50 protein-coding genes (2 of these 50 running past the window's edge) are annotated in these 56,613 nt (G+C 72.6%); 27 read left to right on the forward strand and 23 right to left on the reverse strand.

Annotation, left to right across the window (positions count from 1 at the left end; all coding sequences use genetic code 11):
• From ACIQMJ_RS13825 to ACIQMJ_RS13845, 5 genes are all read left to right on the forward strand, one after another.
• A protein-coding gene (locus ACIQMJ_RS13825) for a GH92 family glycosyl hydrolase (RefSeq protein ID WP_499761326.1) crosses the window boundary here: on the forward strand, positions 1–1,702 show its 3' portion. 1,523 nt of this gene lie to the left of the window's left edge; the window shows 1,702 of its 3,225 coding nt (coding positions 1,524–3,225); the start codon falls outside the window, past its left edge; it ends in the stop codon at positions 1,700–1,702.
• Between the two features lie 4 nt (positions 1,703–1,706).
• Positions 1,707–3,953 carry a GH92 family glycosyl hydrolase gene (locus ACIQMJ_RS13830; RefSeq protein WP_499761327.1) on the forward strand — a complete coding sequence of 749 codons (2,247 nt, stop codon included), beginning with the start codon at positions 1,707–1,709 and terminating at the stop codon, positions 3,951–3,953.
• Positions 3,954–4,070: 117 nt separating this feature from the next.
• Positions 4,071–4,985 carry an ABC transporter ATP-binding protein gene (locus ACIQMJ_RS13835; protein WP_499761328.1) on the forward strand — a complete coding sequence of 305 codons (915 nt, stop codon included), beginning with the start codon at positions 4,071–4,073 and terminating at the stop codon, positions 4,983–4,985.
• Positions 4,982–6,025 carry an ABC transporter permease gene (locus ACIQMJ_RS13840; RefSeq protein ID WP_499761329.1) on the forward strand — a complete coding sequence of 348 codons (1,044 nt, stop codon included), beginning with the start codon at positions 4,982–4,984 and terminating at the stop codon, positions 6,023–6,025. Before ACIQMJ_RS13835 ends, ACIQMJ_RS13840 begins: the two co-directional genes overlap by 4 nt.
• 189 nt (positions 6,026–6,214) lie before the next feature.
• A complete protein-coding gene (locus ACIQMJ_RS13845) occupies positions 6,215–6,541 on the forward strand; it encodes a DUF3817 domain-containing protein (protein ID WP_499761330.1) in 327 nt (108 codons plus the stop codon).
• Here the strand turns inward: ACIQMJ_RS13845 and ACIQMJ_RS13850 are convergent.
• Both ACIQMJ_RS13850 and ACIQMJ_RS13855 read right to left on the reverse strand, forming a co-directional pair.
• Complete coding sequence (locus ACIQMJ_RS13850) at positions 6,523–7,560, reverse strand: phosphotransferase (protein WP_499761331.1); 1,038 nt, start codon at positions 7,558–7,560, stop codon at positions 6,523–6,525. The two genes, ACIQMJ_RS13845 and ACIQMJ_RS13850, sit on opposite strands and share 19 nt — an antisense overlap.
• Before the next feature lie 43 nt (positions 7,561–7,603).
• Complete coding sequence (locus ACIQMJ_RS13855; RefSeq protein WP_077009514.1) at positions 7,604–8,107, reverse strand: MarR family winged helix-turn-helix transcriptional regulator; 504 nt, start codon at positions 8,105–8,107, stop codon at positions 7,604–7,606.
• A 41-nt stretch (positions 8,108–8,148) separates the two neighbouring features.
• Between ACIQMJ_RS13855 and ACIQMJ_RS13860 the strand changes: the two genes are divergently transcribed.
• Genes ACIQMJ_RS13860 through ACIQMJ_RS13870 form a run of 3 tightly spaced genes read left to right on the forward strand, consistent with a single transcriptional unit; the run spans position 8,149 to position 10,349 of the window.
• A complete protein-coding gene (locus ACIQMJ_RS13860; RefSeq protein ID WP_499761332.1) occupies positions 8,149–8,451 on the forward strand; it encodes an MTH1187 family thiamine-binding protein in 303 nt (100 codons plus the stop codon).
• Positions 8,452–8,477: 26 nt separating this feature from the next.
• On the forward strand, positions 8,478–9,323 hold the full coding sequence (locus tag ACIQMJ_RS13865) for an SCO6745 family protein (protein ID WP_499761333.1): 846 nt from the start codon (positions 8,478–8,480) through the stop codon (positions 9,321–9,323).
• A 42-nt stretch (positions 9,324–9,365) separates the two neighbouring features.
• Positions 9,366–10,349 (forward strand): co-chaperone YbbN, encoded by a 984-nt coding sequence (locus ACIQMJ_RS13870; protein ID WP_499761334.1) that lies wholly within the window; start codon positions 9,366–9,368, stop codon positions 10,347–10,349.
• Between the two features lie 154 nt (positions 10,350–10,503).
• Here the strand turns inward: ACIQMJ_RS13870 and ACIQMJ_RS13875 are convergent, their stop codons facing one another.
• From ACIQMJ_RS13875 to ACIQMJ_RS13885, 3 genes are all read right to left on the reverse strand, one after another.
• Positions 10,504–11,940, reverse strand: coding sequence for a neutral zinc metallopeptidase (locus ACIQMJ_RS13875; protein WP_499761335.1), 1,437 nt, complete (start codon positions 11,938–11,940; stop codon positions 10,504–10,506).
• Positions 11,941–12,002: 62 nt separating this feature from the next.
• The gene (locus ACIQMJ_RS13880; RefSeq protein ID WP_499761336.1) at positions 12,003–13,379 is read right to left on the reverse strand and encodes a neutral zinc metallopeptidase; all 1,377 of its coding nucleotides are present in this window, start codon (positions 13,377–13,379) and stop codon (positions 12,003–12,005) included.
• A 26-nt stretch (positions 13,380–13,405) separates the two neighbouring features.
• Positions 13,406–14,602 (reverse strand): MFS transporter, encoded by a 1,197-nt coding sequence (locus ACIQMJ_RS13885; RefSeq protein WP_499761337.1) that lies wholly within the window; start codon positions 14,600–14,602, stop codon positions 13,406–13,408.
• 100 nt (positions 14,603–14,702) lie between these two features.
• Between ACIQMJ_RS13885 and ACIQMJ_RS13890 the strand changes: the two genes are divergently transcribed.
• The gene (locus ACIQMJ_RS13890) at positions 14,703–15,419 is read left to right on the forward strand and encodes an ArsR/SmtB family transcription factor (protein WP_499761338.1); all 717 of its coding nucleotides are present in this window, start codon (positions 14,703–14,705) and stop codon (positions 15,417–15,419) included.
• Here the strand turns inward: ACIQMJ_RS13890 and ACIQMJ_RS13895 are convergent.
• The 5 genes from ACIQMJ_RS13895 to ACIQMJ_RS13915 form a co-directional block, all read right to left on the reverse strand.
• Complete coding sequence (locus ACIQMJ_RS13895; RefSeq protein ID WP_499761339.1) at positions 15,403–17,280, reverse strand: methyltransferase domain-containing protein; 1,878 nt, start codon at positions 17,278–17,280, stop codon at positions 15,403–15,405. The genes ACIQMJ_RS13890 and ACIQMJ_RS13895 overlap by 17 nt on opposite strands.
• 192 nt (positions 17,281–17,472) lie before the next feature.
• The gene (glgB, locus tag ACIQMJ_RS13900; RefSeq protein ID WP_499761340.1) at positions 17,473–19,737 is read right to left on the reverse strand and encodes a 1,4-alpha-glucan branching protein GlgB; all 2,265 of its coding nucleotides are present in this window, start codon (positions 19,735–19,737) and stop codon (positions 17,473–17,475) included.
• Positions 19,734–21,074: a maltokinase N-terminal cap-like domain-containing protein gene (locus ACIQMJ_RS13905; protein ID WP_499761341.1), complete on the reverse strand. Its 1,341-nt coding sequence runs from the start codon at positions 21,072–21,074 to the stop codon at positions 19,734–19,736. The genes glgB and ACIQMJ_RS13905 overlap by 4 nt, the downstream gene beginning before the upstream one ends.
• Positions 21,075–21,079: 5 nt before the next feature.
• Complete coding sequence (gene treS / locus ACIQMJ_RS13910) at positions 21,080–22,891, reverse strand: maltose alpha-D-glucosyltransferase (protein ID WP_499761342.1); 1,812 nt, start codon at positions 22,889–22,891, stop codon at positions 21,080–21,082.
• Between the two features lie 123 nt (positions 22,892–23,014).
• A complete protein-coding gene (locus ACIQMJ_RS13915; protein WP_499761343.1) occupies positions 23,015–24,991 on the reverse strand; it encodes an alpha-1,4-glucan--maltose-1-phosphate maltosyltransferase in 1,977 nt (658 codons plus the stop codon).
• Positions 24,992–25,509: 518 nt separating this feature from the next.
• Here ACIQMJ_RS13915 and glgP point away from each other — a divergent pair.
• Positions 25,510–28,080, forward strand: a complete 2,571-nt coding sequence (glgP, locus tag ACIQMJ_RS13920; RefSeq protein ID WP_499761344.1) for an alpha-glucan family phosphorylase — start codon at positions 25,510–25,512, stop codon at positions 28,078–28,080.
• Positions 28,081–28,225: 145 nt separating this feature from the next.
• On the forward strand, positions 28,226–28,723 hold the full coding sequence (locus ACIQMJ_RS13925; protein WP_499761345.1) for a hypothetical protein: 498 nt from the start codon (positions 28,226–28,228) through the stop codon (positions 28,721–28,723).
• Between the two features lie 3 nt (positions 28,724–28,726).
• On the opposite strand, the gene ACIQMJ_RS13930 is transcribed toward ACIQMJ_RS13925, so the two are convergent.
• The 4 genes from ACIQMJ_RS13930 to glgX form a co-directional block, all read right to left on the reverse strand.
• A complete protein-coding gene (locus ACIQMJ_RS13930; protein ID WP_499761346.1) occupies positions 28,727–29,851 on the reverse strand; it encodes a tetratricopeptide repeat protein in 1,125 nt (374 codons plus the stop codon).
• Positions 29,852–30,049: 198 nt separating this feature from the next.
• Positions 30,050–30,436 carry a rhodanese-like domain-containing protein gene (locus ACIQMJ_RS13935; RefSeq protein ID WP_499761347.1) on the reverse strand — a complete coding sequence of 129 codons (387 nt, stop codon included), beginning with the start codon at positions 30,434–30,436 and terminating at the stop codon, positions 30,050–30,052.
• Positions 30,433–31,011, reverse strand: a complete 579-nt coding sequence (locus tag ACIQMJ_RS13940; RefSeq protein WP_499761348.1) for a cysteine dioxygenase — start codon at positions 31,009–31,011, stop codon at positions 30,433–30,435. The genes ACIQMJ_RS13935 and ACIQMJ_RS13940 overlap by 4 nt, the downstream gene beginning before the upstream one ends.
• Before the next feature lie 277 nt (positions 31,012–31,288).
• Positions 31,289–33,397, reverse strand: coding sequence for a glycogen debranching protein GlgX (gene glgX, locus ACIQMJ_RS13945; protein WP_499761349.1), 2,109 nt, complete (start codon positions 33,395–33,397; stop codon positions 31,289–31,291).
• Between the two features lie 175 nt (positions 33,398–33,572).
• Between glgX and ACIQMJ_RS13950 the strand changes: the two genes are divergently transcribed.
• Genes ACIQMJ_RS13950 through ACIQMJ_RS13965 form a run of 4 tightly spaced genes read left to right on the forward strand, consistent with a single transcriptional unit; the run spans position 33,573 to position 37,259 of the window.
• A complete protein-coding gene (locus ACIQMJ_RS13950; protein WP_387488189.1) occupies positions 33,573–34,349 on the forward strand; it encodes an ABC transporter ATP-binding protein in 777 nt (258 codons plus the stop codon).
• A gap of 36 nt (positions 34,350–34,385) precedes the next feature.
• Positions 34,386–35,165: an enoyl-CoA hydratase/isomerase family protein gene (locus tag ACIQMJ_RS13955; RefSeq protein WP_387487705.1), complete on the forward strand. Its 780-nt coding sequence runs from the start codon at positions 34,386–34,388 to the stop codon at positions 35,163–35,165.
• Entirely contained in the window at positions 35,155–36,108 is a 954-nt protein-coding gene (locus ACIQMJ_RS13960) for a methyltransferase domain-containing protein (protein WP_499761350.1), read from the forward strand. Before ACIQMJ_RS13955 ends, ACIQMJ_RS13960 begins: the two co-directional genes overlap by 11 nt.
• Positions 36,108–37,259: a THUMP-like domain-containing protein gene (locus tag ACIQMJ_RS13965; RefSeq protein WP_499761351.1), complete on the forward strand. Its 1,152-nt coding sequence runs from the start codon at positions 36,108–36,110 to the stop codon at positions 37,257–37,259. Before ACIQMJ_RS13960 ends, ACIQMJ_RS13965 begins: the two co-directional genes overlap by 1 nt.
• Here ACIQMJ_RS13965 and ACIQMJ_RS13970 read toward each other — a convergent pair.
• Positions 37,233–38,180: a nucleoside hydrolase gene (locus ACIQMJ_RS13970; RefSeq protein WP_499761352.1), complete on the reverse strand. Its 948-nt coding sequence runs from the start codon at positions 38,178–38,180 to the stop codon at positions 37,233–37,235. The genes ACIQMJ_RS13965 and ACIQMJ_RS13970 overlap by 27 nt on opposite strands.
• An 80-nt stretch (positions 38,181–38,260) precedes the next feature.
• Here ACIQMJ_RS13970 and ACIQMJ_RS13975 point away from each other — a divergent pair, with 80 nt between their 5' ends.
• Positions 38,261–39,007 (forward strand): acyltransferase, encoded by a 747-nt coding sequence (locus ACIQMJ_RS13975; protein WP_499761353.1) that lies wholly within the window; start codon positions 38,261–38,263, stop codon positions 39,005–39,007.
• Here the strand turns inward: ACIQMJ_RS13975 and ACIQMJ_RS13980 are convergent.
• Positions 39,004–39,411, reverse strand: coding sequence for a winged helix-turn-helix transcriptional regulator (locus ACIQMJ_RS13980; protein ID WP_499761354.1), 408 nt, complete (start codon positions 39,409–39,411; stop codon positions 39,004–39,006). The two genes, ACIQMJ_RS13975 and ACIQMJ_RS13980, sit on opposite strands and share 4 nt — an antisense overlap.
• A gap of 67 nt (positions 39,412–39,478) precedes the next feature.
• Here ACIQMJ_RS13980 and ACIQMJ_RS13985 point away from each other — a divergent pair, with 67 nt between their 5' ends.
• Together ACIQMJ_RS13985 and ACIQMJ_RS13990 are read left to right on the forward strand one after the other, a co-directional pair.
• Positions 39,479–40,417 (forward strand): NADP-dependent oxidoreductase, encoded by a 939-nt coding sequence (locus ACIQMJ_RS13985; RefSeq protein ID WP_499761355.1) that lies wholly within the window; start codon positions 39,479–39,481, stop codon positions 40,415–40,417.
• A gap of 79 nt (positions 40,418–40,496) precedes the next feature.
• Entirely contained in the window at positions 40,497–43,958 is a 3,462-nt protein-coding gene (locus tag ACIQMJ_RS13990; RefSeq protein ID WP_499761356.1) for an NACHT domain-containing protein, read from the forward strand.
• On the opposite strand, the gene ACIQMJ_RS13995 is transcribed toward ACIQMJ_RS13990, so the two are convergent.
• Positions 43,955–45,205, reverse strand: a complete 1,251-nt coding sequence (locus ACIQMJ_RS13995; RefSeq protein WP_499761357.1) for a glycosyltransferase family 4 protein — start codon at positions 45,203–45,205, stop codon at positions 43,955–43,957. The genes ACIQMJ_RS13990 and ACIQMJ_RS13995 overlap by 4 nt on opposite strands.
• A gap of 63 nt (positions 45,206–45,268) precedes the next feature.
• On the opposite strand from ACIQMJ_RS13995, the gene ACIQMJ_RS14000 reads away from it, so the two are divergent.
• On the forward strand, positions 45,269–45,496 hold the full coding sequence (locus ACIQMJ_RS14000; RefSeq protein WP_499761358.1) for a hypothetical protein: 228 nt from the start codon (positions 45,269–45,271) through the stop codon (positions 45,494–45,496).
• Here the strand turns inward: ACIQMJ_RS14000 and ACIQMJ_RS14005 are convergent.
• A complete protein-coding gene (locus ACIQMJ_RS14005) occupies positions 45,489–46,961 on the reverse strand; it encodes a 1,4-alpha-glucan branching protein domain-containing protein (RefSeq protein ID WP_499761359.1) in 1,473 nt (490 codons plus the stop codon). The two genes, ACIQMJ_RS14000 and ACIQMJ_RS14005, sit on opposite strands and share 8 nt — an antisense overlap.
• A complete protein-coding gene (locus tag ACIQMJ_RS14010; protein ID WP_499761360.1) occupies positions 46,958–47,704 on the reverse strand; it encodes a class I SAM-dependent methyltransferase in 747 nt (248 codons plus the stop codon). Before ACIQMJ_RS14010 ends, ACIQMJ_RS14005 begins: the two co-directional genes overlap by 4 nt.
• A gap of 316 nt (positions 47,705–48,020) precedes the next feature.
• Here ACIQMJ_RS14010 and ACIQMJ_RS14015 point away from each other — a divergent pair, with 316 nt between their 5' ends.
• Genes ACIQMJ_RS14015 through ACIQMJ_RS14025 form a run of 3 tightly spaced genes read left to right on the forward strand, consistent with a single transcriptional unit; the run spans position 48,021 to position 50,158 of the window.
• On the forward strand, positions 48,021–49,058 hold the full coding sequence (locus tag ACIQMJ_RS14015) for a hypothetical protein (RefSeq protein WP_499761361.1): 1,038 nt from the start codon (positions 48,021–48,023) through the stop codon (positions 49,056–49,058).
• Positions 49,058–49,255: a hypothetical protein gene (locus tag ACIQMJ_RS14020; protein WP_499761362.1), complete on the forward strand. Its 198-nt coding sequence runs from the start codon at positions 49,058–49,060 to the stop codon at positions 49,253–49,255. Before ACIQMJ_RS14015 ends, ACIQMJ_RS14020 begins: the two co-directional genes overlap by 1 nt.
• 18 nt (positions 49,256–49,273) lie before the next feature.
• Positions 49,274–50,158 carry a hypothetical protein gene (locus ACIQMJ_RS14025; protein WP_499761363.1) on the forward strand — a complete coding sequence of 295 codons (885 nt, stop codon included), beginning with the start codon at positions 49,274–49,276 and terminating at the stop codon, positions 50,156–50,158.
• 12 nt (positions 50,159–50,170) lie between these two features.
• On the opposite strand, the gene ACIQMJ_RS14030 is transcribed toward ACIQMJ_RS14025, so the two are convergent.
• Both ACIQMJ_RS14030 and ACIQMJ_RS14035 read right to left on the reverse strand, forming a co-directional pair.
• Positions 50,171–50,314 carry a hypothetical protein gene (locus ACIQMJ_RS14030; RefSeq protein WP_170232190.1) on the reverse strand — a complete coding sequence of 48 codons (144 nt, stop codon included), beginning with the start codon at positions 50,312–50,314 and terminating at the stop codon, positions 50,171–50,173.
• Between the two features lie 49 nt (positions 50,315–50,363).
• Positions 50,364–51,206 carry a DegV family protein gene (locus ACIQMJ_RS14035; protein ID WP_499761364.1) on the reverse strand — a complete coding sequence of 281 codons (843 nt, stop codon included), beginning with the start codon at positions 51,204–51,206 and terminating at the stop codon, positions 50,364–50,366.
• A gap of 279 nt (positions 51,207–51,485) precedes the next feature.
• On the opposite strand from ACIQMJ_RS14035, the gene ACIQMJ_RS14040 reads away from it, so the two are divergent.
• From ACIQMJ_RS14040 to ACIQMJ_RS14055, 4 genes are all read left to right on the forward strand, one after another.
• On the forward strand, positions 51,486–52,268 hold the full coding sequence (locus ACIQMJ_RS14040; protein ID WP_499761365.1) for an electron transfer flavoprotein subunit beta/FixA family protein: 783 nt from the start codon (positions 51,486–51,488) through the stop codon (positions 52,266–52,268).
• Between the two features lie 14 nt (positions 52,269–52,282).
• Positions 52,283–53,242: an electron transfer flavoprotein subunit alpha/FixB family protein gene (locus ACIQMJ_RS14045; protein WP_499761366.1), complete on the forward strand. Its 960-nt coding sequence runs from the start codon at positions 52,283–52,285 to the stop codon at positions 53,240–53,242.
• 147 nt (positions 53,243–53,389) lie between these two features.
• Positions 53,390–54,160: a GNAT family N-acetyltransferase gene (locus tag ACIQMJ_RS14050; RefSeq protein ID WP_499761367.1), complete on the forward strand. Its 771-nt coding sequence runs from the start codon at positions 53,390–53,392 to the stop codon at positions 54,158–54,160.
• Positions 54,157–55,011, forward strand: a complete 855-nt coding sequence (locus tag ACIQMJ_RS14055; protein WP_499761368.1) for a lysophospholipid acyltransferase family protein — start codon at positions 54,157–54,159, stop codon at positions 55,009–55,011. The genes ACIQMJ_RS14050 and ACIQMJ_RS14055 overlap by 4 nt, the downstream gene beginning before the upstream one ends.
• A gap of 7 nt (positions 55,012–55,018) precedes the next feature.
• Here the strand turns inward: ACIQMJ_RS14055 and ACIQMJ_RS14060 are convergent, their stop codons facing one another.
• Together ACIQMJ_RS14060 and ACIQMJ_RS14065 are read right to left on the reverse strand one after the other, a co-directional pair.
• The gene (locus tag ACIQMJ_RS14060; protein WP_499761369.1) at positions 55,019–55,351 is read right to left on the reverse strand and encodes a hypothetical protein; all 333 of its coding nucleotides are present in this window, start codon (positions 55,349–55,351) and stop codon (positions 55,019–55,021) included.
• A gap of 95 nt (positions 55,352–55,446) precedes the next feature.
• A complete protein-coding gene (locus tag ACIQMJ_RS14065; protein ID WP_499761370.1) occupies positions 55,447–56,271 on the reverse strand; it encodes a hypothetical protein in 825 nt (274 codons plus the stop codon).
• Between the two features lie 214 nt (positions 56,272–56,485).
• On the opposite strand from ACIQMJ_RS14065, the gene ACIQMJ_RS14070 reads away from it, so the two are divergent.
• On the forward strand, positions 56,486–56,613 hold the beginning of the coding sequence (locus tag ACIQMJ_RS14070; RefSeq protein WP_499761371.1) for an MFS transporter. Its footprint extends 1,243 nt past the window's final position; the window shows 128 of its 1,371 coding nt (coding positions 1–128); it begins with the start codon at positions 56,486–56,488; its stop codon lies beyond the right edge, outside the window.

Here is a 56,613-nt window from a genome sequence, read left to right on the forward strand (position 1 = left end):
GGGCGCGCCCGCGACCACGCTGGAGTACACGACGGCCGACTTCGCCATCGCCGACCTCGCCCGCCGGCTGGGCGACGGCGCGGTCTGGCGGACGTTCATGGCCCGCGCCCAGTACTGGCAGAACACCTTCAACCCGGCCACCGCCCACACCCAGCCGCGCAACCGGGACGGCTCGTACGTGGAACCGTTCAAGCCGGGCAGCCCGGACAACTGGGTCGAGGGCAACGCGGCCCAGTACACGTGGATGGTGCCCTACAACGTGCGCGGCCTGTTCTCCGCGATGGGCGGTGACGCGAACGCCCGCGACCGGCTCGACACCTTCTTCACCAAGCTGAACGCGGGCCCGGACGAGCCGTACGCGTTCCTCGGCAACGAACCGATCATGCACTCGCTGTGGCTCTACAACTGGGCCGGCGCGCCCGCGAGGACGGCGGCCGTGACGCGGCGCGCGGTCACCGAGCTGTTCGGCCCGGGACCGGACGGGTTGATGGGCAACGACGACCTCGGCCAGATGTCGTCCTGGTACGTGTGGGCGGCGCTGGGCATGTACCCGGTCATCCCCGGCCGGGCCGAGCTGGTGGTCAACAGCCCGCTGTTCCCCGAGGTCGTGATCACCCGCCCGAACGGCGCGCCGATCGTGGTCAAGGCGTCCGGCAGCGGCACGTACGTGGCGGACCTGAAGCTGAACGGCCGCAGCCAGACCCGCACGTGGCTGCCCGAGTCGCTGGTGGCCAACGGCGGCACGGTGGAGTTCGCGCTGTCCGGTGCGCCGACCGCCTGGGGCACGGGCCCGGCCGACGCGCCGCCGTCGTTCCGGGACGGCGAGGTGGGGCAGCAGGCGTTCGTGGACCCCGGGCGGCTGGTGCTGCCCGCGGGCGGCAGCGGCACGGTGACCATCGGGGCGCAGGACTTCTCCGGTGACGGCGGCAAGGTGTCGTGGACCGCGCAACCCCCGGCGGGGATCACGCTCACCCCGTCCTCCGGCACGGTGACGGTCCCGGCGCTGGCGAAGGCGGGCACCGAGGTCACCGTCGCGGTCGCGGCGGACGCGGCCGAGCGGACCCACCGCGTGCCGCTGACGTTCTCCAACGGGCAGCGGTCCGCGGTCTCGGTGCTGGTGGCGGAACCGGGCAGCCTGCGCGCGGCGTTCGACAACGTCGGCACGTCACCGGACGACGACCCGGCCGCGGGCAACTTCGACGGCGGCGGGTGGAGCTACTCGCGCGACGCGCTGGCCGAGGCGGGCGTGACGCCGGGCGGCACGGTCACCTCCGACGGCCTGACCTACTCGTGGCCGACGTCGCCGCCCGGCGAGGCGGAGAACGTCAACGCCTCCGGCGAGACGATCACGATCACCGCGCCGGCGGGCGCGACCAAGCTCGGGCTGCTGGGCGCGGGCGGCAACGGCAAGACGTCCGGCACGCTCACCGTCACCTACACCGACGGCAGCACGCAGACCGCCGAGGTCGGGTTCTCCGACTGGGCGCTGGGCGGCGCGGCGAACCCGCCGTCGTTCGACAACCGGGTCGTGGTCACCACGCCGTACCGCAACAACTCCGGCGGGGAGCCGCAGGAGCTCGAGGTGCACGTGTTCGCGACCGCGCCGATCCCGTTGCGGGCGGACAGGCAGGTCCGGTCGGTGACGCTGCCCGCGACGGTGGCCGGCGGGACGTTCCACGTGTTCGCCATCGCGGTCGGCTGACCCTATGGTGGATCGGGTGACTGCTGACCCGGTGGAGTCGGTGAACACGTTCATCGGCACGAAGGACGACGGGAACACGTTCCCCGGCGCGTCGATGCCGTTCGGCATGGCCCACTCGAGCCCGATCGGCTCGCACTACGCCGGGTACCGCTACGACGACCCCCTGATCCGCGGGTTCGGGCACTTCTTCCTGTCCGGCGCGGGGTGCTCGGAGCAGGGCGGGCTGGTGTCGATCCTGCCGACCACGGGCCTGCCGCGCACCTTCGACCACCGCGCGTACGGCGCGGCGTACACGCACGAGGGCGAGGTCGGCAAACCCGGTTACTACCGCGTGCGGCTCGCGTCCGGCATCACGGTGGAGACGACGGCGACGACCCGCGCGGGCGTGGAGCGGTTCTCGTTCCCGGCCGGGGCGACGCCGCACGTGCTGGTGAACGTGGGGCAGGCGAACGACGGCGAGCCGGTGTTCGCCGGCAGCGTGCGGGTGGTGGACGACCGGACCGTGGCCGGGACCGTGGTGGCGCAGGCGTTCTGCGGCGGCAAGCCGTACACCACGTACTTCACCACGACGTTCGACCGGCCGTTCCGCGAGACCGGCAACTGGGGCGGCGCGGAGGGCGGTGCGGGGCTGCGGGGCCAGTGGGTGACGTTCGAGGACGGCCCGGTCACCGCGGCGACCGCGATCTCCCACGTGGACGCGGACGGCGCGACGAAGAACCTCGGCGAGGCGCGGGGGAAGTCGTTCGACGAGCTGCGCGCGGCGGCTCAGGAGGCGTGGCGGCGGGAGCTGTCGTGCGTCGAGACGTCCTCGGAGGGCGAGGACCGCACGGTGTTCTACACCGCGCTGTACCACGTGCTGCTGCAACCGTTGACGGGCAACGACGTGGACGGCCGGTACCGGGGGTTCGACGACCGGGTGCACACCGCGGACGGCTGGACCTACCACGAGTTCTACTCGCTGTGGGACACCTACCGGGCGCACAACCAGCTGTTGGCGCTGCTGCGGCCGTCGCGGGCCAAGGACATCGCGCGGTCGGTGCTGGCGATCCACGAGCAGGGCGGGTGGCTGCCCCGGTGGGCGTACGCCAACCAGGAGACCAACACGATGACCGGCGACCCGGTCACGCCGTTCCTGGTCGACCTGTGGCGGTTCGGCGCGCTGGCGGGCCTGGAGGAGCGCGCCTACGCGGCGCTGTGGCAGAACGCGACCGGCGTGCCGCCGGCGTCGTCGCCGTTCGAGGGCCGGGCGGGCAACCCGTCCTACCTCCGCGACGGTTTCGTGCAGTACGACAAGGGCTTCCGCAAGAAGGGGCAGGACGTCGACCCGCACCACGGCGCGTCGGCGACGCTGGAGTACGCGCTGGCGGACGCCGCGCTGCGGATCATGGCGCGCGAACTGGGCCACGAGGACGACGCCGAGGTCCTGCGCCGCCGCGGCCTGAACTACCGGGTGCTGTGGGACGGCACGGTGTCCGACCGCGGGTTCACCGGCTTCCCCCGGCCGAAGGTGGGCGGCGGCCGGTGGCTGGCGCCGTTCAACCCCCAGGGCCCCGACGGCTTCCACGAGGGCACGGCGTGGCAGTACCAGTGGCTGGCGCAGCAGGACGTGCCCGGCCTCGTGGCGCTGCTCGGCGGCCGGGACGCGGCCCTGGCCCGGCTGGACGACTTCTTCGCCTACCCGGACCTGGTGGCCGACCCGGCGCGGGCCGTGCGCGAGAAGTGGGTTGTCGGGCCCTACAACTACTACAACCAGTACCGCTACAACCCCAACAACGAGCCGGACCTGCACGTGCCGTGGATGTACGCGCTGGTGGGGCAGCCGTGGAAGACGTCGGCGGTGGTGCGGGCGGCGCAGACGTTGTTCGTCGACGCGCCCAACGGCGTGACCGGCAACGACGACCTGGGGCAGATGTCGGCCTGGTACGTGTTCAGCGCCCTGGGCCTGTACCCGGTGATGCCGGGCACGGGCGACTTCGTGCTGAACGCGCCCCGGTTCGGCCGGGCGGTGGTCCACCTGGAGAGCGGCCGCGACCTCACGATCACGGCGGAGGGCGCGGACCCGGCGAAGCTCCGGTACGTGCGCTCGCTCCGGGTCGACTCGCAGCCGTGGGACAGGGCGTACCTGAACCTCGACCGCCTCGACGGCGCGCACCTGGAGCACACCCTGACCGCCGACCCCGCGGAGGCGACGTGGGCGACCGGGCCGACGGCCGCGCCACCGTCTCCCAGCACAGGTGAGCACGTCTCGTAATCGGCTCCGCGCGCACAGCTACCAGCAGGTCGGCCGAAAGTCTCGATCGTCTTTTACTTCCGTCGCGAACCGTTCGAAGTGTCGCCGCCGGCCCTCGCGACCGCATACCGTCCAGCCATGACTGGGGCACGCATACCGGCCGTCGTGGTAGCCGACATCAGAAAGAGCTACGGCGAGCTGAAGGCGGTGGACGGCGTTTCGTTCACCGTCGCCGAGGGGGAGTTCTTCGGCATCCTCGGGCCGAACGGCGCGGGGAAGACCACCACGCTGGAGATCGTCGAGGGCCTGCGCCAGGCCGACGGCGGCCAGGTGACGCTGCTGGGCGAGCAGCCGTGGCCGCGCAACCCGAAGCTGCTGCCGCGCATCGGCGTGCAGCTCCAGGCGTCCAGCTTCTTCGAGAAGCTGACCGCGCGCGAGCAGCTCCAGACGTTCGGCTCGCTGTACGGCGTGAGCCGGCGCAGGGCCGACGAGATGCTGGAGCTCGTCGGCCTGTCCGACAAGGCCGACGTGCAGGAGAACAAGCTCTCCGGCGGCCAGCGGCAGCGGCTGTCGATCGCGTGCGCCCTCGTCCACGACCCGGACCTCGTCTTCCTGGACGAGCCGACCGCGGCGCTGGACCCGCAGGCGCGGCGCAACCTGTGGGACGTGCTGCGGGCGATCCAGGCCCGGGGCAAGACCATCGTCTACACGACCCACTACCTCGACGAGGCCGAGATCCTGTGCGACCGCGTGGCGATCATGGACCGGGGCCGGATCCTCGCGATGGACGCGCCCGCGACGCTGGTGCGCGGCCTCGACGCGCCCACGCACGTGGTGCTGCAGAAGGGGTTGCTGACGCGTGAGGCGGCGCGCGGCATCACCGGGGTCGAGGACGCGCACGAGGACGAGGTGTCGTTGACCATCTCCACCCGCAAGCCCGCGCCGGTGCTGTCGGCGCTCGCCGAACGCGGCACGCTGGACGGGTTGCAGGTGCGCACGGCCACGCTGGAGGACGTCTTCCTCGACCTGACCGGACGGGAGTACCGCGCGTGACCGCGTTCCGGAGCCTGTCGGCGGCCATGGTCAAGGGCTTCCTGCGGGACAAGATGACGTTGTTCTTCGTGTTCCTGTTCCCGCTGATGTTCCTGGTGGTGTTCGGGCTGCTGCTCGGTGACTCGGGCAGCGACAAGACCAAGATCGCGGCGGTGGGCGACGGGCCCGTGCTGACGACGTTGGAGCAGACCGGCGCGATCGAGCTGGAGAAGCACGGTGACGTCGCGAGCGCGCGGCAGAAGGTGGACGACGGCGACCTGCCCGCGGCCGTGGTGGTGTCGGGTGACCGCGTGGAGCTGATCTACGCGGCGAGCGACCAGGTCGCGGCGGGCACCGTGCTGGGCATCGTGTCCGGGGTGGTCGACAAGATCAACCTGGGTGCGGCGGACGTGCCGCCGCGGTTCACGCTGGAGACGCGGTCGGTGGAGGACGCGTCGCTCAAGCCGATCCAGTACCTGACGCCGGGCATCCTGTCGTGGGCGATCTCGATCTCCGGCGTGTTCGGCTCGGCGCTGACGATGGTGTCGTGGCGCAAGAAGCAGGTGCTGCGGCGGATCCGGCTGGCTCCGGTGAGCACGACGACCGTGCTCACGTCGCGGGTGCTGGTGAGCATCGGCACGGCGGTGGCGCAGGGCGTGGTGTTCGTGGCGGTGGCGCTGCTGCCGGTGTTCGGGTTGAAGCTGACCGGTCAGTGGTACCTGGCGCTGCCGTTGCTGGTGCTGGGCACGACGGCGTTCTTCGCGGTCGGGATGCTGGTGGGCGCGTTCTGCAAGACGGAGGAGGCGGCGTCGGGCGCGGCGAACATCGTGATCATGCCGATGGCGTTCCTGTCGGGCACGTTCTTCCCGGTGGAGAACGCGCCCGCGTGGCTCCAGACCGTGTCGAACGTCTTCCCGTTGCGCCACATGAACGACGGCATGCTGGACGTGCTGGTGCGGGGCAAGGGCGTCGAGGCCCTCCTGCTGCCCTCCGCCGTCCTGATCGCCTTCACCCTCGTCGTGGGCTTCATCGCCGCCCGCATCTTCCGCTGGGACGACTAACCCGCGAGAGTCCTACGTTCAAGCCGCGAGAGTCCTACGTTCAGGACACCTGAATTCAACACTCAGAACAGCGGATCTTGTCCTGAGCGTTCAACTCAGGGCGCGCGAACGTAGGACTCTCGCGCTCCGAACGTAGGACTCTCGAGGGGTGGGGAGGGGGTGAGGGGGGTCACGAAGCACAATGGAGGCATGTTCAGCAGCGCTGTTGGTCGGTTTCGCCTGCTCGCCCTGGCCGAGGCGGTGTCGTGGGCCGGTCTGTTGATCGGCATGTTCTTCAAGTACGTCGTGGTCGGGAACGAGATCGGCGTGAAGGTCTTCGGGCCCGTGCACGGCGCGATCTTCGTCGGCTACGTGCTGGTGACGTTGATGCTGGCGCACCGCTGGGACCGCCGGACGCTGATCCTCGGCCTGGTCGCGAGCATCCCGCCCTTCGGCACCGTCGTCTTCGAGCGCTGGGCCAACCGCACCGGCCGCCTGGACGAGACCGAGGACGCGGTTCAGACCGCCAACGACTGAGCGCGTTCCAGCTCCGCCTCCGGGTCACCGAGGTGGTAGACGCGTTCGCTCGGCTCGATGTTGTCCAGGAACTCCTGGTACACCACCGCGCCGACGAGGTGTGACGCCGGCCGGGCGTGCCGCAGCGCGCTCGCCGGATCGCTCGACGGGAAGTGGTGCGACCACGCCTCGACCCACGCGCGCTCGATCGACGGCCGGAACTCCGGCGCGACGAACCCGATCAGCCGCGCCGCGTCCAGCGCCGGGTGACCCCAGTGCGCGTCACCCCAGTCCAGCACCACCCCGCCGGAACGCCAGTTGCCCGGGTGGAAGTCCCCGTGCAGCAGCGTGTCCGGCAACCCGAAGTCCGGCACCCGCACCCCGCGCACCCGCAACCGCGGCGGACCGGCCAACGCCGCCTGCACCGCCACCCACCGCGGCACGATCCGCTCCACGACGTCCGCGCCGGGGCGCCAGCAGTCCACCCCGGGGGCCTCCGCGAGCAGCACCCGGCCGGGCTCGGCCGCGATCAGCGACGGCGCCAGCGTCGGGTCGACCGACGCCACCAGCCCGATCACCTCGGCCTCGTCCGCCAGGAACGGCGGCGTCGCCTTCGCCCACGCGGTGCCGCCCGCCGTCGGCAGCCGGTACAGGCACGACAGGTTCCACGTCTTCACCTGCACGGCCGGCCCGGTCACGTCGACGTGCCGCCGCGCCCACTCCACCAACGCCGCCGGCCCGCCCGGACGCGCCCACGGCAGCCGCAGCGGGTGGTCGGGGAACTCGTGCCGCGCCGAACCGGCCGACAGCCCGCGCGCGGGCACCCGGTCGGCCTCCACCTGGTAGGTCACCACGCCGTCGCGCATCGCCGGCGTCGTGGTCCCGACCAGCCGCAACACGCTCGTCGTCACGCCGAGCACCGCGTCCAGGCGCGCGGTCACGGGTTCGACGTCGTTCCACCACGGACTGTCGACGGTGAACGGTTCGGCCTCGCCCACGTACCGGCCGCCGACCGTCACCAGAGCCCTGATCTCCCGCACGCCGTGCAGCGTGGCCGGGCCGGCGGCGGCCTGTCGACCGAATTCAGTCCTCGAAGTCGCCGACCGCGCGGCGGACCTTCGCCAGCAGGTCGGTCAGCTGCTCGGTCTGCCGGTCGGTGAGCCCGCGCAGGCCGAACTCGACGCTCGTCACGGCCTCCGTGGCCGCCTCGCGCCGGGCGTGCCCGGCCTCGGTGATCTCCACGAGGGTGGTGCGCCGGTCGGTGGGGTGGGGGTTGCGGCGCACGAGCCCGTCGGCTTCCAGCCGGTCCACGATGTTCGTGACGCTCGTCGGGTGCAGCTGGAGGCGTTCGCCCATGACCCGCATCGGCAGGCTGCCCGTGCGGGCGAACGTCAGGAGCACCAGCGCCTCGAACCGCGCGAACGTCAGCCCGTGCGGCTTGAGGGCGGCGTCCACGGCGGACTGGATGATCTGCTGTACTCGCATGACGCTGGTGACCGCCGCCATCGCCGTCGACGGTCCGATCCGCTTCTCCCACAGCTCGGCGGCGCGCGCGATGGGGTCGAACGGCAGCGGCTGGGACGTCATGCGCCGAAGCTACCAGTGGGTACCCCGACCAGGAGGCAGTAGTGCTCGTCGCGTTCAGTGTCAGCCCGCTCGGCGGGGAGTCCGACGGGGTGGCCGAGGCGGTCGCCCAAGCCGTGCGGGTGGTCCGCGAGTCCGGCCTGCCCAACGAGACCAACGCGATGTTCACGCTGGTCGAGGGCGAGTGGGACGAGGTGATGGCGGTGGTCAAGAAGGCGACCGAGGCCGTGCAGGCGACCGCGCCGCGGGTCAGCCTGGTGCTCAAGGCGGACATCCGGCCGGGCTGGACGGGCCAGCTCACGGCCAAGGTGGAGCGGGTCGAGCAGCACCTGGGGGCAGACATTTAGTAGGACGTCCTACTAAATTGACGCTCATGGAGCCTCGAGACCTGTGGGTGCGCTTCGAGACGTACCACGACGTCACGTACTTCTCGCCGGAATCACGGGCGGTCACCGACGCGCTGGGCTGCAAGGGCGGCTGGATGGGCTACTTCGGCCAGCGCGCGGCACCGCTGGGCGCGGCGGCGCCGGAGGTCGTGACCGCCGCGTTCTTCAGCTTCCACCCGCGCATGGTGGCCCGCGCGCTGCCCGACGCGTGGGACGTGGCGAGCCCCGCCCGCTTCCTCGAAGCACGGCTGGAGGGCGTCGACCGGGCCCTGCGGCGGATGCTGGAGAGCCTGGACGTCGCCGAGGCCGCCGAGCTGGCCGGGCAGGCGGCCGAGGCCGTGCCGCTGGCCGGGCGGGTGCTGGGCGCGGCGAACCGGGTGCTGCCCTTGCCCGACGAGCCGCACCTCGCGCTGTGGCAGGCGTGCACGACGTTGCGCGAGTCGCGCGGTGACGGGCACATCGCCGCGCTGGTGGCCGCCGACCTGGGGCCGTGCGAGACGTTGGTGCTGTTCAGCGCCGACAAGGGCCTGGACCCGGCGTACATGCGCACCGCGCGTGGCTGGTCGGAGCAGGAGTGGCGGGAAGCCGAAGCGGCCCTCGGCGAGCGCGGGTTGTTCGACGGCGGGCTCACCCCGGCCGGTCTGGCGCTGCGCGAGGACGTCGAACGCCGCACCGACGAGGTCGCCACCCGTCCGTGGGACGTCCTGGGCGCGGCCGGCACCGCCCGCTTCGCCGAGCTGATGACCCCGATCGCGCTCCGCCTGGGGCGTCTGAACGAGGCCATGCGGACCAACCCGATGGCGATCGACCCGGTCGCGCAACTCCCCGGCTAGCCGCGCGCGGCCCGCCGCCGGACTCGTGCCAGGATGGAAGGCGTGACAAGGCCAGACCCCCGAAAGACCGCCGCACTGTCCGCCGCGCTGTCCGGGGCGGTCGACCTCGGCGCGCTGAAGGCCCGGGCCGACGCCGCGAGGCAGCGCGCCACCACCCCACCCCCGTCGCCGGGCTCCGGTTCCGGCGGCGGCTCGGACGCCGGTCCGAGCCCGTGGGTGCTGGACGTCACCGAGGCGACGTTCCAGTCGGTGGTCGAGCGTTCCCTGGACGTCCCGGTCGTGGTCGAGCTGACCGCGTCGTGGAGCCCCGAGGCGGGCCAGCTCTCCCCGGTGCTGGAACGCGCCGCCAGGGCGGGCGGCGGCACCTGGCTGCTGGCCAGGGTCGACCTGGACGCCAACCCGCGCATCGGCCAGGTGTTCGGCGTGCAGTCGGTGCCGACCGTGGTCGCGATCGCCGGCGGCCAGCCCATCGACGCGTTCGCCGGTCCGCTACCGGACGCCGAGTTCGGCCAGTGGATCACCCGCCTGCTGGACGCCCTGCGCGACCGGCTGCCGGGCATCAAGGCCGCCGAGGCCAACCGCCCCGCGACCGGCGAGGAGCCCGCCGCGGAACCGGAGGACCCCCGCTTCACGGCCGCCGAGGAGGCGTTCGAGCAGGGCGACTTCGCCGCCGCGGAGGCCGCCTACGAGGCGATCCTGGCCGCCGAGCCGGGCAACGCCGAGGCGAAGGCGGCCCTGGCCCAGGTCCGGTTCACGGCCCGCGCCGAGGCCGTGCCCGCGGACGCCATCGCGAAGGCCGACGCCAACCCGGACGACGTGGACGCCCAGCTCGCGGCGGCGGACCTGGAACTGGCGACCAACGACGTCGAGCAGTCGTTCAAGCGCCTGGTCGACACGATCCGCCGCGTCTTCGGCGACGACCGCGACCGGGTCCGCGAACACCTGGTGAGCCTGTTCGAGCTCTTCCCGCCGGACGACGACCGCGTCGCCAAGGCCCGCCGGAACCTGGCCAGCGCCCTGTTCTGAGCCCGTCCCGCCCGACCGGGTGCCCCTTCACCGGGGACCCGGCCGGGCGGACCCGGGTGCGGTGTGCGACGACCGGCCGCCGGAGGTGATGCGCACCCGGCATTGCCGCCGGCGAGGCAGGCCGATCACCGGACAGGTGCCGCGTGCAGCCGGCTCAGCCGGCGTACTTGCGGGTGCAGAGGCCGGCGCCCTGGTAGAAGCCGTCGCGGAACGACTCGACGCGGGCGAAGCCGGACGGCACCACGGTGCCGTTCACGTCGGCCGCGATCAGGCTCTTGTCCGCCAGCAGCTCGGCCACGGCCTCGTCCAGGTCACCGGACGACAGGCGCAGCTTGGCCCCGTTCTGGGTGGTCGTCCCGGCCCACGCCCCGGTCAGGCACGCCGTGCGCAACCCGGCCGCCGGGCCCTCCAGCCCGTAGCCCGTCGCCTTCTGGATGGACAGCGCGAACCGCGACGCGATCTCGGCGAACGCGGCGAAGTCGCCGATCCCGCCCTTCTGCCCCCGCTTCGGCGGCGTGCCGATCTTCACCAGGTCGGGCAGGTCGATGGAGATGGAGTTCGTGGACGGGCAGTACGCGGCGGGGGAGGTGTCGCCGCCGTCGGTGCAGGTCTGGTCCGAGTCGGTGGACAGGGTCGGCGGGGTGGCGGCGGCGTCGTTGAACGCGGCCCGCAGCGACTCCTCCAGCAGCTGGAGCGAGCGCTCGTCGTCCACCTTGAGGTTGCCCTTGCCCTGGCCGGTGTCCTTGTCGTCCGAGTCGAACTTCTGCTGCGTGATCCGCGCCTTGATCTCGGCCTCGTCGATCTCCGCGCACCGCGACGGGTCCCCGGCGAACCCGAACTGGAACGCCGCCACCCGGTCGAACGCGCTGCCGTGCGCGCCCTGCTTGTCGGCCGACGTGCCGGCCGCGTCCCGGATGAAGAACATCGTCGCCAGGACCTGGTTCAACCCCGGCCCGGTCGAGATGCGGAAGTGCTTGGACTTGCCCTCGGCGACCCAGCGGAAGAAGTTGCCCGCGTAGCAGTCGGCCTGCTGCTCCTTGATGATCGACGGGGTGGCCTGGTTGATGCCGCCGATGTCGCCGAGCTTGTACTGGATCGCGTGACCCATCTCGTGGGCCAGCACGGTCACCACCGACATCGGCCCGAACGCGTCGTCCAGCATCGGCAGCAGCTCGCCGCGGTCCCACGCGATCGAGTCGTCCAGCGAGCAGTAGAACGCGTTCGCCACGCCTGCGGTGTTGGTGCGGCAGATCTCCACGCCCTTGCCGTTGGAGTCGTAGGACACCAGCCGCTTGACCGGCTCGAACTCCTTGCCGAACCGGGCGGGCAGCTGCTCGGCCCAGTACTCCTCGACGTCGGCCAGGGTGTTGATGGCGAGCCGGTCCATCTCGCCGCCGTCGCCGTTCTCCACCTGGAGGTCCGCGTCGGGCACGCCCGGTTTCGGGCCGCTCTCACCGGTGGTGATCTCCAGCCCGGCCACCTTGGTGACGTCGGGCCGCTCCGACCGGCCCACCCCGCTCACCGTCTGGGTGCACCCCGTCAACGCCACCGCGGCGGCGAGCGTCGCAGCAACCCAAGCCCGTCGAGCCATGCCCAAGCCCCATCCCGGTCGTGCCGATCCGAGCCCGAACCCTACTTGGCCGGCCCGCGCGGTCAGGCCACACCGCAGGCTTTGGTGCCCTCGAACACGCCGCCGCGGAACACCTCGACCCGCTTGAACCCCGGTTCGAGCGCCGTGGACCCGGTCGCGTCCCGTGCCGCGTAGTCGTAGGCCAGCAGCACCTGCACGGCCTCGTCCAGGTCGCCGGGGGAGAGCCCGAACCCCTGCTGCCGGGTGAACACCTCCCGCGTGTACGCGCCCGCCAGGCACAACGCGCTGGTCGCGGCCCGTTCACCGTCGAGGTCCGCGCCGACCGCCGCCATCGCGGCCATCCCGTAGCGGCTGGCCAGCAGCACGCCGGTGGCGTAGTCGCCGATCTCGGCGTGCAGCTCGGGCAGGTCGGCCTCGACCTCGAACTCCACCGACTTGTCGGCCGGGCAGTACGCGACCGGCCCCTGGTCACCGGAGCAGTCCGGCTCCTCCTCGGTGGGCGTGGCCTTCGGGTCGGTCCACTTCTTGCCCGCCTGCTCGACGAGGGCCTTGTAGTACAGGTTCAGGTCGGGGGTGACGTTCTCCAGCATCTCGTCGAACGGCAGGTTGCCGCCGCGGTCGCGGTCGTCGACGGAGGTGAACGCCTGCTGGGTGAACACCCGGTTGTCGATCGACATGGCGCCGCAGAACTCGGTGCCCTGCTGGTAGCCGTCCTGGAACGCGGACACCCGGTCGAACGCGTTGCCGTGCGCGGACCGGTCGCTCGGCGAGGTGCCGACCGGGTCGCGGAACGTGATCAGCGCGCCGAGCGCCGAGTCCAGCGTGTCGGAGCCGATGTCGAGGTGCTCGGACTTGCCGTCGTTGACCCACTTGATGAACGCGCCCGCGAAGCAGTCGGCCATCGCCTCGGTCAGGATGGTGGGGAACCGCTGCGGCTCCCGCCGCTCGGCCTCCGGGGTGATGCCCATCCGGTTCTGCACGGCGTGGCCCATCTCGTGGGCCAGCACGATCACCACGGCCGCGTCGCCGAACCGGTCCTTGAGCACGGGCAGCAGCGCGGCGCGGTCCCAGGCGATGGCGTCGGCGCTGGGGCAGTAGAACGCGTTGCCCTCCACGTCGCTGGCCTTCTCCGTGCACGGCGGGGGCTTGGCGTCCGGGTCGGTCGTGTCGACCGAGTAGATGCCGCCCTCGATCGGCTCCCACGGCTTGTCGAACGCGTCCGGGAACGCCTCCTGCCAGAACGTGTCGATGTCGGTGACGGCGGTGGCCGCGAGCTGGTCGATCGGGCCGCCGTCGGTGCCCCGGATGAAGCCCGGGTCGACCGTGCCCTTGGTGACGGCTTCGCCCGCCACGGGTTTGCCGGGGATCACCTGGGCGCAGGCACTGGCCGTGACCATGACCGCCGCCAGCAGGGCCAGCCGAGCCGAAACGAGCCGCATTGGCCCATTGTGCCTGCCGCCAACCCCTACGGGGTGCGGTTCGACGGCATCGCGGGTTCGCGCGTGCGGGTGGCCCACCCCGTCAGGGCGGGCACGGGCGCGACGGCGACCAGGAAGATCGCGGCCGCGGCCAGCCAGCCGCCCGCGCCGAAGCCGCCGAGCGCGAACGTGAAGACGGCCGGCCCGAAGAGCTGCACGGTGGCCGTGGCGGCCTCGTTCACCCCCTGGTACGCCCCGCGCGACTCGTCACGCATGAGGGCGACCGACAACCCCCAGTTCGCGGCCACGTAACCGAGTTCGCCGACCACGTGCAGCGCCGCCGCGGCCACCACGACCGCGACACCCGCCGCGCCCGAGCCGCCGGCGGTCGTGGCGAGCAGCACGCAGCTCGCGGCGAGGGCGATCCCGGACCGCACCGCCGTCCGCGCGGCCTGGTCCGGGGTGCGGGCGAACCGCGCGAACGGCACCTGGAACACGGCGATGCCGACCGAGCTGACGACCACCACCACGCCGGCCAGCGCGAGCGGCAGGTCCGTGGACCGGGACAGCCACAGCGGCAGGCCGGTCGACAGCATCACCCAGCACAGCGACAGGACCGACGTGACGGCGACGACGGCCAGGTAGGGGCGGTCGGTCAGCACGGCACGCGCGCGTGGCGTCCCCTCGACCGCCGCCGGTTTGCGCACGGCCAGCGCCGTCACGGCGAGCACGCCGAACGTGATCGCGTTGCCGGTGATGGCGAGGGCGTAGGTCGAGTGGTCGTCGGCGGTGAGGACCAGCGCGCCCAGCCCGGCGCCGACCGCGTAACCGATGTGCTGCGCCACCCGCTGCTGCGCCAACGCCCGCACGCGGGCCGCCTGGTCGGCCACCAGGCCGGTGATCAGCGCCGTGCGCACCGCGTTGCCGCCGTTGGCGGGCGCGGTGAACGCGACCGTCGCGGCGAGGAACGACCACGTGCCGTCCACCGCCAGGTAGGACGCCATGGCGCAGGCCCGCACGACGGTGATCGCGGCCAGCACCAGCCGCGGGTCGAAGCGGTCGGCCGCCGCGCCGAGCGGCACCGCCCCGACCAGGCCCGCGGCACCCGCCACCGCCATGCCGACACCCACCGTGACCAGCGGCAACCCGAGCACGCGGGTGAAGAACAACGCCCAGGTGGTGAACCACAGGCCGTCGCCGAGCGCCGAGACGCCGCGTCCCCACAGCAGTACGCGCAACCCCATCGGCACTCACCCTTCACGATTCGATGAACGGTGTCTGCGACCGTAACCCGTGCGCGGCGGTGCCGCAATCACAGTTCAGGGAATCGTGTATGTTGCGTGCATGGCGGGATGGGTGGACTCCGGCAACGCCGTGCAGGCGTCGGTCGTCGGGCTGGCCCGCGAGCTGGCCGACCCGGTCCGGCTCACCGCGCTGCAACTGCTCGCCGCCGAGGGCCCGCACACGATGGTGCAGCTGGCCGACGCCATGGGCGTCACGCCGCCGCGCCTGGGCAACCACCTCGCCCGCCTGCGCGCCGCCGGCCTCGTCACGGTCGAGCACACCGGTCGGCACGCCGTCTACCAGGTCGCCCGCCCCGACATCGCCGACGTGCTCACCGCGCTGGCCCGCTACGCCCACCACGACGACCTCACCGCGCCGCGGCGCGCGTCGTCACCGGTGGACGTCGCGCACACCTGCTACGACCACGCGGCCGGCCGGCTGGGGATCTCGGTGTTCACCGCGCTGGTCTCGGCGGGCGCCCTGCACCCGCCCGACGGCCGCACGGGCGAGCTGGCGCTGGGCGACGACCTGACCGCGTTGCACCGCCTGGGCGTCGACCCGCGGGCCGTCGCGCCCCGCCGCCGCCTGGCGCTGGCGTGCCTGGACCGCACGCACCGCGTCCCGCACCTGGGCGGCGACCTCGGCCGGCTGGTGCTGGACGCGTTCGTGGCCGACGACCTGGTCCGCCGTCAGGACGGCACCAGGGAACTCCTCGTCACCGAACGCGGGGCCGCGCGCCTGCCCGAGCTGCTGCCGGGGTTCACGCCGGGGTCGTGACGCCGCGGACCACCCACGCCCGCGCGGTGAGCCGGATCGAGCCGTCCGGGTGCGTGGGCAGGCGGGTGCGGAGCAGGTCGCGGAGGGCGCGGCGGCGGTCCTCGGGCAGGGACGCGGCGTAGCCGGGCGCCGGTCCCTGGCCGCCGAGGAACGGCCGCCAGAAGTCGTCGAAGTCGGCGAAGGTGGTCGGCACCTCCAGCGCTTCGACCCGGACGCCGGTCAGCCCGGCTCCGGTCCACAGCTCGCGCAGCGGCTCGGGCCGGCAGAGGGTGAAGCGCCTGCCCTCGTGCAGGGCGGTCGCGGTGGGGTCGAGCACGGTGGCGGCGTCCCAGAAGAACCGGGTGATCGCCATGCCCTCGGCGTAGTCCCAGACGTAGGCGGCCACCACGCCACCGGGCGCGGCGACCCTGGTGAACTCGGCCAGCGCCCGGACCGGGTCGGGCACGAAGTTCAACGCCAGGCCGCTGACCACCGCGTCGAAGGCGTGGTCGGGCAGCGGCAGGGCACGGGCGTCCCCGACGTGGAACGCGGCCCGCGGGTCGGCGACCCGGTGCTTCGCCGTGGCCAGGAACCCCTCGGAGGGATCCACCCCGACCACCTCGGCGGGCGCCGCGCCCTCCAGCACCGCCGCCGTCAACGCCCCCGTGCCACACCCGACGTCCACCCACCGGCGGCCCGGCGGCAGCCCCAGCACCCGGAGGAACCGCCGCGCGACCGGCGCGCTCCAACGCCCGACGTAAGCCTCGTACGCCTCGCCGACCGCCCACACCTCGTCCGCCATGGGGCTCAGCATGGCAGTCCCGACCGGCTGCCGACGGCGTTCCCCGTCGCCCGGTTCGGGCCCCGCCCGGCCGGGGACGACCGCCGCCCGGTGCGCGATGCTGATCCCGTGCTGGTTCAGGTGGAGGGGGTCACCGGGTCCGCGGGCGGTGCCGTGCTGGTCCGGGTTCGGACCTCGGTCGGGACCGCGACGGTCCGCTGGTGCGGAGACCTGGAGGCGACACCGGGCGCGCACCACGTCGAGTGGGAGCTGGACGAGGAGTTCCGGTGGGGACTCGACTGCCGACCGGTCGACGCCGAAGCGCCGCGCCTGGGCCAGGACGAGCGCGGGCTCTTCTTTCGCGGCCGGCTGGGCCTCACGTCGTCGGCTCCGGCACTCGCGCACCTGGAACTGGCCGACGCGGTGGTCGACCTCGGCCGAGTCGACGCCCTGCCCGACGACGTGGCCGGCTCGTGGGTCGAGGTCCACCTCGAACCCGGGAAGGTCGCGGTCCACCCGTACTCGGTGTGACCTGCCGGAATCGCCTCCGACTCCGCGCGCCTTCATCTCGTGCACCAACCGCCCTCCGCGGTGGACCCACGACCGCACCATGCCGTTGCCGCTGGTGGTGGCCGGTAGCCCGCCGCCGGGCTGGAACGCCGTGCCGAGCAGGACGGCGTCACGCGGGCCCAGGGTGGTGCCCTGGTAGGACCACACGGTGATCGCGCCGGTGGAGTCGGAGCTGAGCAGGGTGTGCCCGTCGGCGGCCATGGCCAGGGCGAACGTGGTCACCGACCCGGTCGCGTACTGGGTGATCACGTCCCCGGTCGCCAGGTCCCACGAGTAGACGCTCGTCCCCACCGCGCCCGCCACCACGGCCGAGCCGGACGGCGTGAACGCGACCGAGCTCATCCCCGTCTCGGGCGGCTCGAACACGGTGCGCGTGGTCCAGGTCGCGGTGTCCCACAACCGGATCGTCGCGTCCAACCCGGTGCCGGCCGGCAGCCCGCCGTCGGGCGCGAACGCGATCGACTGCACCTCGGCGGTGTGCCCGGTCAGGGTGGCGACCCGCGTGCCGTCGCCCACCCGGTACACGTGCACGTCGTCGCCCGCAGTGGTCGCGACCAGCTTCCGGAATTGTCGTACCCCTGTGGCAGGGTAAAAGCAGGGGTCCCCTGGGCGAGGACCCCTGCGAAGCCGTCGGCGGGGTGGCCATGGTCGATCTCGTCCCAGTGGGCCGGGCGTCCGGGTGTCGAACGCCCGGCCCGTCGGGTGCTCAGGTCTGTCGAACGCTCACGTGTTGTCGAGCGCCGTGCGGTTCGGGATGGGGTCGAGGTCGTCGTCGTCGACCCGGCCGCCCTGGATCTCCGCCGCGTCCGCCCTGGTCACGGTGGCCGCGGTCGGTTGGTTCTCCGGGGTCAGCCAGAGGACGCCCGCCGGCGGGAGCTGGAGCACGGCCGAAGCCGGGCGACCGTGCCACGGCCGCTCCTCCGCCTCCACGACGCCCAGGTTGCCGACGCCGGAGCCGCCGTAGACCTCCGAGTCCGTGTTCACCACCTCGCGCCACCGGCCCGCCACCGGCAACCCCACCCGGTAGTCGTGGTGCGGCATGCCGGCGAAGTTGGCCACGCACGCCAGCACCGAGCCGTCCTCACCGATCCGCAGGAAGCTCAGCACGTTGCCCGCCGAGTCGTTCGCGTCGATCCACGAGAACCCCTCGGGCCGGTTGTCCGCGCTGTAGAGCGCGGGCGAGGCCGTGTAGACGCGGTTCAGGTCGGAGATCAGCCGGTGCAGGCCGCTGTGCAGCGGCGACTCCAGCAGGTGCCAGTCCAGCGACCGGCTCTCCGACCACTCCTCCCGCTGCCCGAACTCGCCGCCCATGAACAGCAGCTGCTTGCCCGGGTGCGCCCACATGAACGCCAGCAACGACCGCAGCCCGGCCGCCTTGTTCCAGTCGTCACCCGGCATCCGCTGCCACAGCGACCCCTTGCCGTGCACGACCTCGTCGTGCGACAGCGGCAGCACGAAGTTCTCGCTCCACGCGTACACCAGCGAGAACGTGATCTCGTTGTGGTGGAACGACCGGTGGATGGGCTCGCGCGACAGGTAGTGCAGCGAGTCGTGCATCCAGCCCATGTTCCACTTGAACCCGAACCCGAGGCCGCCCAGGTGCGTCGGCCGGGTCACGCCCGGCCACGCGGTCGACTCCTCGGCCACCATCACCACGCCGGGGTGGCGCTTGTAGACGGTCGCGTTCAGCTCCTGGAGGAACCGCACCGCGTCCAAATTCTCCCGCCCGCCGTACTGGTTGGGCAGCCACTGCCCTTCCTGCCGCGAGTAGTCCAGGTACAGCATCGAGGCCACCGCGTCGACCCGCAGGCCGTCGATGTGGAACTCCTCGATCCAGTACAGGGCGTTGGCGACCAGGAAGTTGCGCACCTCGTTGCGCCCGAAGTCGAACACCAGCGTGCCCCAGTCGGGGTGCTCGCCCCGGCGCGGGTCCTCGTGCTCGTACAGGGCGCTGCCGTCGAACCGCGCCAACGCCCACGAGTCCTTCGGGAAGTGCGCGGGCACCCAGTCCATGATCACGCCGACGCCGCGCTGGTGCAGCACGTCCACGAAGTGCCGGAAGTCGTCCGGCGAGCCGAACCGCGACGTCGGCGCGTAGTACGACGTCACCTGGTAGCCCCACGACCCGCCGAACGGGTGCTCGGCCACCGGCATCAGCTCCACGTGCGTGAACCCGGCGCCCACCACGTAGTCGGCCAGCTCCGTGGCCAGCTCCCGGTACCCCAGGCCGGGCTTCCACGAGCCCAGGTGCACCTCGTACACGCTCATCGGCGCGTTGATCCACTGCGTGGCGTCGCGCTTGGCCCGCCACTGCGCGTCGCCCCACTCGTACGTGGACCGGGTGACGACCGACGCAGTCTGGGGCGGCGTCTCGGTGGCGAACGCCATCGGGTCGGCCTTCTCGTGCCACCCGCCGTCACGACCGAGGATGCGGAACTTGTACCGGGTGCCCTCCGGGACGCCGGGGATGAAGATCTCCCACACGCCGGACGAGCCCAGCGACCGCATCGGGTTCGCCCGCCCGTCCCAGCCGTCGAAGTCGCCGCACACCCGCACGCCGCGCGCGGTCGGAGCCCACACGGCGAACGAGACGCCCGAGACCGGGCCGTTGGGCGTGTCGTAGCTGCGCACCCGCGCGCCCAGCACGTCCCACAGCCGCTCGTGCCGCCCCTCGCCGATCAGGTGCAGGTCCAGCTCGCCGACGGTCGGCAGCCACCGGTACGGGTCGTCGACCTCCACCACGTCGTCGCCGTACTCGACCTCGAGCCGGTAGTCGCCGGGGTGCTCGGGCAGGTCGCCCGCGAACAGCCCGTCGGCGACCCGGTCCAGCTCGAACCGCTTGTCACCCGCCATCACCGCCACCGCGGTCGCACCCGGCCGCAGCGCCCGCGCGACCACGCCCTCGGGGACGTGGTGCACGCCGAGCACCGAGTGCGGGTCGTGGTGCGCCCCGGCCAGCAGCCGGTCGACGTCCTCGGGCGAGATCATGACTGCACCGCTCCCTCTCCAGTGATCCGCGCGATCGACGACAACGGGACCGTCAACCACTCCGGCCTGTTCGCGTGCTCGTACGCGACCTCGTACACGGCCTTGTCCAGCTCGAACGCCCGCAGCAGGTAGCCCCGCTTGCGGGGGTCGCCGACCGAGTCCGACGCCGCCTCCGCGTAGCCCTCGGTGAACGCCGCGCGGTTGCGCCGCGCCCACTCCAGCGCCCGCACGGTCAGCTGGTGGTCCTCCGGCTGGCCGACCAGGAGCTGGTGCGCCGCGTAGTCGAAGGATCGCAGCATCCCGGCCACGTCGCGCAACGGCGAGCGCAGCGCGGTCCGCTCGGCGATCGGCGAGCCCGGCTCGCCCTCGAAGTCGATCAGCAGCCACCCCTGCACGGTCCGCAGCACCTGGCCCAGGTGCAGGTCGCCGTGGATGTGCTGCACGGCCACCGCGTCCGGGGTGTCCCTGGCCTGCTCGAACGCCTCCCGCAGCGCGGGCACGTACGGCCGCAGCTCCGGCACCGCGGCGACCACCGAGTCCAGCCGCGTGATCATCGCCCGCACGGTCCGGTCGATGTCCTCGGCGTCCGCGTGCTGCGTGCCCAGGGCGCGCTCCAGGTCCGCGTGCACACTGGCCACCGCTTGGCCGAGTCGCTGCGCCTCGCCCGCGAAGTCGCCGCCCACCTCGTCGGCGTGCAGGTCGGCCTCCGCCATCAGGTCCCGCACGCTGGTCGTGGCCATCGCCCAGCCGTCCACCGCGTCCGGCATGAACTGCTGCAGCATGCCGACGGTCGTGGTCTGGCCGTCCAGCCGGCCGGTGATCGACCCGAGCGGCTGGGCGATGTGCTCGCACCCGACCTGCCGCAGCGCCCGGTGCAGCACCAGGTCCGGGTTGTCGCCGTAGGTCAGCTTGCGGAACAGCTTGAGGATGTAGTGGCTGCCGAACACGATCGAGGTGTTGGACTGCTCGGACGTGATCGGCCGGCCGCGCAGGCCGGTCTGCAGCTCGACGTCCGGCTCGTGCGCGAACCGCAGGCCGTCGACCTCGGCGCCCTGCGCGATCAGGTCGAGCAGCACGCCGGTCAGCTCCGGCACGTGCGTGGCGTCGTGGTTCTCCACGTGGTCGGTGACCAGCAGCTGGTACGGCTCGCGCCGGTCCGGCTGCGCCACCTCGACCACGAGGTGCACCAGCACCGGCTCCTCGGCCCGCAGCACCGTCGTGCGCAGCGGGCGGATGGAGGTGACCGGGCGGTCCTTGCCTCCGAACCACCGCTGCGCGGGCAGCCACTCGGGCAGCTCGGCCATCACCTCGTCGACCAGGTCGTGCGGTTCGGTCACGTCCATCACCTCGGCTCGCTGTCGTCGCCGGCTTCCACGAGCTGGAACCAGTAGAAGCCGTGACCGGGCAGGGTCAGCAGGTAGGGCAGGTCACCCACGGTGGGGAAGACGACGCCGCCGGTCAGCTCCACCGGCCTGCTGCCGTGGTGCTCCGACAGGTCCAGCTCGACCGGCTGCGGGAACCGCGACAGGTTGTTCACGCACAGCACGACGTCCTCGTGGCCGTCGGGCCGCAGCCACCGCCGCCGGTAGGCCAGCACGCTCGGGTTCGAGCCGCCCAGGTCGGTGAAGTCGCCCTCCGCGAACGCGTGGTGCTGCTTGCGCACCTCGATCATCCGCCGCGTCCAGTGCAGCAGCGACGACTGGTTGTTCAGCTGCGCCTCGACGTTGAGGCCCTGGTAGCCGTACACCGGGTCCATGATCACCGGCAGGTAGATCCGGCCCGGGTCGCAGCTGGAGAACCCGGCGTTGCGGTCGGGGGTCCACTGCATGGGGGTGCGGACGGCGTCGCGGTCGCCCAGCCAGATGTTGTCGCCCATGCCGATCTCGTCGCCGTAGTAGAGGACGGGCGATCCCGGCAGCGACAGCAGCATGGCGGTGAACAGCTCCTGCTGGTTGCGGTCGTTCTCCAGCAGCGGGGCCAGGCGCCGTCTGATGCCGATGTTGGCCTTCATCCGCGGGTCCTTGGCGTACTCCGCGTACATGTAGTCGCGCTCTTCGTCGGTGACCATCTCGAGCGTCAGCTCGTCGTGGTTGCGCAGGAAGATGCCCCACTGCGCGCCGGACGGGATCTCCGGGGTCTGCGCCAGGATCTCCGAGATCGGGAACCGCGACTCGCGCCGCACCGCCATGAAGATGCGCGGCATCAGCGGGAAGTGGAACGCCATGTGGCACTCGTCGCCGCCGACCTCGGGGTCGCCGAAGTACTCCACCACGTCCGACGGCCACTGGTTGGCCTCGGCGAGCAGCACCCGGCCGGGGTACTCGTCGTCGACGACCTTGCGGCAGCGCTTGAGGAAGTCGTGCGTGCGCGGCAGGTTCTCGCAGTTCGTGCCCTCCTGCTCGAACAGGTACGGCACGGCGTCGAGCCGGAACCCGTCGATGCCCAGGTCGAGCCAGAACCGCAGGGTGTCCAGCATGGCCTCCTGGACGTGCGGGTTCTCGTAGTTCAGGTCCGGCTGGTGGGAGAAGAACCGGTGCCAGTAGAACTGGCCGCGCACCGGGTCGTAGGTCCAGTTGGACGACTCGGTGTCGACGAAGATGATCCGCGCGTCGGCGTACTTCGAGTCGTCGTCGCTCCAGACGTAGTAGTCGCCGTAGGGGCCGTCGGGGTCCGTCCGCGACTGCTGGAACCAGGGGTGGGCGTCGCTGGTGTGGTTGAGCACCAGGTCGGTGATCACCCGGATGCCCCGGCGGTGCGCCTCGTCCAGCAGGTACACGAAGTCCTCGACCGAGCCGAACTCCGGCAGCACCGCGCGGAAGTCGGAGATGTCGTAGCCACCGTCGCGCAGCGGCGAGGCGTAGAACGGCGGCAGCCACAGGCAGTCGACGCCGAGCCACTCCAGGTAGTCCAACCGGGACGCCAGGCCCCGCAGGTCGCCTGTGCCGTCGCCGTTGGAGTCGCTGAACGCGCGCACCAGCACCTCGTAGAACACCGCGCCCTTGAACCAGCTCGGGTCGCGCGGCACCAGCTTGGCCGACCGGAAGTCCTCGGCCTGCGGCTCCACCAGCAGGCCGTCGGCGCCGATGGCCTCGCCGGTGTGCGGCACGTTCTCCAGACCTACCAGCGCGGCGTCGGGTCGGGCCTCTTCTTGCATGTGTGCTCCACCTCGTCCCACCTCATTGGGGGTGCGTTCGATCGTCCCTCGTGCTCTTCGGCGGGCACGGGGACTCGGTAAAGGGGACCGGGCTGGTTCTTCGACTGGCTGCTGGACCGCGCCCTAGGAGAACCGGCGCTGCACGCCCACGATGTGCGCCGGGGCGCGCCAGGGTTCCAGGCGGACGTAGTTGGCCTGACCCCAGTCCCAGGTCTCCCCGGACACCTCGTCGTGCGCGATCAGCCGCTCGTGCCAGTCGGCGCCGAGCGTGGGCAGGTCCAGCCAGACTGTGCCGTCCTGCGCGTTGTGCGGGTCCAGGTTGACCACGACGACGACCGTGTCGCCGGTGCCCGGGTCCTGCTTGGAGTAGGCGATCAGCGCGGGGTTGTCGACGTGGTGGAACCGGAGTGTTCGCATCTGCTGCAACGCCGGGTGCGCCCGGCGGATCGCGTTCAGCTTGCGCAACCACGGTTCCAGCGACCGTCCCTCGGCCACCGCCGCCGCGTAGTCGCGGGGGCGGAGCTGGTACTTCTCCGAGTTCAGGTACTCCTCGCTGCCCGGCCGGACCGCCTCGTGCTCGAACAGCTCGTAGCCCGAGTACACACCCCAGGTCGGCGCCATCGTCGCCGCCAGCGCCGCGCGCAGCGCGAACATGCCCGGACCGCCGTGCTGGAGCGATTCGTGCAGGATGTCCGGGGTGTTCACGAACAGGTTGGGCCGTGCCTCATCCCAGTGCGCGACCAGCTCGTTGCCGAACTCGGTCAGCTCCTCCTTGGTCGTGCGCCAGGTGAAGTAGGTGTAGCTCTGCGTGAAGCCGAGCTTGGCCAGGCCGTACAGCCGGGCCGGGCGGGTGAACGCCTCGGACAGGAACAGCACGTCCGGGTGCCGGTCCTTGACCGCCCAGATCAGCCACGCCCAGAAGTCCGGCGGCTTGGTGTGCGGGTTGTCGACCCGGAAGATCCGCACCCCGTGGTCGACCCAGTGCAGCACGACGCGCAGCACCTCGTTGTAGATGCCCTGCGGGTCGTTGTCGAAGTTGACCGGGTAGATGTCCTGGTACTTCTTCGGCGGGTTCTCCGCGTAGGCGATCGAGCCGTCCGGTCGGGTGGTGAACCACTCGGGGTTCTTCAGCACCCACGGGTGGTCGGGGGCGCACTGGAGCGCCAGGTCCAGCGCCACCTCGAGGTTGAGCTCGCGGGCGCGGGCCACGAACGCGTCGAAGTCCTCGATCGTGCCCAGCTCGGGGTGGATCGCGTCGTGCCCGCCCTCGTCCGCGCCGATGGCCCAGGTCGAGCCCGGGTCGTCCTCGGTGGCGGTGAGCGTGTTGTTCGGGCCCTTGCGGTTCACCCGCCCGATTGGGTGGATCGGGGGCAGGTATGCGACGTCGAAGCCCATGGCCGCGATGCGGTCCAGCTCCTTGGCGGCGGTGACGAACGTGCCGTGCACCGGGACGCCCGACTCGTCCACGCCGCCCGTGCTGCGGGGGAAGAACTCGTACCAGGACCCGAACGCCGCCCGCTTGCGGTCGACCCACACCTTCTGCGGCTTGCCCTTGGTGATCAGCTCGCGGACCGGGTGGTCGTGCATGATCTGGCGGACGTCGCCGGCCAGGGCGGGCGCGACCCGCTCGGCGAGGGGCCGGTGCTCGTCGCGCAGCGCGGTGGCCGCGTTGACCAGCAGCGGCTTCTCCCGGCGCCGGTCGGGGCGGCGGCTGACGCGGTCGAGCAGGCGGGCGCCCGCCTCCAGGTCGTTCTCCAGCTCGTGCGCGCTCTGCCCGGCGGCGATCTTGACCTCGACGGCGTGCTGCCAGGTGGCCCACGGGTCGCTCCAGGCGTCCACCCGGAACGTCCACGCGCCCTCGGCGTCCGGCACGATCGTGGCGGCCCAGCGGTCCAGGCCCACGCCGTGCGGCACCATCCGCGTCTGTCTGGCGACCCGGTCGTTCGGTCCCCGCCACGCCACCGTGGCGGCCACGGCGTCGTGGCCCTCGCGCCACACCGTGGCCTCGACCGGGACGTGTTCGCCGACCACGGCCTTCGCCGGGTAGCGACCGCCGCTCACGGTCGGGGAGACATCGTCGATTCCGAGTCGTCCGCTCATCGGCAGCGCCCCTCTCACCTGGTGTGACGCTTGCGCGTGCAAGTCTGCCCGCAGCGACCGGACCAGCCGTCACCGGGACCCTTACCCGCTGTTCCTACCCCTTCTGGTTGGATTGCACACTTGGCGGTGGTCCCGTCCCGCCACGGAGGAGCAGATTCCCAGGTGGTGATCGGCTCGACGGGCGTGCCACGCCGGTACCGTTCGGGCGAGTGCTGGTCACACGATCGGGCGAGTGATCACACCGCCGGCCCGCCTCCGCCGGGCAGAAGTCGATCACCGCGGCCACCGGCGCCATATACACGGACAAGACGGCGGTCGGTCCGGCAACGGCACCACGTCCCCCGCGACCGATCGGCGTAACGCGCGACCGGGTCGCCGAGACCGGGCGCCAACGCTTGCGCGCTGTGGGCGAAATAACTTGCAAGGCGGCGTTTGCCCTGGTGAAGCTGTATCGGTCCCTGCATCGGTTCGGGTGACCGTTGCTCGGCACCGCTGGATGGGGGATAAGGTCCGACGCCATGCGAGCACTTCGCCGGTTCACCGTCCGAGCCAGTCTGCCCGAGCCGTTGACGGCCCTGGGCACCCTCGCCACGAACCTGCGCTGGACGTGGCACCAGCCCACCCAGGACCTGTTCGCGTCGGTCGACCCCGAGCTGTGGGCCGAGAGCGGCGACCCGTTGCGCCTGCTGTCCACGGTCGCGCCCGAACGCCTCGACGCGCTCTCCCGCGACGAGCAGTTCCTCGCCCACGCCCGAGCCCTGGCCGACGACCTGCACCGCTACACCACCGGACCCCGCTGGTTCCAGCGCCGCCAGGACGAGATCGGGCAGCGCCGCGAGCACGGGCAGCACGACCTGCACCCGCTGCCCGGCGCGATCGCCTACTTCTCCATGGAGTTCGGCGTCACCGAAGCGCTGCCGAACTACTCCGGCGGCCTCGGCGTGCTGGCGGGCGACCACCTCAAGGCCGCGTCCGACCTCGGCGTGCCGCTGATCGCCGTCGGTCTGCTCTACCGGTCGGGCTACTTCCGCCAGGCGCTGTCCCTGGACGGCTGGCAGATCGAGCACTACCCGGTGCTCGACCCGCGCGGCCTGCCGCTGGAGCTGCTCACCGAACCGTCCGGCGCGCCGATCCTGGTGCACGTCGCCATGCCCGGCGACCGGGTGCTGCGCGCCAAGGTGTGGAAGGCCCAGGTCGGCCGCATCCCGTTGCTGCTGCTCGACTCCGACGTGGAGGAGAACGACGACGACCTGCGCGGCGTCACGGACCGCCTCTACGGCGGCGACCAGGACCACCGCATCCGGCAGGAGATCCTGGCGGGCATCGGCGGCGTCCGGGCCGTGCGCACGTACTGCGACCTGACCGGCCACCCCGCGCCCGAGGTGTTCCACACCAACGAGGGCCACGCGGGCTTCCTCGGCCTGGAGCGCATCCGCGAGCTGGTCACGGGCGAGGGCCTGGACTTCGACCAGGCGCTGGCGGCGGTCCGCGCGGGCACGGTGTTCACCACGCACACGCCCGTCCCCGCGGGCATCGACCGGTTCCCGGTCGACCTCGTGCAGCACTACTTCGGCTCCGAGTCGCTGCTGCCGGGCGTGAACACCCAGCGCATCCTCGCGCTGGGCGCCGAGGACAACCCCGGCCTGTTCAACATGGCGCACATGGGCCTGCGGCTCGCGCAGCGCGCGAACGGCGTTTCCAAGCTGCACGGCACCGTCAGCCGCGACATGTTCCGCGGCCTGTGGCCGGGCTTCGACGCCTCGGAGGTGCCGATCGGCTCGGTCACCAACGGCGTGCACGGCCCCACCTGGGCGGCCACCGAGATGAGCCGCCTGGTCGGCGACACCGAGGACTCCGGCGTCGGCCTGCGCGGGTTCGAGCCGGTCACCGACCAGCGGCTGTGGGAGCTGCGCAACGACCTGCGGGCCAAGCTCGTGCACGAGGTCCGCCGCCGCACCCGCGCGTCCTGGTTGCAGCGCGGCGCGTCGGCGCTGGAGCTGGGCTGGACCGACTCGGTGTTCGACCCGGACGTGCTGACCGTCGGCTTCGCCCGCCGCGTGCCGACCTACAAGCGGCTCACGCTGATGCTGCGCGACCCGGAGCGGCTGCGCTCGATGCTGCTGCACCCCGAACGGCCCGTGCAGCTGGTCGTGGCGGGCAAGTCGCACCCGGCCGACGACGGCGGCAAGGCGTTGATCCAGCAGATCGTGCGCTACGCCGACGACGCGGGCGTGCGGCACCGGATCGTGTTCCTGCCCGACTACGACATGTCCATGGCCCGGTACCTGTACTGGGGCTGCGACGTGTGGCTGAACAACCCGATGCGCCCGCTGGAGGCTTGCGGCACGTCCGGCATGAAGTCCGCGCTCAACGGCGGCCTGAACCTGTCGATCCGCGACGGCTGGTGGGACGAGCTGTACGACGGCAGCAACGGCTGGGCCATCCCGACCGCCGACGGCGTCACCGACCCGACCCGGCGCGACGACCTGGAGGCCGCCGCGCTGTACGACCTGCTCGGCAGCCAGGTCGCGCCGCTGTTCTACGACCGGGGCGAGGACGGCGTGCCGACCCGGTGGCTGGCCATGGTGCGGCACACGCTGGCGTCGCTCGGCCCCGCCGTGCAGGCGTCGCGGATGGTGCGCGAGTACGTGGAGAACCTGTACGCGCCCGCCGCGTCGTCGGCCGGTTCGGTGGTCGGCGAGGGGTACCGCGGCGCGAAGGAGCTGGCCGCGTACCGGCAGCGGCTGCGGGCGTCGTGGACGCGGGTGCGGGTGCTGGACTCGGAGATGTCGCTGAACGGGTCGGCCACGCCGCAGCTCGGCGCGCCGGTGGGCGTGCGGGCCCGGATCGAGCTGGCCGGCCTGGAACCGTCCGAAGTGGACGTGCAGGTGGCGCTGGGTCGGGTCGGCGACTCCGACGAGCTGTACGACGTGGTCACGCACGGGATGCGCTACGCGGGCAACGGCAACTACGAGATCGAGGTGCCGCTGCCGCACGCGGGCGCGGTCGGCTACACGGTGCGCGTGCTGCCGCGGCACGACCTGCTCGCGTCACCGGCGGAACTCGGCCGGGTCGTGCTGGCGGGCTGACGTCGCTCGATCAGATGACCGCCGGCGTGACCGGCGGTCATCTGATCCCGGCGGTTCTTCACGCTTGCGCACGAGGTCTCTACGGTCGGGTGAACCGGCCTGCTTCGCCGCGAGCCGGCGGCGGGTTCGCGCTTACGCTTGCGGCGTGAGGAAAATCGCGACGATCGGCACGGTGCTCGCCGTCCTGCTCGCCGTGGCCGTCATCCCGGCCGCGTCGGCGCGACGGCAGTCGGCGGAACCTCCCGCCGCGTGCGCGGGACTGGTGACGCAGCTCGCGGACACGCTGAAGAAGGTCATCGAGCCGTTGGCCGCGAACCCGCCCACGCCGGACAAGGCGGCCGTGCCGCTGGGCGACGCGCTCCGGGTGCTGGTGGCGATGACGGCGTCGAAGTGCCTGCCCACGCCGCCGATGACGGCTCCGGCGGAGTCCCGGTTCCACGGGCCCGAGCTGTGCCTGTCCCAGGCCATGACGTCGTTCGCCGGGCTGTTCAGCGTGTTGAGCAAGGTCGTGCCCGGCGCCGTGGCGCCGGACCCGGGCAAGCTGCGCGGCGAGGTGCAGGGGTGGCTGAAGGTCGTGGGCGACACCGTGACGACGTGCGGCCTGCCCGCGCCGCCCGGCGGCATGCCGACCATGCCCGCCTAGCGGTCAGGCGATGTCGAGGCGGGCGGTCGTCTCCGCGACGCGGGGCATCCAGCCGGCGAGCTGCCGAGCCTCGACGAGCGTGACGCGGGCCGCCGCGTTGTCGCCGGCCGCCATCTGCGCGCGGGCGATCGTGGCCAGCGCGTCGGCACGGGCCAGCGCGCTCTCGCTGGTCGCCTTGGCCTGCCGGGCCAGGGCGAGCGCGCCGGCGTGGTCGTCCTCGATGAGGGCGAGCTGCGCGAGCGTGCCCGTGCAGCGGTAGCGCGGGTAGCCGAACTGCATCGCACCGTCCGCCGCGCGCTTGGCGGCGGGCACGCCGACGTCCGCGGGCAGTTGGCCGCCTTCGACGGCGTTGGCCGTGGAGCTGGCCATCGCGGCGAGCACGAACGCCATGTCGCGCTGCTCCAGGTCCGTGCGGCCCATGAGGCTGCTGACCGCGTGCAGGGCCTCGCCGTACTTCGCGCGCATGGTCAGCACGGCGGTGCGCGCGCCGATCGCGACCAGCAGCGTGGGGTGGCGTTCGACCAGCTCGTCGGCGATGGCCTCGGCCCGGTCGAGGTCACCGGTCTCCAGCGCGTCGCTGACCTCGTTGACCAGGGGCGTCGCCTCGTACTCCGCGGCCGTGCGGCCGGTCAGGCGGGGCAGGGAGAACAGGAACCAGCCGGGTGACGTGGTGCCCGCGCCGCGCCGCGGCCACAGGCCGTTGAGCAGCACCGCCGTGCCCGCGACCGCGGCGCCGCGCAGGAACGGCCGGTCGACGTCCGACCAGGTCAGCGCGCCGAGCCAGACCACCGCCACGACCGCGGCGGTCAGCGCCACCGACGTGAGGCCGGTCAGCGCCAGCCGACGGCGGACCGGCGCCTTGACCGACGTGAGGCCGAGCGACATCAGCAGCGGGATCGTCCGCCACACCACGCGCAGGTGCGGCTTCGTCCACGTGCGCACCTCGCCGCCGACCCCGATCTCGACCAGGGACACGCGCACCCGGAACACCAGCGCGCCCGCCAGCAACCCGAGTTGCAGCACCGCGTGCGCGGCCCACGCCCCGAACACGGCTCCACCGAACGACGCGACGCTCGGCCGCCAGACCACGAGGACGACCAGGGCCAGCCCGGTCAGCACTTTCCACACGGACCTGGAGACGCTACCGCCACCCTCCCGGTTCCCGAACGTCGAACTCGGGGGTCCTGAACGTTCGACTCACGAGACCTGAGCGTTCGACTCACGCGTTCTGAACGTAGGACTCACGCGAGAGTCGAACGTTCAGGTCCCGCGTGTCGAACGTTCAGGTCCCGCGTGTCGAACGTTCAGGTACCCCGAGTTCGACGTTCAGGTCACGGCTTGGGTGGCGCCGGGGCGCACCGGCAGGCCCGAGGCGGCGTAGGCGCGGAAGCCGCCGACCAGGTCCGTCGCCCGGGGCAGGCCCACGCGTTGCAGGTCGCGCGCGGCCAGGCTGGAGGCGTAGCCCTCGTTGCACAGCACGACCACGGTCGTGTCGGCGGTGAAACCGGGGATGCGGTGCTCGCCGTCCGGGTCCAGCCGCCACTCCAGCACGATGCGCTCCACCGGGATCGAACCGGGGACCTCGCCCTCCGCGGCACGGTCGTGGTGCGGCCGGATGTCGACCACCAGCACGTCCGACAACCCGGCCAGCTCCTCCGGCGTCACGCGGCGCAACGACCGCCGCGCCTCGTCCAACAGCTCCTCGGCACTCACGGGCCCTCCTGGTCGGCCAGAACGCGCAACTGCTCCAACGGCAGCCGCTGGGCGGGCAACGGCTGGATCTCCGGCGGGATGTCGGCCAGGCTCGGGTACTCCCGGGTCGGCACCAGCGGCGGCGAGTAGGCGTGCACGCTCGCCGCACCCACCGTGCCGCGGTTCACCACCTGGTGCGCACGCCCCGCGCCGAATCCCAGCGCACTGCCCACGGGGCGCAGCGCGCTGCGGATCGGCCCACCGGGGTAGCGGTAGTCCTCCGACAGCTCGCCGGTCAGCACGGTGAACGAGCCCGCCGCGCCGCCGTGGTCGTGCGGCTCGGTGCCCTGGCCGGGCAGCCAGCTCAGCAACCACAGCTCGACGCCCTCGGTCAGCCCGAGCCGCGCCCACCAGCGCCGGTCCGGGTCGAACCGCAGCACGTCCAGCAGCGGGGTGGTCAGCTCGGCGGCGACGGTCGAGGTCAGCTCGCGCAGCTCGCGCGGCGTCCACAGGTCGCGTTCGGGGTGGATGATGTCGCGCAGGAACCGCACGTCCAGCTTCGGGTGCAGGTCGGCGCGCGCGATCGTCGCGGTCACGTGAAGTCGCTCCTGATGGCTACGAGGTCGAGCGGGGTAGCGATCAAGACGCGACGCGGGGTCAGCCCGAGGAACGGGCGCGGCCGCGTCGCGTCCCGCTACACCCGCACGACGCCACCAGCAGGAGGTCGATCGTGCGGTCGCACCAGGTCAGCAACGGGCGGGCCACGCCGGCATCGTGCCACGGATCGGCGACCCGCGTGCGGGCCTCTCACCAGGCAGGATTGCCTCGGTCACGGAGCCAGTCGGTCCCGGATCCAGTCGGTCACCGGGGCACTCAGTTGGGCACGCGGAGCAGCAGCAGCGAGCGGCCCTCCAGCACCACGGTCGCGCCGGCCGGCAGGCTCTCCCCGACCACCGGCGACCCGTCGGCCGTGGTGGAGTCGATCGTCGGCTGGTACCGGCCGCCGTACTCGGGCCCCGGGAGCGTGACCTCGATCGGGTCCGCCCCCGCGTGCACGAGCAGCAGCCACGAGTCGTCCGACACCAGCTCGCCGTCACGCGAGCGGGACAGGCTGTTCGACCCGTCGATCCACATGCCGAGGAACCGCCTGCCGTCGTCGAACCAGTCCGTCTCGGCCATCTCCTCGCCGTCCGGCCGGAACCACACCAGGTCGGGCGCGCCGGACGACGTGGTGCGGCCGTCGAAGAACTGCGGCTGCCGCAACGCGGGCGACGCGCGCCGCACCGCGATCACGCGCCGGGCGAACGCCAGCACCGCCTCGCCCTCCCCGCCGAGCTTCCAGTCCACCCACGACGTCTCGTCGTCCAGGCAGTACGCGTTGTTGTTGCCGCCCTGGGTGCGCCACTGCTCGTCACCCGCGGTGAGCATCGGCGTGCCCGTGGACAGCATCAGCGTGGCGAACAGGTTGCGGGCCTGCCGGGCGCGCAGGGCGAGCACCTCGGGGTCGTCGGTCTCGCCCTCGACGCCGCAGTTCCACGACCGGTTGTCGTTGGTCCCGTCCCGGTTGTCCTCGCCGTTGGCCAGGTTGTGCTTGTCGTTGTACGACACGAGGTCGCGCAGCGTGAACCCGTCGTGCGAGGTGACGAAGTTGACCGACTGCCACGGTCGCCGCAGGTCGTCGGCGTACAGGTCGGACGACCCGGACAGCCGGTACGCCAGGTCCCGCACGCCGGTCATGCCCCGCCAGAAGTCGCGCACGGTGTCGCGGTACCGGCCGTTCCACTCGGCCCACTGCACCCCGAAGTCGCCGACCCGGTAGCCGTCGCCGGTGGCGTCCCACGGCTCGGCGATCAGCTTGCACCGCGACAGCACCGGGTCCTGCGTGATCGCGGTCAGCATCGCCGACGCCCGGTCGAACCGGCCGCCGCCGGGCCTGCCCAGCGTGGACGCGAGGTCGAACCGGAACCCGTCCACGCCCATCTCGGTGGCCCAGTAGCGCAGCGAGTCCGTGACCAGCCGCACGAACTGCGGCGACCCGGCCTCGGTGGTGTTGCCGCAGCCGGTGATGTCGAGGGTGCCGCCGCCGTCGATGTGCAGGTAGTAGCCGGGCGCGTCGAAGCCCCGGTACGACAGCGTGGGGCCCTCCGGCCCGCCCTCGCACGTGTGGTTGAACACCACGTCGATGATCACCTCGATGTCCGCGTTGTGCAGCGCGGCCACCATCGTGCGGAACTCCTCCACCTCCCGGCCCGGCTCGCTGGCGTAGGCGGGGTGCGGCGCGAAGTAGCTCAGCGGCGAGTAGCCCCAGTAGTTGTGCCGGCCGCCCCGGATCAGCGACGGCTCGTCGACGAACGCGTGCACGGGCAGCAGCTCCACCGACGTCACGCCGAGCCGGGTCAGGTGCTCCAGCACGGCCGGGTGCGCGAGCCCCAGGTAGGTGCCGCGCTGGTGCTCGGGCACGGCCGGGTGCTGCTTGGTGAACCCGCGCACGTGCAGCTCGTAGACCACCGCCTCCTCGAACGGCACCTCGGGCTTCACGCCCGTGTCCGGCCCGCCGGGCGAGGTGACCACGGACAGCGGCACGCTGCCCAGCGAGTCGACCGGGGACGGCCCGCCGAGCATCGGGTCGTCCACGTAGCCGAGCGCCGCGTCGAGGTCGGTCAACGCGCCCGTGATCCGCGTCGCATACGGGTCGACCAACAGCTTCGCCGGGTTGCACCGCAGGCCCCGGGACGGGTCGTACGGGCCGTGCACGCGGTAGCCGTAGCGCTGGCCGGGCGTGACGCCGGAGATCAGCCCGTGCCACACGCCGAACGTGCGCTCGGTCAGCTCGACCCGCTCCTCGGTGCCGTCTTCGCTGATCAGGCACACTTCGACGGCGTGCGCGGGCGGCGCCGAGACCGCGAAGCGCACACCTCCGGCCTCGGGGTGGGCCCCGAGGGGGAACGGTCGGCCCGCGAGCAGGATCGAGTCGGCAGCCATGTCCCCGATCTTTCCAGCAGACACGGCCTGTGTGGGCATGAGCGCGCTGAGGTTCACCGACCCGCCCGTACCTCCCCCCACCGGACCGCGGGCGGGACGGGGTGCAGAACAATGGCGGTGGCGGTGCATCGACGGGGCGAGGGCAGGCGTGGAAAACGAAGATCTGGTCATCCACATGCAGGGTGTTTCGGTTCGACGTGGCAAGACCACGCTGGTCGGCGACGTCGACTGGAGCGTGGAGCTGGACGAGCGCTGGGTCGTGCTCGGCCCGAACGGGGCGGGCAAGACCACGCTGCTGAGGCTGGCGAGCGCCGAGCTGCACCCGACCAAGGGCAAGGTGCACCTGCTCGGCGAGCGGATCGGCAAGACCGACGTGTTCGAGCTGCGGCCCCGCATCGGGCTGTGCTCGGCGGCGTTGAGCGGCCGCATCCCGCCCGACGAGAAGGTGGTCGACCTGGTGGTCAGCGCCGGGTACGCGGTGCTGGGCCGGTGGCGCGAGGAGTACGACAAGCTCGACACCGGTCGGGCCCGGGAGCTGCTGGCCGCGATGGGCATCGAGCACCTGGCCGATCGCACCTACGGCACGTTGTCCGAGGGTGAGCGCAAGCGCACGCTGATCTCGCGGGCGTTGATGACCGACCCGGAGATGCTGCTGCTCGACGAGCCCGCGGCCGGCCTGGACCTGGGTGGCCGCGAGGACCTGGTGGCCCGGCTGTCGGAGCTGGCGATGGACCCCGACGCGCCGGCGACGGTGCTGGTCACGCACCACGTGGAGGAGATCCCGCCCGGCTTCACGCACGCGCTGCTGCTGCGTGACGGCGGCATCGTGGCGCAGGGCCTGCTGGACGACGTGCTGACCGAGGAGAACCTGTCGAAGACCTTCGACCAGCCGCTGGAGCTCCAACGGTCGGGTGACCGGTACTTCGCCCGGCGCAAAACTACCGAGGGGTAACCTGCGAGGCGCACCGACGGAGGTCGAGGAGGACCTGTGGCTGAGTTCGTGAGGCTCGAAGTCGAGGACGGGATCGGCACCATCCGGTTGGACCGCCCGCCGATGAACGCGCTCAACCGGCAGGTCCAGGAGGAGATCCGGTCCGCCGCGCTGGAGGCGGCCGACCGGGCCGACGTCTACTCGGTGATCGTGTACGGCGGTCCGAAGGTGTTCGCGGCCGGCGCGGACATCAAGGAGATGGCCGAGCTGTCCTACGCCGAGATGGCGGCCCGCGCGGGCGCGTTCACCTCGGCGTTGCGCGCGGTGGAGGAGATCCCCAAGCCGACCGTGGCCGCCATCACCGGCTACGCGCTGGGCGGCGGGTTCGAGCTGGCCCTGTGCGCGGACCGGCGGATCGCGGGCGACAACGCCAAGGTCGGCCAGCCGGAGATCCTGCTCGGCGTCATCCCCGGCATGGGCGGCACGCAGCGCCTGCCGCGGCTGATCGGGCCGTCGCGCGCCAAGGACCTGATCTACACCGGCCGGTTCGTCGGCGCCGAGGAGGCGCTGCGGATCGGCATGGTGGACGAGGTCGTGGCGCCGGACGACGTCTACGAGGCGGCCAAGCGGTGGGCCGGCCGGTTCGTCAACGGCCCGGTGCGCGCCTACGCCGCCGCGAAGGCCGCGATCGACGGCGGGCTGGACACCGACCTGGGCAGCGGGCTGAAGCTGGAGAGCCAGCTGTTCGCCGCGATGTTCGCCACCGAGGACCAGAAGACCGGCATGGCGTCGTTCATCGAGAACGGCCCGGGGAAGGCGAAGTTCAGTGGCCGTTGATCCCAAGCCCAACCCGCACGCCACCGCCGAGGAGATCGAGGCGGCGTACTCCGACCCCAAGCTCGCGAACGTGCTCTACCACGACTGGGAAGCCGGCACGTACGACGAGAAGTGGTCGATCTCGTACGACGAGCGCTGCATCACCTACGCCAAGGACCGGTTCCGGGCGGTCGCGGGTGACACCGGGCCGTACGAGCACGCGCTGGAGCTGGGCTGCGGCACCGGGTTCTTCCTGCTCAACCTGATGCAGGGCGACGTGATCGAGCGCGGGTCGGTGACCGACCTGTCGCCGGGCATGGTCGAGGTGGCGCTGCGCAACGCGAAGCAGCTGGAGCTGCCGGTCGACGGCCGGGTGGCCGACGCCGAGCGCATCCCGTACGACGACGACACGTTCGACCTGGTCGTGGGGCACGCGGTGCTGCACCACATCCCGGACGTGCCCGCCGCGATGCGCGAGGTGCTGCGGGTGCTCAAGCCGGGCGGGAAGTTCGTCTTCGCGGGCGACCCGACGAACGTGGGCAACTTCTACGCCCGCAAGCTCGGGCAGCTCACCTGGTGGCTGACCACGAACGTCACCAAGCTGGGTCCGCTCAACGACTGGCGCCGGCCGCAGGAGGAGCTGGACGAGTCCTCGCGCGCCGCGGCGCTGGAAGCGGTCGTGGACCTGCACACGTTCGACCCGTCGGACCTGGAGCGGACGGCCCGCGGCGCGGGCGCGGTCGACGTGCGCGCGGTGACCGAGGAGCTGTCGGCGGCGTTGTTCGGCTGGCCGGTGCGCACGTTCGAGGCCGCCGTGCCGCGGGAGAAGCTGGGCTTCGGCTGGGCGATGTTCGCCTACCGCACCTGGCAGCGGCTGTCCTGGGTGGACGAGAACGTGCTGGCCAAGGTGCTGCCGCGCGAGGTGTTCTACAACGTCTCCGTGACGGGTCGCAAGCCGGTCTAGTGGCCTACGCGTTCAACCTCGACGACGTGGCGTACCTGCGGTCCGACGCGGGGTGCGCCGCGTTGTCGGCGCTGGCCGACCTGCCGCTGACGCCCGCGTCGCGGCTTTCGGACGTGAACCGGGCGAAGCAGGTCTCGCCGACGCGCTTCGCGGCCGTGCTGGAGACGTTGTTGCTGCGGCGCAAGGCGGCGGGGAAGGTCGGTTTCGCCGACGGGCTGTTCACCTCCGACGCGGTGCAGCAGGCCACCGCGCACCCGGTCGCGGCGCACCGGGCGCGCCGGTTCACCGGGCCCGCGCACGACGTGACGTGCTCGATCGGCGCGGACCTGGCGGCGCTGCCCGAGGGCTCGATCGGGTCCGACCTCGACCCGGTGCGGCTGGCGATGGCGCGGCACAACCTGGGTGACGGGGTGGCGCTCGTGCGGGCGGACGCGTTGCGGCCGGTGTCGCGGGGCACGGCGGTGCTCGCCGACCCGGCCCGGCGGGACGCGAGCGGGCGGCGCACGTGGCACCCGTCGGACTTCGCGCCGCCGCTGGACGAGCTGGCCACGGCCTACGCCGACCGCGACCTGGCGGTGAAGTGCGCGCCGGGCGTGGACTTCGCGGTCGCGCCGTGGGCCGACGAGGTCGAGCTGGTGTCGCTGGACGGGCAGGTGCGCGAGGCGTGCCTGTGGACGCGCGGCCTGGCCACGCCCGGCGTGGCGCGGCGGGCGACCGTGCTGCGGTCGGACGGTCCGGCGTGGACGATCACCTCCGCCGAGCCGGACGACTGCGAGGTGCGCGAGCCGGACGAGTGGCTGGTCGACCCGGACGGCGCGGTGGTGCGGGCCGGGCTGGTGCGGCACTACGCGGCCCGGCACGGGCTGGCGCAGCTGGACGAGCGGATCGCCTACCTGACCGGCCCGACCCCGCCACCGGGCGTGCGGGCGTTCCGGGTGGTGGAGCACGGGCACTACAGCGAGAAGGTGCTGCGGTCCGTGCTGCGGGCGCACGACGTGGGCCGGCTGGAGATCCTGGTGCGCGGGCTGGACGTGGACCCGAACGCCCTGCGCCCGAGGCTGAAGCTGTCCGGCTCCACCGAGGCGACCGTCGCCCTGACCCGCATCGGTCGCCGCCCGGTCTACCTACTGGCCCACGCCGAGCGCACTTAGCCGTTCGAACAGGAACGCGCGCAGGCCGTCGAGGTCGGCGTCCACCGCGATGTCCAGGGTCTTCGGCGCGTCCACCTCCAGCCGCTGGTCGACCACGAGCGCGCCCCGGCTCGGGCCGGACGAGCAGTCGACGTCCACCGGGAACGCCGTGCCGCGCAGGATGCCCGGCCGGACCGCCTCGGCCACCGCGACCGCGTCGTGCACGGCCATGCCGTCCCAGCCGAGGAACCTGCGGTAGGTCGCCAGGTAGTCGGGGGTGAGGCCGACCAGGGTCCGGGCGGCGGGCGAGGTCTTGGCCAGGTCGGCCAGCCACTGGCTGCTCACCGCGCACCGGCGGGTCAGGTCCATCGGGACGAGCGTGGTGGGCACGTCCTCCTCGACCAGCACGCGGCGGGCGGCCTCGGGGTCGCTCCAGACGTTGAACTCGGCCGCGGCGGTGACGTTGCCGCCGTTCACGCCGCCGCCCATGACGACCAGCCTGCCGATCTTCGGCTTGAGGCCGGGGTGGGCGGCCAGCAGCAGGGCGATGTTGGTGAGCGGGCCGATGGGGACGATCGTGACGGGGCGGTCGGCCTGGTCGAGGAGGTCGCGCAGGAGCGTGACGGCGTCCCGCGCGTCCGGGCCGCGCGTCGCCCGCGGGAGGGTGTCGGCGTAGCCGGAGAGGCCGTCCGAGCCGTGGGCGCTGGACAGGTGCGGGTGGGGGTGGACCAGGGGCCGTGACGCGCCGACGCCGACCGGCACGTCGTCGCGGCCGAGGAGGGTGAGCAGGCGCAGCGCGTTGCGGGTGGTGTCGGTCAGCGACACGTTGCCGAAGACCGTGGTCACCCCGATCAGGTCGACCTCGGGGCTCACGGCGGCGAGCGCCAGCGCGAGGGCGTCGTCCACGCCGGGATCGGTGTCGATGATCAGCGGTGTCGTCACCGGGCCCATTGTGCCGTGCGCCCGCGGACGGCCTCGACCTGGCACTTTGCCGGCCGACCGGGGGAGTTAGAGTGCCGGGCGTGACGAGCATGTGGGGTGCCCCGGTGTGGACGAGGTGGCGCAGGTCGCGTCGCGACCCGGCGCAGGCCAGGTTCTTCACGCTCGCCTCGCTGCGCTGGGTCCTCCGCCACCGCGCCTACACGCCCTGGTACCTGGTGCGGTACTGGCGGCTGGTGAAGTTCCGGATCGCGAACCCGCACGTGGTGCTGCGCGGCATGGTGTTCCTGGGCAAGAAGGTCGAGCTGCACTGCCGCCCCGGCTACGGCCGGCTGGAGATCGGGCGCTGGGTGCACATCGGCGACGGCAACGCCATCCGCTGCCACGAGGGTTCGCTGCGGATCGGGGACAAGGCCGTGTTCGGCAAGGACAACACGGTGAACTGCTACCTGGACGTGGAGATCGGCGCGGCCACGCTGATCGCCGACTGGGTCTACATCTGCGACTTCGACCACGTGACGGCGGACATCACGCTGCCGATCAAGGACCAGGGCATCGTGAAGTCGCCGGTGCGGATCGGGCCGGACTGCTGGCTCGGCACGAAGGTCACCGTGACGCGCGGCACGCGGATCGGGCGCGGGTGCGTGATCGGCGCGCACGCGGTGGTGCGCGGCGACGTGCCGGACTTCAAGATCGCGGTCGGCCTGCCGGCGCGGGTGGTCAAGGACCGCCGCGCCGACTACGAGGCCGACGCCGAGCGCCGCGCCGCCGTGGCCGACATGGCCCGCAAGGCGCAGGAGGCCCTGGAGCAGTCCCGCAACGGCTCCTAGACCGGCTGCAACTCCTCGCCCGCCTTGCGGTCGTACTCCTCCTGCGCGGCGCGGATGTCGTCGATGTGGTTCTCCGACCAGGTCCTGATCGCGTCCATCAGGCTGCCGACGTCGTCACCCAGCCGGGTGAGGCTGTACTCGACCCGCGGCGGCACGCTCGGGTAGACGGCGCGGTGCACGAGGCCGGCGCGTTCCAGGTCGCGCAGCGTCTGCGTGAGCATCTTCTGGGTGATGCCGTCGAGGCGGCGGCGCAGCTCGCCGAAGCGCATGGTGCCCGGCCGCAGCGCGCCGATGACCAGGCACACCCACTTGTTGGCCAGCAGGTCGAGCACGGCCCGCGAGGCGCAGTTGCGGAGGTAGGCGTCCGCGCCGCCGTGGGAACGCAGGTCAGTGATGGTATACACAAGGTACCTATATACCGTTTAGGTGCCTTCTTCACAACAGGTACCACGGTGGCTGATCCTTTCGACCATGACGAACGAGATGCGAGCGGTTGTGGTCGAAGCCTTCGGCGGGCCGGAGGTCATGCAGGTCCGCGCGGTCGCCCGGCCGGAGCCGGCGCGGGACGAGATCGTGGTCGAGGTGCGCGCGGCGGGCGTGAACGCGTTCGACTGGCTGGTGCGGCGCCACGGCTTCTGGTTCACCGCGCCGTGGGTGCCGGGTTGGGACGTGTCCGGCGTCGTGGCGTCCGTGCCGGCGGGGGAGAACCGGTTCCGGGTCGGTGACGAGGTGTTCGGGATGCCCCACCTGCCGCGCCCGGCGGGCGCGTACGCCGAGTACGTCGCCGCGCCCGCCCGCCACTTCGCCCGCAAGCCCGCCAACGTCGACCACGTGCACGCCGCCGCGCTGCCGCTGGCCGCGCTCACCGCGTGGCAGGTCCTCACCGAGGCCGCCGAGGTCAAGCCGGGCGACCGGGTCCTGGTCCACGCCGCCGCGGGCGGTGTCGGGCACGTCGCCGTGCAGCTGGCCAAGTCGCTCGGGGCGCACGTGATCGGCACCGCGAGCGCGGCCAAGCACGACCTGCTGCGCGAGCTGGGCGCCGACGAGCTGGTCGACTACCGCACGCGGGACTTCGGCGGGCTGGCCCCCGTCGACGTGGTGGTCGACCTGGTGGGCGGCGACTACGAGGAGCGGTCGATGCGGGTGCTCAAGCCGGGCGGGGTGTACGTGGGCCTGACCGACCCCAGTCGGCTGCCGGGGCTCCGCGTCGCCGCCGAGGCGCTGGGCGTGCGCGCCGCCACGACGGCCGTGGTGCCGGACCACGCCGCGCTGGAGCACATCGCCGGGCTGGTGGAGCGCGGCGAGCTGAGGGCGATCGTCGCCGAGACGTTCCCCCTGGAGGACGCCGTGAAGGCGCACGAGGTCGGCGAGGCCAACCGGACCACCGGCAAGCTGGTGCTCACCGTCTGAGCCCGCACAACTGCGGCACGGCCGGGGTGATCGGCTGCGAGGATCGGCCGAACCCCGCCGTCCTGCCTCGGGAGCGCCCGTGTCACGACCCGACCTGTTCACGTACACGGGCGCTCTTCGCGTGCTGGGCGAGTACGAACGGCCCTGGTTCGAGAAGTTCGACATGGCGCTGGGCGGCGCGATCCTCGTCGGTGGCGCGCTCGCCGGTGCGGGCGTCCTCGGTCTGATCGACCCGAAGAACGAGGCCATGTCGTCGTTGCGGAAGGTGCTGGACGGGCTGTCGGCCAAGCTGACCGGCCTGTCCGGCGTGCACCGGCAGGAGCTGGTGTCCGCCGCGCACACCGTGATCGCGGTGAACGCGGCGTTCGACGCGTTCCGCGACCGGTTCGGTCCCGCGTTCGACCGGCTCGACGTCACCGATCGCGAGAAGTTCCGCATCCTCGGCGTCGAGCCCGCCGGGAAGACGCAGGCGGACGCCCTGCCGGCGCTGGCAGCCCTGAACGTCCCCGCGCCGGGCGCCACGCGCGGCTTCCAGCAGAACCTCGACGGGCCGCTCGCCTACTTCTTCTGGCAGACCGTGGTAGCGGTGTCCCACTTCCTCTCCGGGCTGGCGGCGTGGCCCGCCCTGTCGGCCGGGTTGGACCGAGGTCGGCACTCGGAGCTCGCGGAGAGGAGCCGCGAGCACTACGTGCACCACTACCTCGGGCTCGCCTCGGCGATCCCCGAGTTCCAGGTCTGGACCTTCATCGGGGAGCACTCGGCCACTCGCGCCGCCGTCGAGGCGGGCGACGCGCGGCTGGCCGAGGCCCTGGCCGCGCAGACCGAATCGCTGGAGCGCTTCGCCCGGCTGCTGGCGCTGTCCACGCCGGCGACGCCCCGGCCGGACCGCTCGTACCGCGCGAAGCTGGAGCGGGCGGCGCAGGCCGCGCTCGCCAAGCCCCTGCTCCGGACCGACCCGGACACCCACCCGGTCAACGCCCGGTTCCCCTCCGTGGAACGGGGTTTCGTCGCACCCCGCTACCGCGTCGCCGTGCACGACGAGAACGCCCTGCCGTCGTCGGAGCAGTGGTGGTCGTCCCACGGGGTCGAAGAGGACATCGACGCCTTCCTGGCGGCCCACCTGTCGGGTCCGGCCGCCACCGTCCGGCCCCTGCTGGTCCTGGGACATCCGGGTGCGGGCAAGTCGCTGCTGGTGGAGGTGCTCGCGGCCCGGCTGCCCGCGTCCGGGTACGCGGTGGTCAACGTCCAGTTGCGCAAGGTCGACGCCGACGACACCGTCACGGCGCAGATCGAGACCGCGTTGACCGACGTGCTCGCGGAGAAGGTCGACTGGGGCCGGCTCGCCGACGAGTGCGGTGACAGCATCCGCGTCGTGCTGCTGGACGGGTTCGACGAACTCGTCCAGGCCAGCGGCGTGACGCAGTCCAACTACATCAAGCAGGTGCGCGACTTCCAGGAGCGTGAAGCCGCCCTGGGGCGGCCGGTGGCGGTCGTCATCACGTCGAGGACCCTCGTCGTGGATCGCGCCCGCATCCCCCACGGTGTGCCGATCGTCAAGCTGGAGGAGTTCGACGACCCCCGCATCGGCAAGTGGCTGGACTCGTGGAACCACGCGAACGCGGCGACGCCGGGCTTCCGCCCGCTCGCCCTCGACGACCTGCTCCGCCACGGCGACCTGGCCCGCCAGCCGCTGATCCTGCTCATGCTCGCCATCTACGCGGCCGACGCGGAGAACAATCGGCTGGACGACGAGAACCTCTCCCGGGCCGAGCTGTACGAGCGCCTGATCGACTCGTTCGTGGTGCGGCAGGCGCGTGACAAGAGCAGGGTGCAGCCGTCCGAGGCGCAGATCGCCAAGCGGGTCAAGCAGGGCAGGTGGCAGCTGGGGGTCGCGGCGCTGGCCATGTTCAACCGGGGCCGCCAGTACGTGGAGGACGGGGAGCTGGAACGCGACCTCGCCCCGTTCACGCCGTCGCCCGAGGTGGTGCAACGCACCACGTTCGACGACCCGCTGACGCTCGCCGATCGCACGGTCGGCGACTTCTTCTTCATCCACTCGGCACAGCTGAACGAGCGCGGCGGCAAGCCCCGCCGGCGGACGTACGAGTTCCTGCACGCCACGTTCGGCGAGTACCTGATCGCCGAGGTGACGCTCACCCTGCTCGCCGTGATCGTCGCGGACCGGCAACGGCGCGAGGCGCGTCCCTTCGACGACTTCGGCCTCTTGGACGACGCCCTGCTGTACGCGCTCATCTCGCACCAGGTGTTCACCAAGAGGCCGCCGATCCTCGACTTCGCCTCCGGCTCGTTCCGCGCTCTCGACCGGGCCACCCGCACCGGCGTCCTCGACGTGCTGGACGAGCTGATCCGCTCGGTCCACCAGCGCGTGGAGCAGGACCTGCACCCGGCCTACGACCCGTCCGGCGCGACGCTCGTGTCACGGGTGGCGGCCTACTCGGCGAACCTGGTCTGCCTGCGGGTCGTCCTGGACGACCTGCCCGTGCCGCTCGCCGGGCTGTTCCCGGAGCGGGGTGGCTGGAGGTCCGCGGTCCACCTGTGGCACTCCGGGTTGGACGCCGAGGGGTGGCAGAGCCTGCACCGGATGCTCACCCTCGACTGGGACAACGGCACCGAGCACATCGTCGCCGAGGGGTCCACCGACTCCGCGCACGTGCGCGAGGCCCGGCTCTTGGGCGACCCCGTGCTCGAAGGGCTGATCCGCAGCGGGGACTTCTTCGTCGAGGGCGACATCACCCAGGACCGCCGCGAGCAGGAACTGCTGGAGAGCCTGTCCAGGTGGGTCGTCATGACCACCGGGATGGCCCGCCTGCGCAGCGTCCTCGCCTACGACCTGGAACTGCTGGAGTCGATCCTCACCGAGCTCGAAGCAGGGGTGCCGCTGAACTTCGGCGGGCGGCGGACCCTGCTCTACGCCCTGTCCCGCGAGGCGTGGCGGCTTCCCGCCGGCGCGGTCGGCAGGGCGGTCGAGTACCTGCTGCGGTACCCGCCGGACGTCGCGCTGGCGGCCGAGATGTGCTCCGTCATCTGCGCGCACCCGCGGTTGCTGGACGAACGCGGCCACCTGGTGGGCCCGCTGACCTCCTGGATCACCGGCAACCGGCACAACACCCCCGCCACCCTGACGCTGCTGTGGCGGACCCGGTCGGGCGCCGACGGCGGACGGGACGGGCTCGACGCGCTGCTGGACGCGGTGGACGCGGTCGCCCGCCGGCTCGACGGCGGCGGGTGGGGTCGCCAGATCTACTTCCCGATCGACTTCTTCGACTACCTCGCCGGCCCGGAGGCGAGGAGCTGGGTGTTCGACCAGGCGCTCCTCGTGACGTTGCGGGAGGCGTCGGAGTTCGCCCTGCGCAGGGTCGAGCCGCGGCACTTCCTGGTCGTGGTGGAGAAGTTCGTGGCCGGCGGCGCGACCGAGGACAGCGTCCTGGCCTTCGTCCGCACCTACCTCGCCGCGCACGAGGTCGAGGGCGCGTTCCCGGACCTGGCCTCGGCGCTCGCCGCGCTGCGCCGCGTGGCTTAGAGGAACGCGTTGCCGGTCGGGATCTTGGGGCGGCCCAGCGGCAGGTGGTCGCGCACGGTCGCGGAGCGGTAGACAGCCGCGGTGTCCTCGGCGATCTTCGCCCAGTCGAAGTCGGTGGCCAGGCGGGACTTCGCGGCGCGGGCGCGGCGTTGGGCGGCGGGGTGGTCGTCCAGGACGGAGCGGACCGCGCCGGCCAGGGCCTCGACGTCACCGGGGGCGAAGGACAGGCCCGTGACGCCGTCCAGCACCACCTCGCCCAGCCCGCCGGCCGTGGACGCGACCAGCGGTGTGCCGGCCGCCGCCGCTTCCAGCGCCACGATGCCGAACGGCTCGTACCTGCTCGGCAGCACGACCGCGTCCGCCGCGGCCAACGTCGCCGCCAGCGCGCGGTCCGACAGGTGGCCGACGAAGTCCACCGCGCGGCGCACCTTGTGCTTGCGCGCCTGCTCGACCAGCCAGTCCCGGTGCGTGCCCGTGCCGGCCACGACCAGCCGCGTGCCGGGGTGGGCGCGCCGGATCCGGGGCAGGGCGGCGATCAGGTCCTGCACGCCCTTCTCCCACTCCAGCCGCCCGAAGAACAGCAGCAGCGGCGCGCCCGTCGGGCCGTGCGCGGCACGTGCGGCGGCCACGTCGGACGGGCGGACCCGCCACCGGCGCGGCTCGATGCCGTTGTGCAGCACGGTCACGGTGGACGGCTCCACCTCGAACAGGTGCGCCACCTCCCGCCGCATCGCCGACGAGCACGTGATCAGCGCGTCCGCCCGGTTCGCCAGCCACCACTCGACCGAGTGCACCTGCTGGTTCAGCGTCTGCGACAGCCACCCGCTGTGCCGCCCGGCCTCGGTCGCGTGCACGGTCGCCACCAGCGGCGCGCCGCACTGCTCGGCCAGGGCGATGGCGGGGTGCGTGACCAGCCAGTCGTGCGCGTGCACGACGTCGGGCCGCCAGCCCTTCAGCAACGCCGACCCGGCCCGCGTCATCGCGTGGCCCATCGCCAGCGTCCACGCCACCAGGTCGCGCTCGAACACCAGGTGCGTCGGGTCCTCGGCCACCCGGATCAGCCGCACGCCGTCGACCTCGATGTCGGTCGTGGGGTGCGTGATCGCGTCCGTTCCCGCGGGCTGGCGGCACAGCACGACCACGTCGTGGCCCTGCGCCGCCAGGTGCCCGGCCAGCGCGTGCACGTGCCGGCCCAACCCGCCCACCACGACCGGCGGGTACTCCCAGGACAACATCAGCACGCGCATGGGCCATCCTCGCATCTCTGCACCGCTACCCTGGGATCACACGGGGGAAGTGGGGGCACGGTCATGCAGCCTTGGGTCTGGGCGGTCCTGTTCGTCGCGGTGGTGCTCGCAGTCGGGTTCGCGGTCGACCGGAGGGCCCGCGGCAAGCGCGCCGGCCTCGAACGACCGGCCGACACGAGGGGCCGCTCGAAGGCGGACCCGGTCGTGCAGGCCCGGATCGACAACCCGGGCGCGGCGGGCATCACGCGTCGCGAGCACGGCAGCGACTTCTCCGGCGGCGGCGTCAACTAGCCAGCCCCCGGGCGTCGAGCCGGCCGAACGGACCGTCGACCAGGCGGAGCTCGGCCGCCCGGTCGTGCCCGCGCCCGGCCCGCCGCAGCGCGACGAGCTCGCTGAACCGGTCCGCGTGCACCTTGGCCCGGTAGCGGGCGTAGTCGGCGGCCGAGTCCTTGGTGACCATGAACGCCCAGTCGCTGGACAGCGCCAGCAACGCCTCGCGCACGGCCTGGTCGGCGACGGGGTCACGCACCGCGCCGGACACGTCCAGCGCGAGCAGCTCCCGCTGCACCTCGGCGTTGCCCTGCACGATGTCGGCCACCTGCGGGCCGTTCCACACCTGCCAGTCCTTGCCCGAGCCCCACGAGGACGGCGGCACGTCGACCGGCGCGCCCACGTGCCCGGCCTCGACCGCGCCGCGCAGCGTCGTCACCCGCACCCCGGCCTCGGGCAGCTGCCGCAGCACCGCCTCCAGCCACGCCGGTCCCTCGTGCCACCAGTGCCCGTACAGCTCGGTGTCGTAGGCGGCGACCACCAGCGACGGCTTGCCGTGCTGCTCCTTCAACGCCCGCAGCCGCCGCACCACGGTGTCCACGAAGTCCGCCGCGTGCCGCCGCACGGCCTCGGCCGCCAGGTCCGGGTCGTAGGGCCGCTTGTCGGACGGCTCGACCTTCTTGCCGGTCACCCGGGAGGGCTTGAGGCCGCTGGGGTGGTCGTAGGTGTGGAAGTCCCGGTACGCGGGGTCCCCGGGGTAGCCGACCTTGGGCGACCAGACCCGGTACGACACCTCCAGGTCGCGTCCGAAGGCCACCACGTCGGACGTGCCGACCGGCCGGCCCGCGGCGGTGTCGCCGTGCAGCGACGGCCCGTCGACCAGGAACCGCCGCACGCCCGCCCGCGCGTAGTCGTGCTCCATGCCCGGCGCGTACGCGCACTCGGGGGCCCAGATGCCCTCGGGCGTCGAGCCGATGCGCAACGCGGTGTCGTCCAGCCCGGTGCGCAACGAGAACGCCCGCAGCACCGGGTCGAGCAACGGCTGGAACGGGTGCGCGGCCGGTCCGCCCAGCAGCTCGAGGGTCCGCGAGTCCACAAGGGACCGCAGGACCGGCGAGAAGCCGTGCCGCCACCGGGTTTCGAAGCGGTCCAGCGCCCACGCCGACGCGCGGTGCTCCCGCGCGGCCAGGTCCGGCAGCCGGAACGACGCGCTGTGCGCGCGCAACTGCCAGTTGCCCAGCCAGTCGTGCAGGCCGCGCAGGCTGTACGGGTCGTCCAGCTGGGCGGCCAGGACCGGCGTCACGCCCAGCGTGAGCACGTCCTCGCGGCCCTCGGCGGCGAACCGCTCCAGCAGGTCGACCACGGGCAGGTACGAGTGCGCCCACGCCTGGTACAGCCACTCCTCGCCGACCGGCCAGGCGCCGTGGTGCGCCAGCCACGGCAGGTGGCTGTGCAGGACCAGGCAGAACGTCCCCTCGCGCGTCACGGGCGCACCGCCACGGCCACCAGGTCCAGGCTCGCGTCCAGGTCGTCGGTGGTGACCTCGAAGTCCTCGCTGCGCACCGAGGCCACGGCGGCCAGCAGGTCGGCGGGCCACTCGCCGCCGCCCACCACGACGGCCACCTGCGCGTCGATGATCGACCCGCCGAACCGCTCGTCCAGCGCGCGCAGCGCCGGACCGTGCCGCAGGCCCGCCAGCAGCTCGACCCGCAGGCCCGCGCCGACCAGCAGCTCGTGCAGCTCGGCGGGCGCCAGCTCGCGGGTGTGGAACGGGTTGAGCGGGGTGTCGCGGCCGGGGGAGAAGGTGATCCGGTTCGGCGTGGTGACCAGCAGCCGCCCGCCGGGCCGCAGCACCCGCGCGCACTCGGCCAGGAAGCCCTCCTGGTCCCACAGGTGCTCGATGACCTGCAGGTTCGCCACCACGTCCACGCTCTCGGCGCGCAGCGGCAGCGACGCCAGGTTGCCGCGCAGCACCGCCAGGTCCGGGTACGCGCGGCTCGCGTGCGCCGAGGTCTGCTCGTCGTAGTCGAGCGCGACGACCCGCGCGGCGTGCCGGGCGATCAGCGCGGCCCCGTAGCCCTCGCCGCAGCCCGCCTCCAGCACGACCGCGCCGGTGCAGTGCCGGACCAGGTCCAGGTAGGCCGCCTCGTGGCGCCGGAACCAGTAGTTCTCCTCGGCGATCCCGGGCACGGTGCGCTCACCGGTGAGGGGCAGCGGCTCGACGGTCACCCGGCCAGCCTAGTTGCTCGTTACTCACGGGTAGCCAGCGACCGTCCGCCGGGGTGTCACTGCTTCGTGTGAATACATAGCCACTCGAATGAAGGTATTTGTTGCCCGCGGCATTGTCGGAAAGGGGGTCAGGTTCCCGGAAAATGACACTATCGGGTGACCTGCACCTGTGCCGCAGGGATCTTCCCCGAACGTGTTTGCCCTGCCAGGGCAATGCATCGAAGGCGTTCCACCAGGGTAGTCGTGGGTGGTCACGGGCCCGTTGGGTGCCTTACGCTCGGCATCCTCGGCCAATCTTCGAACGAGCGGGGCCGCCATGGGTGCGAAAGAGCCGGAGATTGTTCCGCTGCACGCGGGTTTCGACGTCGTCTACCGAGGTTTCCACCGCCGCCAGGTCATCGAGCACCTGGAGAACCTGGACGAGCAGCTCAAGTACATGTCCCTCGACCGCGCCGAGGCGCTGGCCCAGGCCGCCGACCTCCGCAAGCTGCTGGAGATGACCCGGCGCGACCTCGACGATGCGCGCGCCCGCGTCGAGCGGCTGGAGATGTCGCCCGCCACGACCTCCGGCGCGTCCGAGCGCCTGCACCGGATGCTGACACTGGCCGAGGACGAGGCGAACGACCTGCGGCTGCGCGCCGAGCACGACGTCACGGCGTTGCGCGAGCGCACCGAGGCGGAGCTGGCCGAGCGATGCCGGCAGGTGGAGGCGGAGCTGACCGCGCACCGGGCCGAGGCCGACGCGCGCGCCGCCGACCAGCGCGAGGCGGCCAACCGCCGGGCCGCCGAGCTGGACCAGCGCGAGGTCGACCTGGAGCGCAGGCAGGTCGAGGTGGAGGCGCACCTGCGGGCTCGGGCCGAGGAGGTCGAGGCGGAGTGCGCCGCGATGGTGGCCGAGGCGGAGCAGGAGGCGGACCGGGTCATCCGGGAGGCCGCCGAGCGGTGCTCGCGGTTGGAGGCCGACTCCGACGCGAAGCGCGCCAAGGCGCAGAACTTCTTCGAGCTGACCATGAACCGGCGGCGGCACGAGGCCGAGCAGCACTTCGCCGAGCAGGAGGAGCTGGCGAAGGCGCGGGCCGCGTTCCTGATCAAGCTCGCCGCCCGCGAGGCGCGCCGGCGGATCGAGGAGATCCAGCAGCAGGCCGAGGACCTGCGCGAACTGCGGCACTCGGTGGCCGCGCAGCTCGCGCAGGCCCGCGTCGCGCTCGACTCGGCGGCCGACCACGTGCCCAGCCTGATCCCGGAGCAGACGACCGTGGAGCAGGCGAGCGCCGAGCCGGTTGCCGTCGAGCCGGTTGCCGTCGAGCCGGTGCACGTCGCGCCGGTGGACGCCGACGACCGGGTCGGTGCCTGATGGCGGTCCGGCTCGCGCTGTCGGTGGTGGTGGGCCTGGCCGCGGTGTCGGGCTGCGCGTCACCAGGAGCGGAGGGCACGGGCGCGTCGGTGGTCACGCGCCCGACGAAGGCCCCGGTTCGGCCGACCGTCGCGCCGGAGGGCGGGTTTCCCAGCGGGTACGGCGAGCCGGTCACCGACGGCCCGCCGGTGAGGTGAGGGTGCGTGATGTCCGGGGTGGCCTTCGTGTTCGGGTTGTGCGCCTTGTCGTTCGCCGCGGGCTGCGTGCTGACCGCGGTCATGCTGCGCCGGGAACCACCACCCGAACCCCGGCCGGTTCCGGCGCCCGTCCCGCCGCCACCCCGGTTCGAACCGAGGTTCCCGCCGGAGGAGTACGCGACCAAGCCGATCCACCGCAACCCGGTGATGGGCCTGCCGCCCGCCCTGCCGACCCCGCGCCCGGCCCGCCCGAACCTGGTCGTCGTGCCGGACCCGGAGCCGGTCGCGGAACTGCCGGTGCGCCAGGACGCGGTGCGCCGCATGCACGTCGTCCGCCCCGCCCCGACCCTCGTCGAACCGACCGCGGCCGACGGGACCACCGAGGACCCCGCTGCGCCGAAGCCGCTCGCCGTGGTGGGCGGGGAGGCCGCCGCACGGGACGCGGAAGCCGGCGGGGGTGAGCACTCCGCCTCGGTGGCAGGACGGGGTGCTGGCGCTGTGATCGCCGAGCGCACTGCTGCCACGGAACGCGCTGCTGCCGCTGATCACCCTGTGGCCGAGGGTGTTGTGGTCGCGGAGGGTGCGGTGGTCGTCGAGGGGGTGGTGGCTGCCGAGCGCGCTGTGGCTGCGGAGGATGCTGAGGTTGCCGAGGGGGCGTTGGCTGTCGAGGGTGCTGCGATCGCCGAGCGTGCTGCGGTTGCGGAAGGTGCGGTGGCGGCCGGGCGCGCTGCTGTCACCGGGCGCGCCGAACCGGCCGGGTCGGAGGCGGAACCGGCCGGGTCCAAGGCGGAGACGGCCGTGAGTGGTGTTGCCGCTGCGCGCGTCGAGCCGGCCGAACCGGTCGACGCCGTCGCGCGCGTTCGAAGCGGCCCGCCGGAGGGTCGACCGGTGGCGGGCCGCTGAACGCCAGCGGGGTCAGCGCTTGCGGAACTTGCGCATCAGCTGCTGGGCCTTGGCCTTGTTGCGGGGATCGCGGGCAGCCTGCTTGACCTGCTCGGTGACCCTGCGGCCCTGTGGACTGCGGGCGAACGCGGCGAGCTTGCTGAACAGATTTGCCATGTCCACCTCCTTCCCTACCGGGCCAACGTTCAAACCCCGCAAGGAGTTCCTAAACCGGCGAAACGGTCACGCCCAACGCCCCGGGACCGACGTGCGCGCCGATCGCGGAGCTGACCTGGGTCACCAGGAACCGCCGCACGTTGGGCAGTTTCGCGCGCAGCTGCTCCAGCACGGTCTCCGCGCGTTCGGCCGCGTCGAAGTGCTCGACCGCGATGTCCACGGGCTCCTCGCCCGCGCGCTTGACCGCGATGTCGACCAGCTTGCGCACCGCCCGCTCCGCGCCGAGCACCTTGTCCAGCGGCGCGATCTGCCCGTCGGTCACGGTCAGCAGGGGCTTCATCGACAGCGCCGAGCCGAGCAGCGCGGCGGCCCGGCCGATCCGCCCGCCGCGCTGGAGGTACTCCAACGTGTCGACGTACAGCAGTTCGCTGCTGCGCCGCACGGTGTGCTGAGCGGCCGACATCACGCGGTTCACGTCACCGCCCGCGGCGGCCACGGTGGCGGCGGCCACGACCGCGTACCCGAGGCTCATGCCGCACGTCTGCGTGTCCACCACGTGCACCGGCACCGGGGCCTGCGCGGCGGCCTGCCGGGCTGCCTCCACCGTCTGCGAGAGCCCGGTCGACACGTGCAGCGACACGATCGCCGACGCGCCCGAGGCCGCCGCGTCGGCGTACGACCAGAAGAACGCGCCCGGGTCCGGTGGCGCGGTGGTCACGTCGAGCTGGCCGCGCAGGGCGTCCACGAGCTTGGGCACCGGCACGCGCACCTCGTCGTCGACGAAGTCGCCGATGCGCACCTGGATCTGCGCGACGGTCACCCCGAGCTTCTCGGTCAACTGCGGCGGCAGGCATGCGGTGGAGTCCGTGACAATCGCTACTCGCCGTGGCATGCGGTCGAACCTAGCCCAGCAGGGGGAGGGTCTGTAACGCTGTCGGGCGGTCCGACGACATTGTCCGAATGGCCTGAAACGCGCCAGTGAGCATCATCACCCGCCGCGGGTGCTTGCAACCGTTTGCACCTCTGCTACCGGTGGGTAACATTCGGGTGGCCGACACCACCATGCCAATGCGGCGATGACATGGCAGGGTCACGAGCAATCCGGCGACCGGGGGCAACCACCGTCGCCCACCCACGTCGCCGCCCGTCCGCAGGAGGTCGAAGAGGACCCATGAACATTGTCGTCCTGGTCAAGCAGGTGCCCGACACCTGGTCCGAGCGCAAGCTCGCCGACGCCGACCACACCCTCGACCGCGACTCCGCGGACGCCGTGCTCGACGAGATCAACGAGCGCGCCGTGGAAGAGGCGCTGCTGCTCCAGGAAGCGCACGGCGGCGAGGTGACCGTCGTCGCGATGGGTCCCGACCGCGCGACCGACGCGATCCGCAAGGCGCTGTCCATGGGCGCGGACAAGGCGGTGCACGTCTCCGACGAGGCCCTGCACGGTTCCGACGCGCTCACCACCGCCAAGGTGCTGGCCAAGGCCATCGGCACGATCGAGGGCTTCGACCTGGTGATCGCCGGCAACGAGGCCACCGACGGCCGCGCGGGCGCCGTGCCCGCCATGCTGGCCGAGCTGCTGGGCCTGCCGCAGGTGACGCAGGTGCGCAAGCTCACCGTCGAGGGCGGCACGGTCAAGGCCGAGCGCGAGACCGACGAGGGCGTCGCGCACCTCGAGGCGAGCCTGCCCGCGGTCGTCAGCGTGAACGAGAAGATCAACGAGCCGCGGTACCCGTCGTTCAAGGGCATCATGGCGGCCAAGAAGAAGCCGGTCAGCACCCTCACGGTCGCCGACCTCGGGCTGGACGCGGGCGAGGTCGGTCTCGGCGCCTCGTGGTCGCAGGTCCTGGAGTCGGCTCCGAAGCCGCCGCGCGGCGCCGGTCAGCGCGTCGAGGACTCGGGTGACGGCGGCGCCAAGATCGCCGAGTACCTGGTCGGCCAGAAGCTCATCTGAAGGCGAGGAATTCAATGTCTGAGGTACTCGTCCTCGTCGACCACGTCGACGGCGAGGTCAAGAAGGTCACCTATGAGCTTCTATCCGCCGCGCGCCGTCTCGGCGAGCCGGCCGCGGTGGTGGTCGGATCGCCCGGCACCGCGGGCAAGGTGAGGGAGTCCCTGGGTCGCTACGGCGCGACGAAGGTGTACGCGGTGGAGTCGGACGACGCCGTGAACTACCTGGTCACGCCGAAGGTGGACGCGCTCGCCGCGATCGCGGGCACCGCGTCGCCCGCCGCCGTGCTGGTGTCGGCGACGTTGGAGGGCAAGGAGGTCGCGGGCCGGCTGGCCGTGCGCCTGGGCTCCGGCCTGCTCTACGACGCCGTCGACCTCGACGGCGAGGGCGTCGCCACGCAGTCGATCTTCGGTGGCGCGTACGTGGTGAAGTCCAAGGTCACGCAGGGCGTGCCGGTCATCGCCGTGCGGCCCGGTGGCGTCGAGGCGTCCGAGGCCCCGGCGGACGCGGTCGAGCAGGCCGTGGAGCTGCCCGCCGCGAACCCGGCGCTGGTCACCAAGGTGACCGGCCGCGAGCCGATCGTCGGTGGCGACCGCCCGGAGCTGACCGAGGCGTCGGTCGTCGTCTCCGGTGGTCGCGGCGTGGGCAGCGCGGAGAGCTTCGAGGTCGTGGAGAAGCTGGCCGACAGCCTCGGCGCGGCGGTGGGCGCGTCCCGCGCCGCGGTGGACTCCGGCTACTACCCGCACCAGTTCCAGGTCGGCCAGACCGGCAAGACGGTCTCGCCGCAGCTCTACATCGCCCTGGGCATCTCGGGTGCGATCCAGCACCGGGCGGGCATGCAGACGTCCAAGACGATCGTCGCGGTCAACAAGGACCCGGAGGCGCCGATCTTCGAGATCGCCGACTTCGGCGTGGTGGGCGACCTGTTCGCGGTCGCACCGCAGCTGACCGACGAGGTCGCCAAGCGCAAGGGCTGACCTGCGCGTTCCGCACCAGGGCCGTCCCGCGTCACGCGGGGCGGCCCTCGTGCTGCCGGGGGCCTCCCCGGGGTTTAACCGACCTGCCACCGAGGCGTCACCGGAACGGCCTGCTCCCGGTCGCCAACCGGTCGGTAGACCAGACCCATGACGCAGCCGCAACTGCTTGTCAGCACCGGTGACGCCGCTTCCGACGCGCCGCGCTACTCCCTGTTGGTCGCGCGCGACAGCGACGAGGTCGTGGCCGCGCAGCGGCTGCGGCACCGGGTGTTCGCCGCCGAGATGGGCGCCGTGCTGCACACCCCCGTGCCGGGGCACGACGTCGACCGCTTCGACCGGTACTGCGACCACCTCGTCGTGCGCGACGACCGGACCGGCGACATCGTCGGCACCTACCGGATGCTGCCGCCCGAGCGCGCCGCCGAGGCGGGCGGGCTGTACTCCGACGGCGAGTTCGACCTGTCCGCGCTGGACGCCCTGCGACCGTCGCTGGTGGAGACCGGCCGGTCGTGCGTGCACCCCGACCACCGCAACGGGGCCGTGGTGTCGTTGGTGTGGGCCGGGATCGCCCGGTACATGCTGCTGTCGGGGCACTCGTGGCTGATCGGCTGCGCGTCCGTGCCGCTGCACGACGGCGGGTCGTTCGCGGCGGGCGTATGGGACGCCGTGCGGGCCAAGCACCTCGCGCCCGAGCCGTACCGCGTCACGCCGCTGACGCCGTGGGACGTCGACCCGGTGGCGCGGCCGGACAGGACGGTGCTGCCGCCGCTGCTGAAGGGCTACCTGCGGCTGGGCGCGTGGGTCTGCGGCCGGCCCGCGCTGGACGCCGACTTCGGCGTGGCCGACCTGCCCGTGCTGCTCGGGATGGACCGCGTGGACCAGCGCTACCTGAAGTTCTTCCTCGGGGAGACGGCGTGACCAAGCACGCGTGGATGCCCGTGTCGCCGTGCGGCGACGGGTGCGTGGACCACTCGACGGCCTCCGTGGGCGCGGTCCGGGTGGCGTGGCGGGTGGTGGCGGCGTCGGCCGTGCTGCTGTCCGGGGTGCTGGTGGTCCTCGCCGTCCTGTGCGCGCGGGGACGGGCCCGGTCGGTGGTGCTGCGGCGCTGGTTCCGGGCGCTGCTGGGCGCGTTCGGCGTGCGGCTGCGGGTCGTCGGGCCGGTGTTCCAGGACAACCCGGGGCGGGGCGTGCTGGTGGTGTCCAACCACGTGTCCTGGTTGGACGAGCTGGCCATCGACGCGGTGCAGCCCATCCGGATGGTGGCCAAGCGGGACATCCGCGACTGGCCGGTGCTCGGCCGGCTGATCACCGCCGCCCGCACGGTGTACCTGGACCGGGAGCGGCTGTCGCTGCTGCCCGGCACGGTCGCCGAGCTGGCGCGGGCGCTGCGGGACGGCGCGGCGGTCGGCATCCACGCGGAGGGCACGACGTGGTGCGGCGTGGCGTCCGGGCGCTACCGGCCCGCGTTGTTCCAGGCCGCGCTGGACGCCGGTGTGCCGGTGCGGCCCGTGGTGCTGCGGTACCGGCAGGGGTCGGCGACGTCGACCCGGCCCGCGTTCGTGGGCTCCGACACGTTGGTCGACTCGGTGCGGCGGGTGCTGCGCTCGCGTGGGCTGGTGGTGGAGGTGCACGTGCTGGACGAGGTCGCGCCCGGCCGGGCGGCGACGCGCCGCGAGCTGGCGGCGCTGGTGCAGCGCGAAGCGGAACGGGTGGCGCACGGGGCGGTCGAGGTGCCCTCGCCGCGCCCGCACGCCGTCCGGGTCGCCTGAGCGGTGCTCAGCACGCCTTCACCGACGCGGAGTGGACCCGGCCGGAGATGTTGTGGATGGTGACCTTGCCCCAGCCGCCGCTCTTGGTGACGTTGTAGGTGTAGCCGGACTGGACCCGCCGGCTGCGCTTCGCGCCGGCGGCGACGTCGACCTGCCGCACGACGAGCGTGCCCGCCTTCGACCCGCTGGCGTAGATGATCGAGTACAGCCTGGGCGTGCCGCAGTTGTTGGTCCAGTGGATGTAGCCGTAGCTCTCGGCCGACGCCGGGCCCGCGGTGACGGCGAGGCCGCCGAGGGCGAGGAGCAGCGACGCGAGGGCGGTGGTGGCGCGGTGGCGCACGGGTGTCTCCTTGTCGCCTGTGTTGATCACCCGTGGTCAACACCCGGGCCGGCGGCCGTGACGTCGGTCGTTCGCACCACAGCCGCCGGCTGCCGTCACGGGTGGTGGTCGGCGAAGACGCCTTGGCGGTGGTACTGGCAGGTGCAGCTCGGCGAGGAGTTCCACCCGTCGCTGTAGCGGACGGTGAAGTAGCGGCCCAGCGTGAAGCCGTGGATGACCTCGTCGTCCCACCCGCCGGGCGGGACGGCCACGTTGACCAGCCGGACACCGGTGATGCCCGCGGTGAGGCTGCGGTACATGCGGTGCTTGGCCCACAGGGCGGACGGGGAGCCCTTGGGGGTGCAGTTCAGGATGGCGCTGCCCGCGTAGCGGAACTTGCCGCCGAAGTCGGCCGACCGGTACTCCCGCGGCGCCATGCCCTTGTCGTTCTCCGACCACGTGGGGTTGGCGAAGTGGTCCTTCCAGCAGGCGGCCCGGACGGCCGCGCCACCCTCGGGGACGGCCAGGTCGGTCGCGGTGACCGGGCCGTCGACCCGCCGCCGCTCGGCCAGGCCGGGTGGGGCGGTGTCGGCGGTGTCCACCAGGGCCGCCGGGACGGGCAGTTCCACCGGCGTGATCCTCAGGTACGCGTCGAGCAGGCTCGTCACGCCCTGCGGCACCACGGGCGCGTTGACGCCGTCCTCGCCCCACTGGCGCAGGACGAAGTCGCCGGTCTCCGCGCCGCGGGCGAACTCGACGTTCGTGCCGCCGCGGAAGGTCAGCGCTGCCAGCGTGACGAGGCGGTCGGACGGTTCGTCCGCGTCCGGGTCGGAGGCGGTGGACGAGGGCGTCGCGGCGGTCGCCGGGGCGGCGGTGGCCGGGACGATCGGGAGCGCGGTGAGCGCGCAGGTGAGCAGGGCGAGCAGAGCGGTGCGTCGCATGGTTCCCCCCGGGTTCGACGGAAGCGGTGGCGGTCGTGCCACCCGGCAAGAGGGATCACGCCGCGGCGCCCGAAATACGTGCCGTTGCGCGGTTCACCCGTCGGTGGAACCCGCCGCCGGGGGCCGCCGATCGGTGTCCGAGCGCCCGAAACCCGTGCTGAACTGCGTCATATTGCCTTGACCTCCACCCCGGTAGAGGTTGAACCATTGACCCGTGACGACGACGACCGGTACCCCCGCCAAGAGCAACCTGTGGACACCTGAACGGCGGGGCCCGACGGTCGGGATCATCCTGCTCGTCACGCTGCTCGCGTTCGAGAACATGGGCGTCAGCACGGCGAT

Origin of the sequence: Actinosynnema sp. NPDC091369 (genome assembly GCF_044757065.1) — a bacterium.
Taxonomy (GTDB): Bacteria; Actinomycetota; Actinomycetes; order Mycobacteriales; family Pseudonocardiaceae; genus Actinosynnema.

Coding starts and splice junctions, on each gene's coding strand:
- ACIQMJ_RS13830 (WP_499761327.1), top strand. CDS start 1,707: ATGGTGGATCGGGTGACTGCTGACCCGGTGGAGTCGGTGAACACGTTC.
- ACIQMJ_RS13865 (WP_499761333.1), top strand. CDS start 8,478: ATGGAGCCTCGAGACCTGTGGGTGCGCTTCGAGACGTACCACGACGTC.
- ACIQMJ_RS13885 (WP_499761337.1), bottom strand. CDS start 14,602: ATGGGGTTGCGCGTACTGCTGTGGGGACGCGGCGTCTCGGCGCTCGGC.
- ACIQMJ_RS13855 (WP_077009514.1), bottom strand. CDS start 8,107: ATGACGTCCCAGCCGCTGCCGTTCGACCCCATCGCGCGCGCCGCCGAG.
- ACIQMJ_RS14015 (WP_499761361.1), top strand. CDS start 48,021: ATGGGTGCGAAAGAGCCGGAGATTGTTCCGCTGCACGCGGGTTTCGAC.
- ACIQMJ_RS13915 (WP_499761343.1), bottom strand. CDS start 24,991: ATGAGCGGACGACTCGGAATCGACGATGTCTCCCCGACCGTGAGCGGC.
- ACIQMJ_RS13875 (WP_499761335.1), bottom strand. CDS start 11,940: ATGGCTCGACGGGCTTGGGTTGCTGCGACGCTCGCCGCCGCGGTGGCG.
- ACIQMJ_RS13890 (WP_499761338.1), top strand. CDS start 14,703: ATGGCGGGATGGGTGGACTCCGGCAACGCCGTGCAGGCGTCGGTCGTC.
- ACIQMJ_RS14065 (WP_499761370.1), bottom strand. CDS start 56,271: ATGCGACGCACCGCTCTGCTCGCCCTGCTCACCTGCGCGCTCACCGCG.
- ACIQMJ_RS13880 (WP_499761336.1), bottom strand. CDS start 13,379: ATGCGGCTCGTTTCGGCTCGGCTGGCCCTGCTGGCGGCGGTCATGGTC.
- ACIQMJ_RS14020 (WP_499761362.1), top strand. CDS start 49,058: ATGGCGGTCCGGCTCGCGCTGTCGGTGGTGGTGGGCCTGGCCGCGGTG.
- glgX (WP_499761349.1), bottom strand. CDS start 33,397: ATGGCTGCCGACTCGATCCTGCTCGCGGGCCGACCGTTCCCCCTCGGG.
- glgP (WP_499761344.1), top strand. CDS start 25,510: ATGCGAGCACTTCGCCGGTTCACCGTCCGAGCCAGTCTGCCCGAGCCG.
- ACIQMJ_RS13985 (WP_499761355.1), top strand. CDS start 39,479: ATGACGAACGAGATGCGAGCGGTTGTGGTCGAAGCCTTCGGCGGGCCG.
- ACIQMJ_RS13950 (WP_387488189.1), top strand. CDS start 33,573: ATGCAGGGTGTTTCGGTTCGACGTGGCAAGACCACGCTGGTCGGCGAC.
- ACIQMJ_RS14045 (WP_499761366.1), top strand. CDS start 52,283: ATGTCTGAGGTACTCGTCCTCGTCGACCACGTCGACGGCGAGGTCAAG.
- ACIQMJ_RS13835 (WP_499761328.1), top strand. CDS start 4,071: ATGACTGGGGCACGCATACCGGCCGTCGTGGTAGCCGACATCAGAAAG.
- ACIQMJ_RS13995 (WP_499761357.1), bottom strand. CDS start 45,205: ATGCGCGTGCTGATGTTGTCCTGGGAGTACCCGCCGGTCGTGGTGGGC.
- ACIQMJ_RS14040 (WP_499761365.1), top strand. CDS start 51,486: ATGAACATTGTCGTCCTGGTCAAGCAGGTGCCCGACACCTGGTCCGAG.
- ACIQMJ_RS14030 (WP_170232190.1), bottom strand. CDS start 50,314: ATGGCAAATCTGTTCAGCAAGCTCGCCGCGTTCGCCCGCAGTCCACAG.
- ACIQMJ_RS14050 (WP_499761367.1), top strand. CDS start 53,390: ATGACGCAGCCGCAACTGCTTGTCAGCACCGGTGACGCCGCTTCCGAC.
- treS (WP_499761342.1), bottom strand. CDS start 22,891: ATGCAAGAAGAGGCCCGACCCGACGCCGCGCTGGTAGGTCTGGAGAAC.
- ACIQMJ_RS14035 (WP_499761364.1), bottom strand. CDS start 51,206: ATGCCACGGCGAGTAGCGATTGTCACGGACTCCACCGCATGCCTGCCG.
- glgB (WP_499761340.1), bottom strand. CDS start 19,737: ATGATCTCGCCCGAGGACGTCGACCGGCTGCTGGCCGGGGCGCACCAC.
- ACIQMJ_RS14000 (WP_499761358.1), top strand. CDS start 45,269: ATGCAGCCTTGGGTCTGGGCGGTCCTGTTCGTCGCGGTGGTGCTCGCA.
- ACIQMJ_RS13845 (WP_499761330.1), top strand. CDS start 6,215: ATGTTCAGCAGCGCTGTTGGTCGGTTTCGCCTGCTCGCCCTGGCCGAG.